Source organism: Klebsiella sp. Sb-30 (genome assembly GCF_057652795.1).
In genome coordinates this window covers 2,860,236-2,917,906 of the sequence record NZ_CM172749.1, presented here as the reverse complement: position 1 = coordinate 2,917,906, position 57,671 = coordinate 2,860,236, and the positions used below count along the sequence as shown (strand labels likewise).

The following is a 57,671-nucleotide window of genomic DNA, read 5'->3' as shown; positions in this document are numbered from 1 at the left end:
GACGGTCGGCGGGCAGCCGAAATACTCATGCGATTATGCGCCGCTGCCGCAGGATATTACCCATCTGCCCTATAACGATATCGCGGCGGTCAAAGCGGCAATATCGGACCGCACCTGCGCGGTGATCGTCGAGCCGATTATCGGCGAAGGCGGCGTGATGCCTGCCGACCCGGCGTTCCTGCAGGCGCTGCGCGAACTGTGCGACCAGCACGATGCTGCGCTGATTTTTGATGAGGTCCAGACCGGTGCCGGACGTACCGGCACGCTGTATGCCTACCAGCACTACAACGTGGTTCCGGATATTCTCACCAGCGCGAAAGGACTCGGCGGCGGTTTCCCGATTGGGGCGATGCTGGCCAAAGAGGCCTGGGCTCAGGTTTTCCAGCCGGGCACCCACGGCACCACGTTCGGCGGCAATCCGCTGGCGGCGACGGTCGCCAACACCGTTCTGGCCCAGCTGGATGACCCACTGCTGGCCGGCGTCGCCCGGCGTCATGACCTCATCGTCGAGAAGCTGAACGCGCTGAACGCTCGCTACGATCTTTTCAGCGCGGTACGCGGTAAGGGGCTGTTGATCGGCGCAGAGCTGGCCAGCCATCTGCGCGGCCAGGCTAAAACCCTGACCAATCTGGCCGCGGAAGAGGGCGTCATTGCGCTGATTGCCGGTCCGGATGTCCTGCGCTTTGCACCGGCGCTCAATATTCCGCTGGCGGACATTGAGGACGCTTTCGTGCGCCTTGAACGCGCCGTCGCCCGCCTGACGCGCTAATCGGGGGACGGTTTATGATGCTATTTCGTCCCGTTCGGGAAGATGACCTCGACGATATTATCCGCCTCGCGTCGCGGGCGGGAGTCGGTATGACCTCGTTACCCAACGACCCCGCGCGGCTGGCCGCGCGGATCCAGCGCAGCGTCGAGACCTTTGCCGGTAAGCTGCCGCGCGGCCAGCAGGGCTTTCTCTTTGTGCTGGAAGATACCCGCCTGGCGCGGGTCGTGGGGGTCAGCGCCATTGAAGTCGCCGTGGGCCTCGACGAGCCCTTTTATAATTTTCGCCTGCAGCGTACCGTCCGCGCCTCGAAAGAGCTGGGGGTCTATAAAAATCAGGAATTGCTGAATCTCAGCTACGACCACACCGGACACAGCGAGCTGTGCACGCTGTTCCTGGACCCGGAATATCAGAAAAACCGTAATGGTCTGTTTCTGTCGAAGGCGCGCTTCCTGTTTATCGCCGCCTTCAGAGAGCTGTTTTCACCGCATCTGTTTGCAGAATTACGCGGGCGCAGCGATGAGCAGGGCAACTCCCCCTTCTGGGATGCGCTGGGCCATCACTTTTTCGACATTCCGTTTGCCGATGCCGACCGGTTGACCGGTACGGGAATGAAAACCTTTATTGCCGAACTGATGCCGGCGTACCCGATTTACGTGTCGCTGCTGCCGGATGACGCCCGCGAAGCGATCGGCCAGGTGCATGCCAATACCTCGCCGGCGCGGGCGATTCTGGAGAAAGAGGGATTCAGCTGGCGCGGTTCGGTCGATATTTTTGATGCCGGCCCGGTACTGGAAGCTGAAACCGACGCCATCAGGGCAATCAGCGAGAGCCAGTTTATTCCGGCCATGCAGCTGATGACGGAGCGGTCGTCGCCGCTTATCGTCGCCAACAACCAGTTCGAACAGTTCCGTGCGGTATTGATATCGCCGGACGATCAATCGCAACTTAATCAGGCCGCGCTGGACGCACTGGCGGTGAATGAAACCGACCGGGTTCATGCGGTGACTTTACATCCGGAGGCAAGAATATCATGGCGATAAATGCACAGTTAATCGCAGGGCAGTGGCAGCAGGGGAGCGGCGCAACGCTGACCAAACTGGCTCCGGAAGATCAATCCGTCCTGTGGCAGGCGCCCAGCGCCGGTGCGGCGGAGGTGCAGGCCGCCTGCGCGGCAGCGCGCGGCGCATTCTATGCCTGGTCCCACCGACCACTGGCGGAGCGCATCGCCTGCGTTCAGCGGTTTGCCGCCCTGCTGGAAGCGCAAAAAGAGGCGCTGGCGACGCTTATCTCCCGGGAAACCAGCAAGCCGCTGTGGGAAACCCGCACCGAAGTGCAGGCGATGATGGGGAAAGCGGGCATCTCGATAGAAGCCTACAGCGAGCGTACCGGCCAGCGCGAAACCGCGATGCCGGACGGTAAAGCGCTGCTGCGCCATAAGCCGCACGGCGTGATGGCCGTTTTTGGCCCCTACAATTTTCCCGGTCACCTGCCGAACGGACACATTATTCCGGCGCTGATTGCCGGGAATACCGTGGTGTTTAAGCCGAGCGAACTGACGCCCGCCACCGCCGAACTGACGGTGAAGCTGTGGCTGCAGGCCGGGATCCCGGACGGCGTTATCAACCTGATTCAGGGGGGGAAAGAGACCGGCCAGGCGTTGCTGGAAAACCGGGATATCGACGGCGTGCTGTTTACCGGCAGCGCCTCTACCGGATTCCATTTCCATCGCTACCTCAGCGGTCAGCCGGAGAAAATGCTGGCGCTGGAGATGGGCGGCAATAACGCGCTGATCGTCGCCGATGTGACCGACAGCGATGCGGCGCTGAATGTGATTATTCAATCCGCCTTTATCTCCGCCGGACAGCGCTGCACCTGCGCGCGCCGGCTGCTGGTCAAACGCGGCGCCGAAGGCGATGCGCTGCTGCAGCGTCTGGTTGAGGCCAGCGCGAGGATCCGCAGCGGAAAATGGGACGCCGAACCACAGCCGTTTATGGGGGGGGTTATCTCTCTTCAGGCGGCGCAGGGGATGCTGGCGGCGCAGGACAAACTGGAAGAACTGGGCGGCAACGTCCTGCTACGCCTGCATCAGCCGGACCCGCGCTCCACGCTCTTAACGCCGGGTATTATCGACGTGACCGGCCTGGATGTTCCCGATGAAGAGTACTTTGGTCCGCTGTTGACCGTGATCCGCTATGACACCTTTGATGAGGCGATCCGCATTGCCAACCACACCCGTTATGGGCTGGCCGCGGGGCTCATTTCCGCCGACCCGGCGCTGTTTGAGCAGTTTGTCGACGAGGCACGCGCCGGGATCGTTAACTGGAACAAGCCGCTAACCGGCGCCTCCAGTAAAGCGCCTTTTGGCGGCGTGGGAGCGTCCGGCAACCATCGCGCTTCGGCGTGGTATGCCGCCGATTACTGCGCGTGGCCAATGGCCTCCCTGGTCAGCGAAACGCTGACGCTGCCGGCGACCCTCTCGCCTGGCCTGTCATTCTGATAACGGATTCTGTGAGGACACCATGTCTGGTTTTGAAGCTAATTTTGATGGCCTGGTTGGGCCGACGCACCATTACGCCGGTCTTTCGGTCGGCAACGAAGCCTCGCAAAACAACCGCGACGGCTTATCCAACCCGAAGAAAGCGGCGCTGCAGGGGCTGTTTAAAATGAAAACCCTGGCCGACAAAGGCTTCGTTCAGGGCATTTTACCGCCGCAGCCGCGGCCAAATATTTCCGCTCTGCGCGGACTGGGCTTTCAGGGGAGCGATGCGCAGGTGATTCAGCAGGCCGCCGTCGAGGCGCCGCATCTGCTGTCCGCATTTAGCTCCGCGTCGTCGATGTGGACCGCCAACGCCGCCACGGTATCGCCTTCTGCCGACAGCGCCGACGGAAAGCTGCATTTCACGGTCGCCAACCTGAACAACAAGCTGCATCGTTCTCAGGAGGCGCCGACGACCGCGTCGATTCTGCGCGCCACCTTTGCCGATGAGACCCGTTTTAGCCACCACGACGCGCTGGCGCAGCATGGCGATTTAGGCGACGAAGGGGCGGCGAACCATAACCGCTTTTGCACCGACTATGACCGCCAGGGGGTACAGTTTTTTGTCTACGGTAGGCGCGCCAGCGGCGGCGTGGCGCCGGCGAAATATCCGGCCCGTCAGACCCTCGAAGCCAGCCAGGCGATTGCGCGTCTGCATCGGCTGAACCCGGAATATACCGTATTCGCCCAGCAGGATCCGGCGGCCATCGACCACGGCGTGTTCCATAACGATGTGATTTCGGTCAGCAACCGCCACGTGCTGTTCCATCATCAGCATGCTTTTTTAAATCAGCAGGCGGTGCTGGACACGCTGCGGGAAAAAACCGCGCGGCTGGATATCCCGTTTACCAGCGTCGAAGTGCCCCAGGCGCAGGTCAGTCTCGATGATACCGTGGCCTCCTATCTGTTCAACAGTCAGCTGCTCAGTAAAGCGGATGGCACGATGCTGATCGTGGTGCCGGAAGAGTGTCGCCAGCGCAGTAATGTCTGGCAGTACCTGAGTGAACTGGTCAGCAGCGGCGCTTCGCCGATCAACGAGGTGGCGGTCTTTGATCTGCGTGAAAGCATGCGTAACGGCGGCGGCCCGGCGTGCCTGCGCCTGCGCGTCGTGCTGAATCATGACGAACTGGCGGCGGTGAATCCGCGTAGCCTGATGAATGACGAACGCTATCAGCAGTTGACCGGCTGGGTTGAAAAACATTACCGCGACCGTCTGCATGCCCGTGACCTCGGCGACCCGCAGCTGTTGAGCGAGGTTTACCAGGCCCTTGATGAACTGACGCAGATTTTAGGTCTGGGTTCGGTCTATGACTTCCAGCGCTAAGGGACCGGGAATGGAAAAAACAGTCAATGATTTACTCCAGTGCAAGCTGAGCCGCTGGCCTTTTCCGGCGGCGATGGAGGCAAGCTGGTTAGCCGATGGCGTGCTGCAACTGCTGCCGCAGACGCCATGGACCCAGGCTACGGTAGTGTCAGCGGGGATCCATGGCAACGAAACCGCGCCGATTGAGATCCTGCTGCAGATCATGCAGGCGCTGAGCGAGGGTAAACAGCCGCTCAGCCATGCGCTGCTGCTGGTGTTCGGCAATCTGCCGGCCATTCGCGCCGGTCGCCGCTATTTGCATAACGACCTCAACCGCCTGTTTGGCGGGCGGCATCTCGCCGTGGCACCGGGGAATGAGTCCCGGCGCGCGGCGGAGCTGGAGGGGGCGGTCGCGGCCTTCTTTGCGACCGCGGATCGCCAGGGCCACGCGCGTCGGCTACATCTGGATTTGCATACCGCGATACGCGGTTCGCGCTACCGCCAGTTTGCGCTGCTCCCGGCCCGCGAGGGAGAGTATGACGCCGGGTTTTACGCGCTGCTGCAGGCCAGCGCTATGGATGCCATCGTGCGTCATACCGAACCTGGCGGCACCTTTACGCACTACACCAGCGAAAAATTCGGCGCGCAAAGTGCCACCCTGGAGCTGGGCAAAGTGATGGCTTTTGGCGAAAACGACCTCCGTCTGTTTGCCGGGACCGACGCCGCGGTGCGCGCACTGATTGCCGACGCTGCGCTGCCTGCACGGGACAAAGCGCCGGCGGACTATTTTCTGGTGCAGGAGAGCATCATCAAGAGCGACAGCGATTTTACGCTCAACCTTGACCCGAAAATTGATAACTTCACCGCGCTGCCTGCCGGGTATGAAATTGCCCGCCAGCCGGATAAAACGTGGGTTGTTCAGGCTCACGCGCCGTACATCTTATTTCCGAATGCGGGAGTGGCAACCGGGCAACGCGCCGGTTTGTTGCTGAAGTCAGCCGCGCCATGCCTTTCTTTGCCTGCTTGAAGGAATCGACATGACTCAACATCAACGCGAGGGGCAGGTGAATCCTGCCATCGACGGGGAGTGCCCGTCGCAGCTCAAACGCGGCCTTGGCGCCCGGCACATTCAGATGATTGCGCTGGGCGGCGCTATCGGCACCGGCCTGTTCATGGGGGCGGGAAGAAATATTGCGGTGGCGGGGACCTCGATCCTCGTGATTTATGTCCTGGTGGGTTTTTTTACCTATATGGTGATGCGGGCTATGGGCGAGGTGCTGCTCACCCGGCTTGATTACCGCTCTTTCGCCGATTTCGTCGGCGATTATCTCGGTCCGCAGGCCAGCTTCTATTTAGGCTGGACCTACTGGCTGAGCTGGGTGGTGACCTGTATCGCCGATGTGGTGGTGTGCGGTAGCTATATGCAGTACTGGTTTCCGGAGATGTCAGCCTGGGTGCCGGCGCTCAGCACCCTCGGCATTCTGTTCCTGTTCAATTTGCTGTCGGTCAAAATGTTCGGCGAGGCCGAATTCTGGTTTGCGCTGATCAAGGTCATTACCATTATTGCGCTGATTCTCACCGGCGCGTGGATGGTGGCGACCGGCTGGACTTCGCCTGATGGCGTGAAAGCTTCGTTGCACCACATCACCGACCCGACGGTGTTTATGCCGCACGGCGTCACCGGCTTCTTTGCCGGTTTCCAGATAGCGATCTTCTCCTTTACCGGAATTGAGCTGCTCGGCACGATGACCGCCGAAACCCGCGATCCGCAGAAGATTTTGCCGAAGGCGATTAACGCGCTGCCGCTGCGGATTATCATTTTTTATCTGCTCTCGATGGTGGTGATTATTGCCGTGGCTTCCTGGCCTGGCGTCTCGCCGGATGCCAGCCCCTTCGTCACGCTGTTTGCTAATGCCGGGCTGCCTGCGGCGGCGGCGGTGATTAACTTTGTCGCGCTGACCTCGGCGATGTCATCGGCCAACAGCGGCGTTTACTCCAGTACCCGCATGCTGTACGGCCTGTCGGTAGAGAAACATGCCCACGACCAGTTCCGCATTCTGTCGCGCACCACGCGTATTCCGGTTCGTAGCCTGCTGTTCTCCTGCTTCTGCATGCTCAGCGGCACGCTGCTGCTGTTCCTGGTGCCGAACGTGATGACGCTGTTCACCATTGTGTCGACGCTGGCGGCGATTATGGTGGTATTCAGTTGGGGGATGATTCTGGTGGCTTATCTGGTGTATCGCCACAAGCGTCCGGATCTGCATGAACAATCGACCTTTAAGATGCCGGCGGGGGTTGTCATGAGCTGGATCAGCCTGCTGTTTTTCGCCTTCTCGATTTTTATCATGATCTTCGATCCGGATACGCTGAAAGCGCTGATGGCGACGCCGCTGTGGTTTGTGGCGCTATGGCTGTTCTGGAAGATAAAACAGAAGCGGGAAGGGCAAACGCAGCTGGAGAAGCTGAACGCCTGACCGAATGCCGACAGCAGCGGGTCTGCTGTCGGCGTCATTTTAGCAAAGCATAACCTGGCGAGTTTCATCAGCCGCCGCAGAAGATGGCGGCGGCTGACAGGCCCGCCGTTCCTGCCCGATACGCCGCTACCCGGTCGTCCGCTGCCGTCCTCCGCGCCTTTTATCGATTTTCAGGTGGCCAACATGATGATGCGTGAGCCTCTGCGCGCGTTAATGGCATCATTGCGGTGATGATTCAGGCGCAAGCCATTCGTTTTTAGCTAGCATGGGGGCTTTTTAGTCACGCCTTCCCGTTTATTCGCCGACGCTGTGGGTGAGGGGTTATGATAGGGCCGGACGTCCTTGATGGATGAGATGGCATGAAAGGAGCGAGTATGAGTGAGCAGTTCCCATCCCTGCCGGATGCAACGCTGGCGGCGGCCAACCGCCTGGGCCAGTGGCTGGCGCTGGATGATTTTACCGCACAGGCGCCGATGCCGGCGGTGGATATTGTGGTGCTGGCGGGCAATGCGGTGATCCCGACCATTGATGCCGCCTGTCGGCTGGCGGCTGACGCCGGGGTCCCGCTGCTGATTAGCGGCGGGATTGGCCACTCCACGGTCTTTCTCTACGACGCGGTACGCAACGATCCGCGCTATCGGTCGCTGCCGGTCGACGGGCGCCCGGAGGCGCATATCCTCGCCGATATCGCCCACCGTTTCTGGCATATCCCCCGCGACAGGATCGTGGTTGAGGATCGTTCCACCAACTGCGGTGAGAACGCGCGCTTTACCCGCGAGATGCTGGCGGCGACGGGAATCGCTCCCCGCGCTGGCGTGGTGCTCCAGGATCCGACGATGCAGCGGCGAACTATGGCGACCTTTGCCCGGGTCTGGCAGGGCGAGGCGGTCGTGCCGCAGTGGTACAGCACGCCGGGCTGCGCGCCGCTGCTGGGCAATACGGCGAACGGGCTGGCGTTTCGCGGTGACGCTGCCGGGCTGTGGCCGGTCGGACGCTACCTGTCGCTGATTCTTGGCGAGCTGCCGCGATTGCTGGATGCGCCCCAGGGATACGGCCCGCGCGGAAAAGATTTTATCGTCCATGTAGATATCCCCGCCCGGATCCTCGAAGCCGGACAACGCTTGAGTGAAGACAACCTGCTGGGTGAAGCGCTGAACGCCCGCGCGCCCGGCTGAGCGTTGCCCGTTTGCGGCGCGTTTTTCGCAAACGGGCAATTTTTGTTGCCAGTATGTAACTTCATCGGCGTGATGTTGGCGCGTTTTCATGAGCTGTTTCACAAAATTATGCTGACCGTCTGCTCTTAGCGCGGCGTGTGGGTAGATTTTTAACAAATAAGTTACTTGTTAAAAACACTAAATCTACAGGAGCAGGCCATGACAGCACCCGTTCAGCACCCGATGTATATTGATGGTCAGTTTGTGGTTGGGCGCGGCGACGCCTGGATCGATGTACTCAACCCGGCAACGGAAGCGCTGCTTTCCCGTATTCCCGATGGCACGGCTGAGGATGCCCGGCGGGCTATTGAGGCGGCAGAGCGCGCGCAGCCTGCCTGGGAGGCGCTGCCGGCGATTGAGCGCGCGGGCTGGCTGCGGAAAATTGCCGCCGGCATTCGCCAGCGCGCGCAGGAGATTGCCGCGCTGATCGTGGCGGAAGGGGGCAAAACCCAGCAGCTGGCGGCGGTGGAGGTCTCATTTACCGCCGATTATCTTGACTATATGGCCGAGTGGGCTCGTCGCTATGAAGGCGAAATCGTCCAGAGCGATCGGCCAGGAGAAAACATCCTCGTCTTCAAACGCGCGCTGGGCGTCACCACCGGAATCCTGCCGTGGAACTTCCCGTTCTTCCTGATCGCCCGCAAGCTGGCGCCAGCGTTAATTACCGGTAACACCATCGTCATTAAACCCAGCGAATTTACCCCCAACAATGCCGTCGCGTTTGCGCAGATTGTCGATGACATCGGTCTGCCGAAAGGGGTATTTAATCTGGTGCTGGGCCGCGGTGAAACCGTTGGTCACGAGCTGGCGGCCAATCCCAAAGTGGCGATGGTCAGCATGACCGGCAGCGTCGGCGCGGGCGAGAAGATTATGGCCGCCGCGGCGAAGAACATCACTAAAGTGTGCCTTGAGCTGGGCGGCAAGGCGCCAGCGATCGTGATGGATGATGCCGACCTTGAGCTGGCGGTAAAAGCGGTGGTGGATTCCCGGGTCATTAACAGCGGGCAGGTATGTAACTGCGTGGAGCGGGTCTACGTACAAAAAGGCATTTACGATCGATTTGTAAATCGCCTGGGCGAAGCTTTAAAGGCGGTACAGTTTGGCGACCCGGCTACCCGGGACGATATCGCCATGGGGCCGTTGATCAACGCCGCCGCGCGGGAACGCGTCGAGCAGAAAGTCGCCAAAGCGTTAGCGCAGGGGGCGCGTCTGGCGCTGGGCGGCAATGCGGTAGCGGGCCGCGGCTATTTCTATCCGCCGACGCTGCTGCTGGACGTACGCCAGGAGATGGACATCATTCATGAAGAGACGTTTGGCCCGGTGCTGCCGGTGGTGGCGTTTGACACCCTGGATGAGGCGCTGGCGATGGCCAATGACAGCGACTATGGCCTGACCTCCTCGATCTATACCCGGGATCTGAATGTGGCGATGAAGGCGATAAAGGGGCTGAAGTTCGGTGAAACCTACATTAACCGCGAGAACTTTGAAGCGATGCAGGGCTTCCATGCCGGATGGCGAAAATCAGGTATCGGCGGTGCCGACGGTCGTCATGGGCTGAATGAGTATCTGCAGACCCAGGTCGTCTATTTACAGTCGTCAGCGCGGTAGTCGCCAGCGCCGGTTCCGGCCGGGCGACAAGCGGATAGCCGGGCTATCCGCTTTTTTTCGTCGCCGCGATGGCTAGCGGGCAAATTTATCCAGTACGCGGATGAGCTGGGTGACAAAACCGTACTCGTTATCGTACCAGGCGACGGTTTTGACCAGCTGAACATCGCCGGCTTCGGCGACTTCAAGCTGGGTGGCATCGTAAATAGAGCCGAAATGGCTGCCGATAATGTCGGAAGAGACGATCTCTTCTTCGGTGTAGCCGAAGGATTCGTTGTTCTCCGCCGCTTTTTTCATCGCCTGGTTGACCTCATCGGCGGTGACTTTTTTCTCCAGGATGGAGACCAGTTCGGTGACTGAGCCGGTTTTGGTCGGCACGCGCTGGGCGTGACCCTTCAGCTTGCCGCTGAGCGCAGGAATAACCAGCCCGATGGCTTTCGCCGCCCCAGTGGTGTGCGGGATGATATTTTCCGCCGCCGCGCGCGAGGCGCGTAAATCTTTCCCCCGCGGGCCGTCAACCAGCGACTGCGTGCCGGTGTAGGCATGAATAGTGGTCATGGTGCCGAGCTTAATGCCGAAGGCGTCGTTGAGCACTTTGGCCATCGGTGCCAGGCAGTTGGTGGTACAGGAGGCGACGGAAATGATGGTGTCATCGGCGGTCAGGGTATCGTCGTTGACATTATAGACGATGGTCTTCATGTCACCGGCAGGAGCGGAGATCAGGACTTTTTTCGCCCCGGCATCGAGGTGCGCCTGCGCCTTCTCGGTTGATGTGTAGAAGCCGGTACACTCGACAATCAGTTCTGCACCCACCGCTTTCCACGGAATATGCCGGGCCTCTTTCTCGGCATAGACGGTAATTTTTTTGCCGTTCACGATGAGCGCATCTTCGGTAAAATCAACGCTCCACGGGAACGGCCCGTAGTTAGAATCATGTTTTAACAAATAGGCCAGCACTTTCGGTGAGGTCAGATCGTTGATCGCCACCACTTCAAGCGGGCTGTTCACTTCCAGTAAACGGCGTAATACCAGACGTCCGATACGACCAAAGCCATTAATCCCTAGTTTGCTCATGTAAAGCCTCCGATAGGATGGTGAGTGAGGTTGAGGGTATAAGACACTCCAGGCATACTCTACTGATGGTGAATCGGCAACCCGGAAAGTCGCTCCATCCGCTAAGCGGTTGAAAAACACTACAGAAAAATTAATGCATTCTCTGCCGCGGATTATCCGCGTTTCCCGCATCTTGCTAAGCGCCGTGTTCCCTCGTATTTTGAACCTTTTCACCGCCCGTCGGGCATGAGTGACTTTGCGACGAGGAATCATGGAACGCTTATTTGTTTACGGCACGCTGCGTCCGGGCCAGGAAAATGCCCCCATTCTGGAAACTATCGGCGGCGAGTGGCTGCCGGGGTGGGTGCACGGCACGTTTTATGCGCGCGGCTGGGGAGCCGCTGCCGACTTCCCGGGTATCGTCCTTGATAAAAACGGTCCCCGTGTCGACGGCTATCTCTTTACATCGGATAAACTTGCCGCGCACTGGCCGATGCTGGATGAGTTCGAAGCGGGCTACGACCGCGTGGCGGTGGAGGTGACGACGGTAGAGGCGCAGCGCGTGACCGCGTGGATCTATCAGCTTCAGCCGCCACTCCGCCCATAACTCATCCCGGCGGTCTGCACCGGGCCATGTGCCCCGCCAGCCGGCGGCGGGCAGGGCGTGGAGAGGGCAAATTTATTTGTCGCGCCAGCCCATTGCCGGCGCCACATGCCGCAGGATGGACTCGATGACGTGCACGTTGTAATCGACGCCGAGCTGGTTCGGCACGGTCAGCATCAGCGTATCCGCCTCGGCAATCGCCTCATCCTGCTGCAGCTGGGCAATCAGCTTGTCCGGTTCGGCGGCGTAGCTGCGACCAAAAATTGCGCGGGTCTTCTCATCGAGGAAACCGACTTTATCGCTGTCGTCATGGCTGGAGCCAAAATAGCGCCGGTCCCGATCGTCCATCAGGGCAAAAATGCTGCGGCTAACCGAGACGCGCGGCGTCCGCGTATGCCCGGCCTGCGCCCAGGCGTCGCGATAGGCACGGATCTGTTTTGCCTGTTGAATATGGAACGGTTCGCCGGTTTCATCGTCTTTTAAGGTCGAGCTTTGCAGGTTCATCCCCAGTCTGGCGGCCCACTCCGCCGTCGCATTCGAACCGGCGCCCCACCAGATGCGGTCGCGCAGACCCGCGGAATGCGGTTCCGGGCGCAGCAGACCCGGCGGGTTCGGGAACATCGGCTGCGGATTGGGCTTCGCAAAGCCTTCGCCGCGCAGGACGTCCAGCAACACCTCAGTATGCCGGCGCGCCATATCGGATTCATTTTCCCCTTCGCCAGGGACGTAACCGAAATAGCGCCAGCCATCGATGACCTGCTCCGGGGAGCCCCGGCTGATACCCAGCTGCAGGCGTCCGCCGGAGATCAAATCCGCGGCGCCGGCATCTTCGGCCATGTACAGCGGGTTTTCATAGCGCATATCGATAACGCCGGTTCCTATCTCAATACGCCGGGTTCTGGCGCCGATCGCCGCCAGCAGGGGAAACGGCGAGCTGAGCTGACGGGCAAAGTGATGCACTCTGAACCAGGCGCCGTCAGCGCCCAGCTCTTCAGCGGCCACCGCCAGATCGATGGATTGCAACAACGCGTCAGCGGCAGAGCGGGTAGCGGACTGCGGCGATGGCGTCCAGTGACCGAATGACAAAAATCCAATCTTTTTCATGACGTCTTTATCCTGGTTTGCAGGGAAATGTTCAGTAGACGGGCGCCGGCCTCGATAAGCCTGCCGGTTCTCGTTGGGCATAATCACTACTTTACGTATTCCCTGAGGAGAATAAATCACGTTTGTTTAACATAATGCATCAAATAAATTGATTGAAACGGGGCGCCGGCGCCCCCGTCCGGGAGCGACTGACTGGTGCGATGCGCCGCCGATCCCCGATAATATGTGGCGCATTTTAGGCCAATTCGCCGCGCAGTTCCCTGTTAAGCTTATTGTCTCGCCAACGTTGTCAGAGTGTGATGATGTCAGAAAAAACGCCGCCGGCGACATCCGGCGATTGGATCGACTTTCGCCGGGATACCGCGACGGGGATTGAAAGCGTCAACGCGCACTTTAAAGGCCATGCTTACGACAGCCATGACCACGAGGAGCTGCTGGTAGGGGTGACGTTACAGGGTTCCCAGCGCTTTAGCTGCCACCGCGCGGTGCATACCAGTACGCCGGGAAACGCGATCCTTATTGAGCCGGGCGCAGCGCATGATGGCCATGCCCCGCAGCCCAGTGGATTCACCTATGCCATGCTCTACATCCCGCAGCGCTGGATGTCCGACAGTCTGGATCAGCGCGGCTTGGGCGATATTTCTCTGGTGGAGGCCGCTTTTCGCCATACGCTGACCGCCGATCGCGAATTGATCGTGGCCATCTCGCAGGCGTTTGCGGCCATTCATTATGGGGAAGGTCGGCTGGCGTGTGATGAGAGCCTCGATCGTCTGGTAGCGCATCTGACGCCGCACGTTGCCGTAAAGCCAGCAACGGCGATGACCGATTCCCTGGTCAGGATGAACAGGGTCCGTGAGTATCTGCACGACCATCTTGCCTGGAATACCGGCCTCGATGAGCTGGCCGAGATCAGCGGTATCGACCGGTTCCGCCTGAGCCGGCAATTCAAGGCGGCCTTCGGACAGACGCCCCATGCGTATCTGGTCAGGCTGCGCCTGCGCACCGCGCGACGACTGCTGGCTGGAGGTCTGGCTGTGTCGCAGGTTGCGGCAGAGACCGGTTTTGCCGATCAAAGCCATTTAGGTCGCTGGTTCCGACGCGCTTACCGGATGTCTCCGGTTGCCTTTCAGAGCCGCTGCTCAAACGTTCTATCCTGATGCCCCGTGCCTGCGTGAAGATAGCCTTTTCGCGGTACAGACAGGAGTATTTTGATGACGTTTGACACTAAGATTGCCTATATCGTGCGCGATGATTTAGCGACATGGCAGCGACTGAACGTGGTGGCATTTCTGGCGACGGGGATTGCCTCTGCGGCGCCCGAGATCCTCGGCCAGCCCTATATCGATGCACTGGGCCGGCAATATGGCAATATGTCTGGCCAGCCCATGCTGATCTTTGAGGGCGGGCTGGAAAAACTGCAGGTCGTGCATCGCAAAGCGCTTGAGCGGGAGGTGACCATCATTCCCTACATCCACGCCATGTTTGCTACCGGGTATGATGAGGCCAATCGTGAGGTATTTATGGCCGCCGATGCGGAGAATCTGGATCTGGTCGGGCTGGGGATCCGTGGCCCGAAAAAAAGGGTGGATAAAGTGATCAAAGGGCTCTCGCTCCACGGTTAGTTTACCTGCTGTTGATACGAAGGCGGGTTGCCCCAGGCCACAGCTTTCCGGGCGGCAGGAACAGCGTCCGCCTCCGTATTGATCCTGCTTTGGCGGGAAATCGCCTGTTGACCTGCCTTCAGCCGCTGTTGTCCTTGCGGCGATCTGTGCTTTAATTCAGAGATGGCGCAATTAGCCAACGGCCTGATTGCCCGAGATGTTTTCATCGACGGTTCCGGAAGGTGCGCTGCATACCTCTCTTCCCGCACCCGATACTCTCTTTTATTCTCTGAGTGAAATATGACCCTGAATCAGTTTTATCCAATCGGTACCCCGGGGCAACCCTGGACAGCAGACGAAATACAGCAGTGGCGGCAGAACCAGACGCGATCCAGGAGCTATCAGCGCGATGTGTCAGATGTCCTCGATGGCCTGAAGCACCGCTTCGATGTCATTCAGTATGGCGAATTGCGTTACGCCGATGATGTTTATCCGTTGAGAGCGGTAAAATCAAAAAACTGGGACGATACTCTGCCGGTGGCGCTCGTGACGGGCGGCGTCCACGGTTATGAAACCAGCGGCGTGATGGGCGCCCTGACGTTTTTGACGGAATATCAGGATGAGTATGCGGGAAAAATCAATCTACTGGTTGCTCCCTGCGTCAGCCCCTGGGCCTATGAGCGTATTTCCCGTTGGAACTACGATGCCGTCGATCCTAACCGGCAATTTTTCCCGGAGGGCGCAGCGGAGGAGTCCCTGGCATTGATGAGGCTCATTTCGCCGTTGAAAGGTCGGTTCGCCGTTCACGTTGATTTGCATGAAACGACCGATACGGACGAAAGCGAGTTCAGCCCCGCGCGGGCTGCCAGAGACGGCGTGGCGTATAAACCGGAGAATATTCCTGATGGCTTCTATCTGGTTAGCGACGAGCGCAATTCAAGGCTGGATTTCCAGAGCGCGTTGATTTCCGCAGTTGCGCAGGTGACGCACATTGCTCCGTCGCTGCCCGGCGAGACCGTGCTCGGTTATCCGGTCATCGGCCAGGGGATTGTTGAGTATGACAATAATGCCTGGCACCTGTGCTCGACCATGACCGGCGCGCCGTTTACCACCACAACCGAAGTCTATCCCGATAGCGCGAAAACGTCTCCGCAGGAGTGTACCCGGGCGCAGGTAGTCACCGTCCGTCGGGCCATCGAATTTGCATTATCACACTGAGTGATCAGATCGGGCAGATATTGCCCGGTCTGCCTGCGGGTCTTCTGATTCGTATTTATCGAACGGTCGTTTCGCAAATTACAGGTTGTCATCACAAAAATAAATCTGTCATTATAATAATTATTGTTTGCTATTCTCTATGAATTTAAATGGTGGCTTTTGACTATGTCCGTAGGGTTGAGCTGCGGTTATTTAAGTCAACCATTAAAGATAATAAACAGATAATGAATTATGATTTCAGGTGTTCATATTTCTATATTTGTAATGGCTGTGGTTCAGTTTATATTTATTGTCCCAATTAATTTTTTTATTGCATGGGACTGTTGGTGTCTGGGCGATTTGTTATACGCATTAATCGCGGGCGCGCTGTCTACAGTTGGCGCGGCCATTTCTATACAGACCCTGCGCTTGCTGATCGCCTCGCGACAAGAGGATTATCCTTATGCAAATGGCGAACGACAGCAATGTCCAGGCACCCCCATGCCGCGCCATGAAATCCCGGATGAGCAAAAGTCCTGAGCGGTAAGTTAACGGCGCTGACGGGATTTCTGTGCAGCGGATTCAGATACCCCAGGAGCCTGCGCCACACGCCCCGGAAAGGCGGTGCGAGGAGCAGACCTGAGCGAGCCTGCGTCTACACCCCGCGATGTCACGTTGCGACTGAACATGGATCAATATGAACCATGACATTCAGTACCCCGTGCTTGTGTAAAACCCGTTCCCGAGCCGCCACCGCAATGTCATGGCCATCCCGGACGGAGAGATGCTCCGGCACTTCCAGATGCACATCGACGAGGATAAGATCTCCCACTTTTCGCGTTTTCAGATCGTGAAGCCCGGCGACCCCCGGCGTTGACAGAAGAAGCGCTTTGATTGCATGTTCCTTGTCGGTATCCACCGCGCGGTCCATCAGATCGTGCATCGCGTCAGCGGCGAAGGAGTAGCCCATGCGCAGTATCAGCAATCCGACCACAAAAGCCGCCGCTGGATCAAACCAGGGGTAGCCGGCCAGCGTCCCGGTAATACCAATCGCGACAACAACCGATGAAGCGGCATCTGAACGGGCATGCCATGCATTGGCCATCAGCAGAGAGGACTGGAGACGGATGGCTACCCTGCGCATATAGCGGAACAGCGTTTCCTTAATAGCGAGCGCGGCAAGCGCGACCCACAGCGCGGTCACATGTACCTCAGAGAGTGATGCAGGGTGCAGCAATTTTCCCGCAGCCGACCACAGCATACCGACGCCCACGGCGACCAGCATCATTCCGAGAATCATTGACGCACCGTTCTCGTATCGCCAGTGGCCGTAATGGTGGTCGCTGTCCGAGGGTTTACGGCTCTTTTTATTTGCCAGCAGCACCACCACATCTGCCACTAAATCAGAAAGAGAATGAATACCATCAGCAATTAAACCCTGAGAGCCAGAAAATATACCGCTAAGAATTTGCATGAACGACAAAATAATATTTACCGCGGCGCTGATTAATGTGCTTTTTTGTGCGGTGGCTGAACGTTCATGATACCCATTATCATTTCGCATAAAACTGTCCGTTTAAATAATTCACCTCAGGCACTGGATTATACTGGCGTAATCTTAATGGAAGGTTAATGATAAAAGAATAAGTTACAAGTGAGGCGGTTTTTATATATCTGTCATGCCAGGATGACTCATTTCCCGATCGAAAGGAAAACCACTATGCATCTGGAACGACACAGTATCGGCAAAGTAGGGTGGCTAAGAGCGGCAGTGCTGGGGGCGAACGATGGCATCGTGTCGACCGCCAGTCTGGTGCTCGGGGTCGCCGCAGCGGGCACTTCGCCGTCGGGTATTTTACTCGCCGGCGTGGCTGGGCTGGTTGCGGGCGCCATGTCGATGGCAACCGGCGAATATGTTTCCGTCTCATCGCAGGCGGATAGCGAACACGCGGCGCTCAGTCAGGAGAAAAGAGAGCTGGCGGCAAATTATGAGGAAGAGGTGCAGGAACTGGCTTCGCTGTACAGGCAGCGCGGACTGGAGTCGGCTCTGGCATACCGGGTCGCGGAACAGCTTATGGCGAAGGATGCGCTGGACGCTCATGCCCGGGAAGAGCTGGGGCTGACGGAGACAAATTCGGCGCAGCCGCTGCAGGCCGCGATGTTTTCAGCGTTCAGCTTTTCCGCCGGCGCGCTGTTGCCGGTCATCATCGCATGGCTAGCGCCGGCAACGCTGGTTTTTCCGTTCGTTATTCTCTCCACGCTTTTTTCGCTGGTTATTCTTGGCTATATCTCATCGACTGCGGGCCATGCGTCACCGATGAAGGCAATAATCAGAATCACTTTCTGGAGCGCAATGGCCATGGCTTTATCCATGGGGGCCGGTTCTCTCGCCGGTCAGGCCATGGCCTGAATGACCATTAAGCGATAAAATTGAGAAAATATTCAGGTCGTCAGATAGCACTACACTGGCTGGTATTACTGCTCATCGTAATCACTTACGCGGCGCTGGAGTTTAAGGGGATTTACCCTGAATACTGCGAATGATGCCGGGAAAACATCGGGACTAAGCCGGTAATCTGCCCCTTCACCGGCTGGTGCCGGGAGAGCATCGCGCGCAACCTCCCCCGGTGACCGTTCTCCGGCACAGGCCGGCGCGCTGCGGTTTTTATTTCAGCGCCACGCGCTTTCAGGGGATAATACGTGCCTCTCTCAGCTGCGTGAACAGACTGAAAAACATTTCGTCGGTTGCCTGCATCCGAGGGAAGCCCGCCCGGCGCAGCTTACTGCCATCGCCAAACATGTCGTCATTCCAGCTAAAGACGAAATCGGCAAAATTGCCGTCGCTTAACCGTAAAAGTTCCGGCTCCACCAGCCGCTGTCCGGCAAGGTCGCGCCATTGCGCGCCATAGTCCTTAAATAACTGCTGAAAGGAGAGCCTGACCGGCGGGGCGACCTCCAGTGCGAACCAGCGTGCGATCAGCGGCCATAGTTCGCTCCAGCGCCAGACGTCACCGTTATTGACGTTGAAAGCCTGATTCTGCGCCTCGGGGGAGGTGGCTGCCCACAGTGTCGCTTCTGCCAACAATCCGGCATCCGTGAAATCGACGATGCTGTGCCAGGTCTGTGGCGAGCCGGGAAAACGCAGCGGCAGATTCAGAGCCCGGCACAGCGAGGCGTACAGGGCGATACTCAGGACAAGATTCATGGTATTGCCCGGCACCGCGCTACCCACCACGCCAGGCCTGATGGCATTCCAGTGCCACGTTTTACCTCGTTGAAAATGGCTGAGCCACGCGAGCTGGGCGGCGTTAAATTCAGCGCCAGGGACGCCAGGATCGCTTTCACGCGCCGGAGTTTTAAACGGTCCAAGATGCGCGCCATAGACCTTGTATCCTTGCATCAGACTGACCGCTTGCAGCGGAGCCCTGTGCTCGATTTGACTGACCAGATTACGCAGCATGGTGACGTTCGGGGCAACCATCTCCGTCCAGTTTGCAGCATTCACCCAGGCACTATAAAAAATATGGGTGATATCGCTAAGGGGCCGCAGCGCCCGCGCGCTGCCCGCGGCATCGAGTAAATCAACCTCGACCATCGGAATGCCGTCAGGGTGGGAGAGGGCATGGCGGCTCAGTCCGATGACCTCCCACCCATTGCGCAGAAGCGTTTTGACGAGCTGGTTGCCGATAATGCCGTTGGCGCCGGCGACCAGCGCGACTTTCTGTTGTTGTGTCTTATTCATCGTGTTTCTCCAGGGAAGGTGACGGAAACAGTGTGATATATTATTTTTTTTTCCACATATCCCCTGAAACTGATGGCACTTATAAGCAGAATCATTAAATGAATAATAAGCTCAATGCGATAGCCACTTTTTTACGCGTAGCCGAAGCGGGTTCCTTTTCTGCGGCCGCCCGCCAGAGCGGGATGAAGCAATCTGCTGTCAGTCAGCAGATTGCGGCCCTTGAAGAGTCGCTTGGCGTGGTATTGCTGCATCGTACTACGCGGGTGATGGCGCTGACCGGGCAGGGGGAAATCTACCGCCGTGATATGCAGCTTTTGCTCGAGGCCATGCGGGAAGCGGAAAGGCGGTTGAACCCTGGCGATCATCAGTTTCAGGGCCGGGTACATGTGCAGTTGCCGAGCGGTCTGGGACAGATTTTTATGCCACACCTGCTGGCGCTGCAGAAAGAGAATCCAGGCTTGCATCTGATGCTGTCACTGGATGACCGCATCGCCGATCTGGTTACTGAAGGGGTAGACGTCGCGCTGCGGCTGAGCCATGAGCCGCCGCAAGCGCATGCGGCGCGCGTGCTGGCGCGTATTGAAACGGCGCTCTTTGCCGCACCTGATTTTACACCGCTGCATTCCGTCAACGAGCTGGCGATGCATCCGCACGTGCGCTTCAGCGCTATCCCGCTGGAAGCACCGCTCCGTCTGGTCTCGGGTCAGGACGCTGTCGATGTGAAAGTGAATACCGTTTTCCGGGCCAACACCAGTGAGGCTCTGCGACAGGCGATTGAGTCAGGCATCGGGATCGGCGGCATGCAGCTCCCGCTGGCAGCCAGGGCGGTACAATCCGGCAGGCTGGTGCCGGTATTACCCGCCTGGCGCTTACCTGACCGCTTCCTTTACGCCGTCTATCCCGACGCCCGCTTTATCCCTCAAAAGGTCAGAAGCATCATCAGCGCCATCGAATCCTTACTGCCTGACATTATGGGCAAAATCTGAAGGCGAGGCACTCGCACTGGGGAAAACCGAACGGGAAGCGGTCGAAGAAGAGAACGGAGAGAACTGATAAACCGCCAGCGTCGCGAGAATACTCAATATCACGCTGATGATGAAGTAAGTTTTAAAGGGCTGTTTTTGCGTTTTATGGCGGAACACCTGTTGACCGACCATCGCGCCAGGCCATCCGCCCACAAAGCCGAATACCAGCAAGGTAGATTCTGGCACCCGACGCCAGGCCTTGCGTGCCGCCATTTTATCCATGCCGTAAATCACCAGCGTCAGTACGCTGACCAGCAGGAACCACGTGATATAAGGATGCGGAGTAAACAGACTCCCGGTCGCCGCGCAGACGAGGAGTAAATAACAGAAGCGATTGAGATTCATACCATTAGCCAGCAGCGATCGGTGAACATAGAGGGCGAATTATACGCATCACGCGGCCAGAAGAAACATTTGCGGATGGCCTTCACCGCAGGTTGTCTCTCTGGACATCAGTCAGCGCCACAAACAGGATTCCTCCTTTCAACCAACGTGTTAAGGTGATTCAGACAATTTATGCACTCAGTCAGGCCGAGGGACGGCCGCGGCGCCGGGTGAACCCGGTCGGCAAAAACGGAGGACTCAGTGTCGGTTTAATGGCACCTGTTTACAGCGCAGATGTTATTTCTGGTAACGGCTTCATTAATATCAAAAATATTCAATAAATTGCCTGGCGGATTCTTTTTCATCAAGATATTCAAAGCCGAGCAAACGAATTTTCACACGGTTGTAAAACCATTCGTTCTCCTGCCGTTGAATCATTTCTCCTGGAAGGAAACATAGCCCTGTCGCTGCCCGAATAATGGCATATTTACCATTGTTAAACCTTACCCTATGGATGCAGAAAGGCTGGTTCACTTCGCCAGGATGACGGCTGGCAAGAATATCGCCTTCAATAAAAACATCTTTTCTGGTTTTCATAAGCCTTTCCTTTATTACGCTGATAAAACAGGTATGTTGCTGTTTTTAAAGAGTTGCGCTTTAAAGTGCTGGTGTGCTGCTCAGCCGCCAATACACCAACACTCTGAGGGGCGGAATAATAATCCGCATTGCGGGCATTGCAGAATCGCATCTTTGCGTAATTTACCGGCCTTCTGGTCTGCGATGCAGGAACAGGCCGGGCAAGTGACATGCACCGGTCTTTCTTTGAAATGTCTGATTCCACTGGTGTAAGACATAAATTAATTCTCTGAGGGAGGTGTTATTTATTATACGCCTTTGTTGACTATTATTCTTTTTATTATATTTCTCTGCTGCAGAGGGTAAAAGCGAGCCGTTAACGCATATTGGTACAGCAACACGCGGTGGGGAGAAATTTATAAGGAAATCATATTGTCTCACCGCCGTTAACCGGGTTAACCAAATAACAGCCGGATAATTTCTCGATTCAGCGCGCGATGAATAAGGGCAAAAATAATTCGCGCATTAACGACAGGCGTTAATGCGCGGGTTAACTGGCGTCAGTTCTGAATGATATCAAGGGTGTGGGACTGTCCGTCATCCAACAGCGGAATGGAATCGTCCGCGAGGAGGAGGCCATCCAGCGTGGCCTGATATGGCCCGACGCCACGTGAGACGGTAATACGATACTGACTCTCGCGGTATTGATAGGTCAAGGTAAAAGAGGGCCAGCTGTCAGGCAGCAGCGCGTGAACGGTGAAGGACGTCGCGCCGCGTTTTATCCCCAGCAACTCCTCTGTCAGCAGACGATATGCCCAGCCCGCTGAACCGGTATACCAGCTCCACCCGGCCCGGCCGGTATGCGGGGCGACACTGTAGACATCCGCACTCATGACATAGGGCTCCGCCTTATATTTTTCCACGCCATCGGCATCCAGCGCGTGGTTTATCGGATTGATCATCGACCACAGCTGCCACGCGCGTTCTGCGTTCCCCATTCGGGCAAACGCCATCACCGCCCATATGGCGCCGTGAGTATACTGCCCTCCGTTTTCCCGCACTCCGGGCAGGTAGCCCTGAATGTAGCCCGGATTAGGGCCGTGGCCGTCGAACGGCGGGGTTAAGAGTTTGATTAATCCACCCTCGTTATCCACCAGGTACTTATCCAGCGCCTGCATCGCCAGGTCGCTGTGCGCCCGGCTGACCGCGCCAGAGAGTACCGACCAGCTCTGGGCAATGGCATCAATCCGGCAGTCCTGCGCAGCTTTTGACCCCAGGGGGGTCCCATCGTCAAAATATCCTCGTCGGTACCATTCACCGTCCCATGCGGAGGCGTCGAGACTGTTTTGCAAACGCAGCGCCTCGCGACGACACAGGGACGCGACAGCGTCATCCTGCCGCCGATCGGCAAGGGAAGCGAAGCGTTGTAAAATATCGTACAGGAAGAAGCCCAGCCAGACGCTTTCACCTTTACCCTCAATGCCAACCCGGTTCATCCCGTCATTCCAGTCCCCCGCGCCCATCAGCGGGAGACCGTGCTGTCCGGACTGTAATCCGTGCTCAATGGCTTTGACGCAGTGTAACCAGAGCGTCTCTTCGCTACTGCTCTGGACCGGGGTATCGTAGACCGACTCTTCGCCAGCGGGGAGCGGGCGCCCCTGTAGATAAGGGATATTCAGGTCCAGTATTTCCGGGTCGCCGATCGTTTCGACATAGTGACAGACGGCAAACGGGAGCCAGAGGTAGTCATCAGAACAACGTGTCCGTACGCCGTTACCGTGCGGGGGATGCCACCAGTGCTGCACATCTCCTTCAATAAACTGCCGGGAGGCGCAGAGTACAATTTGTTCACGCATTTTTTCCGGCGCGGCGTGGCTGAGAGCCAGCGTATCCTGCAGCTGATCGCGAAAACCAAATGCGCCGCCGGATTGATAGTAGCCGCTACGTGCCATAAGGCGACAGGCCATCGTCTGATACAGCAGCCAGCCGTTGACCAGTAAATTCACGGTGGTATCCGGCGTCGTCACCACGATTTTATCGAGCGCGTTATGCCAGTAGCGGTGAACATGGTTCAGTTCCTGACGGACGGTATCTTCATTCAGATAGCGGGCCAGGGTCTCCTGAGCCCGGCTATGGTTTTCTTCCGCGCCAAGGACGAAGATAAACGTCCGCTGATCGCCATCAATTAAGGTCGCTGCGGATTGTACTGCGGCGCAGGGATCCAGGCCGGCGCCTGTTTTACCCGAGAGCCTGCGCAGTGCCATCGCCTGCGGATTTTGCAATGAGCCATTGCGTCCAATAAACTCGCGGCGGTCGCCGGTCAGCGAGCAGTAAGAACCGCTGACGGCAAAGAATGCCGTGCGCTCGCCGCCGTTAGCGCCGTAAAAATTATTGGCCATCACCCCGCAACCAGCGGAATGGTTGACGGGATACGTCACGATATGGGAGGCGGTGCGGGTTCGTAAATCTCCGAGCGTCCATTCAGCATAGCCGGTGACCGACAGTTTACGTGTTCGCCCCGAGTTGTTGCTGAGCGTCAGGATCGCCAGTTTAACCGCAGCCTGTTCGGCGACCAGTACCGTCAGCTCACTGTCTATACCGCTCTCGCGATGGGAAAACACGCTGTAGCCAAACCCGTGGCGGGTGAGGTAATCACCGTGCCCGCGAACCGGCAATACCGTCGGCGACCAGCATGCGCCGCTCTCTTCATCGCGCAGATAAAAGGCTTCGCCGCTGCGGTCGCTTACCGGATCGTTCTCCCACGGCGTTAACCGGTACTCATGAGCATTCTCATACCAGCTGTAGGCTTGCCCCGCCTCCGAGATAACGCTGCCAAAACCGGGATTAGCCAGTACATTTGACCACGGCGCTGGCGTCGGCTGGTTTTCGCTGAGGACAATCTGATACTCCCGACCATCTTCTGAAAAACCTCCGAACCCGTTGAAGTGGCGTAACTTATCGCTATCCGGTGTCCAGTCGACGTGGTGGTTTTTCTGTGCCACCGCGTGGGCAATGAATAAGCGGGTCGGCGGGGTTAACGTATGAATGCGCTGGTTAAGCTGTTCACTGAGTCCGCCTGCGCGATCATCAAGATACAAACAGGCCACGCTCATCAGAAGCTGCTTATCTTCGGCGGAGAGATGTTCGCCATTACGGACAAAAATGCCGCCCGACTTATCCAGCAGGCTGGCTCCTGAGCGGGCATAAATTAAATCCATTATCTGGTTCTGCAGGATCTGCTGATAGCCGCCGGGACTCTCATTGAGGATCACCAAATCAACCTCCAGCCCTTTCTGACGCCAGTATCGGTGCGCCTGTACCAGGGTGGTGACCGAGGCGATACTCTCTTCGCTGGTGATGCTGAGCAGCACTATCGGCAGATCGCCTGAAATGGCCCAGCCCCACAGGCCGGACTGGCCTCGCCGGTTACGGCTGATAATCTGGCCGTCGGCCCGCAGTTCCTGACAGGGATACAGCACCGCGCTGGCGAGACGGTTAAACAGCGTGGCATCATCTTCACTGGCATTCATCTGGCGTAATACCACCAGGCTATGGGACCACGCCAGCTCAAAGATACGGTCAGCAATGGGGTGATCTCGATATTTTTCCAGTAACGCCAGACTTTGCTGGCGGCTTTCGCCGATGCCATACACGATATCAACCGTGACCGGTTGTCCCGGCAGCAGGGTAATCGCGTGGCGTATCGCCAGAATCGGATCCAGTACCGCGCCTGAGGTATTGCTGAGTGCGCCACTTTTCCCGGCGGTCTGCGCATCTGAAGGGGTTTTGCCGCGACCCAGAAACAGGGCTCTGTCAGTTTCAAACGAGATACTCTTACTGCTGTTACCATGCACAACCACCATGTGCAGCATGCAGGGGGTTTGTTCATCCGGCGAGCGCGGGCGGCGATGACACAGGATCGCGTCACGATCGGGGTTAATCTCCGTCTGAATAAACAAGTTGCTGAATGCCGGATGCGCCCGATCGCTGGCATCAGGGGCCAGCACAACTTCGCAATAGGTTGTCAGTTCAAGCTCTCGGGGCAAGCGTCCTCTGTGTACCAGGGTGAGCCGCCGCAGTTCAATATCATCTTCCGGAGAGACCACAATCTGAGTTCTGACGCTCAGCGATCCGAAAGTACGGCGGAACTCAGCGCCGGCATCGGTAAAGATCGCTTCGTCGCCGCCATCGGCATCTGTGCCGACAGGATGCCAGGTATTGCTCCAGACTTCGTCCGTTTGCGCATCGCGGATATAGCAGAATGCTCCCCAGTTATCCCGGGTCGTATCGCTGCGCCAGCGCGTGAGGGCAAGATTGTTCCAGCGGCTGTAACCGCCGCCGCCAGGGGTCAGCATCAGATGGTAATGGCCGTTGGACAACAGCTGCACTTCAGGGACCGGGGTATCTGCTCCGCTGAAAATACGCGGTTCATAGCGAACCGGTTTGACCCTCCCTTCATGGGATTCGAAATGACGGCGCGGGCTGTAAAGATCGACCGCATCCGGGACGCGTTCCTGCAACAACAGGCTCGCCGAGCGGAAGGCGGTACTGGACATGAATCGCTCTGTCATCGGGGCGTTGAGCAGCACGTGAGCCAGCGCCTGAAATGCCATCCCCTGATGATGCGCCATCCATGACTGAACGACGGCATACAGTTGCCCGGTTGCGAGGCGGGAGGGAGTATAGTCCAGCGCTTCATAAAAACCGTATTCGCCGCGCGCGCCGTTTTTTTCCAGACTGAGCAAATTGTCGCAGGCTTTGTGTGGGGAGACCATGAGAGCCAGCAGCGTTGCGTACGGGGCGATCACCATATCATCGGCCAGACCTCGCCGCAGACCGAGGCCCGGTACGCCAAATGCCTGGTACTGATAATTGTGCTGAACATCAAAAGCATGATAGCCGGACTCCGAGACCCCCCAGGGCACGCCACGCTCTTTGCCCCAGTGTATCTGACGTTTCACCGCTGACTGGCTCATCTCATCAAGAAGAGAGCCGGGCCAGGTGGGCATCACCAGATTCGGCATCAGGTATTCAAACATCGAACCGCTCCATGACATCAGCGCGGTTTCATGATCAATGGTGGTGAACAACCGTCCCAGGGCATACCAGCTTTTTAACGGTAGCTGATTCGTCGCGATGGCGAGAAAACTGGTCAGGCGGATTTCAGAGGGCAGCAGATCGTAATGGCTTTTATCCGCGGTATTGGTATCACAGTTATAGCCGACGCTGAGCAGACAGGTTGCTTCGCTGTACAGAAACGCAAAATCCATTCTCGCATGATCGTTCAGACGCTGTTCAAGTTCAGTGATAATCTTCAGCCGCATGCGGGCCAGCGCCGTAACCGATGCCGGAGGCGTTCCTTCGCCGCGATAGCTCGCGCCGGCGAGCCAGCTCAGCGTCGGTAGCTGCGGTTGGTTATACGCCTGGGGTAACCAGCCCAGTAGATGCGACCATTCATGGCACAGCTGCACCAGCTGATGTTCAAGGTGCGCTGTCCAGCGCACCACCAGCGGGTTTTCCTGAGCACACTGTGTCGTCAGATGGTTACACTGAGCGCGCATTTTCTTCAGTTCGCCGAACAGCTGCCCCGCGGGCAACGATACCGCGTTAAGGCAGTGTTTGCGCAGCAGTCGCAGACCGGTTGGCGCGTTTTGGCCCCAGTATTTTTCCAGAATAATCAGCGTGTCGTTCAGCCCCGCCAGCAGCTGCTCGCTGTTCAACACCGGCTGATAACGCATCGCGGACAGGCCTTCGCGTAATGTCAGTAAATGACCCGCCATATTGCCGCTGTCAACGCTTGAGACATAGCGTGGGTTGAGGGGCGCGAGCGTGCGGGTGTCATACCAGTTAAAGAGGTGGCCGCGGAAGTGTTCCATTTTATCCAGCGAGTCGAGCGTCAGCGTCACGCGTTGCAAAACCTCACCCCCGGGCAGGTAGCCAAAATCCCAGGCGGTCAGGTTGGCCATCAGGGAGAGCCCGATATTGGTGGGGGAGGTGCGATGTGCGACGGTGGGCTGCGGTATTTCCTGATAATTATCCGGGGGAAGCCAGTTTTCTTTTGCCGTGGCAAAGGTCTCAAAGAAGGCCCAGATTTCGCGGCTCGTCTGACGCAGCAGCTGCTTCTGGTCCGCATTCAGTGATACCGTCCTACGCGCAGGCTGGCGGCTTAACCAGCGCATCATCAGCGGCGCCAGACACCACAGAATCGTGACGGGCAGGGCGATAGCCAGCAGCGGTGGGGTAAAATGATACGTCATCATCGTCAGGGCGACCCCGGTGACCACATTGAGCCACATCGCCCGATAAAAACGCAGCACCGAAAGGTTGGACTGCGGGCTGTCCGGCGCGTGGCTGGCCCACTGGATGAGATTGCGCTGACTGATAGCAAGACGCCAGAGCGTCACGGCAATGGCATAGCATGAATATCCGGCCTCGTGCGGCAGTATCACAAAATTGAGTGCAATACGGGAGAGCCGCTTCAGCGCTCCGGCGGCGACAAGCGGAAGATGTAGCCGCAACGGGCGACGAGAGGGTTTATGAAGAAGGTCGTGAAGAATACTCAGGGCTGCGGGCAATAACCACACCAGCGTCAGCGCGCCAAGCCAGTAGAGCGGATTGGGAACCCAGAGCAGGGAACAAAAAAGAAGTACCAGTAAAGAGGGGGCGACCAGGCTACGGCGTAAATTATCAAATAACTTCCACCAGGAGAGCGGGGATAACGGATTTTTATCCCGCGTTCCATCCGCTTTTCTGACGTACGGGCAGAGCCAGTTAAGCAGCTGCCAGTCGCCACGGATCCAGCGCGTACGACGCGCAACGTCTGACAGATAGTTGTTTGGGTATTGTTCGTAGAGTAAGACTTCACTGAGTAGCCCGGACCGGGCATAGCACCCTTCGAGTAAGTCATGGCTGAGAACCAGATTTTCCGGGCAGGCGTTGGCTGTGGCCTGGACAAAGATATCGACGTCATAAATCCCTTTGCCAACGAACGACCCTTCGCCGAAGAGATCCTGATAGATGTCCGAAGACATCATTGAATAGGGATTATTACCCGGTACGCTGCTGCGCAGGGCAGCATAGCGCCCCTGTCCGTTGCGCGGCATCTCCTCTGCCAGTCCGGGCTGCAAAATACCATACCCTTTGACGACTCTCTGTCGCAGCGGATCATACACGGGCTGGTTCAGCGGGTGCGCCATGGTGGCCACCAGTTTATGTGCGGTGTCGCGCGGCAAAACCGTATCGCTGTCCAGGGTTATGACATATTTAATCGGGCCCGGCAGCTGGTGCGCGGGCAGCCCGGCGACACTGGAAAACTGTGTTGCCGGGTGGCGCAACCAGTTGTTCAACAATGCCAGTTTTCCCCGCTTACGTTCATGCCCCATCCAGGTTTCCTGCGCCGGAACCCATTCAGGCTGTCGGTGCAGAAGATAAAAGCGTGGGCGGCTGGCTGGATAACGTCGGTTAAGCGCCTCTGTTTCCGAGATGGCCTGCCTGAGCAGCAGGGCGTTTTCTGGCGGATTTTCAACTGTTGAATCAGCAAAATCGGTGAGAAGAGCGAAGCGGAGGTGTTCATTCTGATTGCCCAGCCAGCATACTTCGAGACTAGTGAGGAGCTGACTGATGCCTGCGTGGCTGGTCAGCATACAGGGGATCACTACCATCGTCGCACAGTCAGCGGGAATCCCCGCTGAAAAATCCATTCGTGGCAAAGGGCGGGGAATGCGAAAACGGGTGGTCGCTTCGCTTAGTAGATCGCTAATTAACTGGCTGACCGCCACAATAAGCGGTAAAGCCAAAAGTATCAGTATCCAGCCCATTCCCTGTTGCGCTGTGGCGTGCAGGATTCCGGCCGTAACGGCTGTCGTCAACAGGCTGAGACTGCCGAGCCATGATAACAAGGGGATTTTGTTGAAACTGTGGCGCAGCCGGATAAGTCCAGGGGTGTCAGCGCAGAGTTGCACTTCCAGCTGCTCGCGGCCTTCACCTGCCAGATAATAACCCACATGATATCCCGGCGTGGCGGGCGCGTTTTCCAGAGAAAGCGCCAGCACCCGGCTGGCAACCTCTGGCTCGCTGAACCGACTGTCTCTGGCCAGAATCTCGATGACATGCCGGTAATGATCCCGGGTATCAAAGTGCATCCGGGAATAGGTAGCGGCCGGGTCAAGACGCAATGTCTGTTCCACAACGCTGATCGTCTCGGCAAAATCGGCCCAGTTTGTTTCGCTCAGCAAACGTAAACCTGCGATGCTGTTGCTGACAGAAAGCTGGCTGGCGGCAAGCTGTTGATTGAAGCGGTGAATGAGAACCTCGGTCGTCACGCCCTGTTCAGCAAGGCGCTGGTCCACCCAGGTCAACGGCAGCGCCAGCGCATTGCCATGACCCTGCAGGCGGCGGACCAGTTCTGCGACAAACGCACTGCTGAGCGGCGGGCGGGCGCGCGCCATGTCGGCCACCACCATGATTAAATCGGCGGGCGTATTCTCCGCACATTCGAAAATCCGCGTGAGCCATGTGTCCGCCAGGCTGCGCTCTTGCTGCGCTTTTACTACTTCGATACTGACACGACGCAGGTTTTCGATCAGCGACAGACGCAGCATGCCCGGTAAAGCCCAGACCTCGCCTAACGTCAGCGGCGTCACCTGCTGATAGGCGGCGATATAGCTGGTGAGGCTGGCTACGTCCCAGCGTCCGTCTCCGTGGGCAATCGCTTCAGAGGCGATATCGTAAATGCGCGGGCACTGGTGGGGTGAAATCAGGGCGGGGAGACCTTTGCCAAAGCTTTTCGGCAAGTGCTGGCGGACAATACGAATTTGCTCCTCAATCAGGTAATAATTATCAAGAAGCCACTCGCCTGCGGGCATGATACTCGATTTTTTCCCGGCATTGAGCGCATAACAGTTATGGGTGATCACGGCCTCGTTGTCCCCAAGCCGCTTGAGAAGATAGTAAGGCAGTTTGTCCGGCGACAGCTTATGAGTATGCGCCAGTTTCTGGCCGTAACGTTCCATCTGGAGGGCCGAAAACAGTTCTGGCCGCAGACTATTTTCACCGGTCGGGTCGTTGGCCGGGAAGGGTTCCCGTCCAGGGATTTTCGTAAAGGGATGAGCGCGGCTAAACCATGCTCGGGGATTCATTTTCATAGCGTTGCTCTGATGCGACATTAACGCGCAGGAGCAGTTGCGAAATCAGTTCAGAAACGTTCTCTCAGGATGGGCGTGAGGCATCAGGGATTTAACAGCTGCCGGTCTTTATTCAGTATAGAACACGGGGTTTAAGTGGGTCGGTGTATGAAGCTGGCTAGCGTGTCGGGACAAAAATAGCCTTGCATCCAGGGCACAGCATGGCCTGTTTTAAGCGAATCTTAGAGGTGGACTGGGTTGATGATAAGCCACAGACGGGGCAGGTGATTGTGGAGGTCGAGGCACCCCCGATGAACTTCATTGCGTAATCGAGAAAAGACATGATGATTAACCTTTCAATGAATGTGTTTCAGTGTACCACGTGTGGCTAAAATTTAATCTGTTTAATGTGTGGCCCTGCCCGGTATGGATGATTTCTGAAGCCGGCCTGGCTACCGCATTGTTTTTAATCTCCTGATTGCCGCCGGGCCGACAGCTCTCTCAGTCTGCCGTCGTCACAAGCAAAAACCATGACATCAGCCGCCGGACGCTGGCGCGGTGTGTGACGTTGTCACGTAAAGCGAGGCGGGCCTGGCTGCAATATCAAGACCTGAAACGGTTAAATCTGGCGGCACATCAATACGTTGCGGAATCAATTAAAAAGAGATCGGGCTATTTATGGGTGAGATTAGGTGATAAAAGCGGGAGTGGGAGCAGGTTTTGGCGCGCTTAAATGGCGGCAAAGAGCCTGCAACAGGTCATGGGAAACAGGAGTAACCCATTGCTTTTACTGAGAATAGAGGCTTAACGGCAATTGTTTCTTATAAGTACGTAAAAGTTAATGAATTTTTCAGGAAAGGTCGTTATGTTGTCGGCATCACAGTTTTGTTAAGGGTTTAACATGCGCGATAAATACACTGGCCTGCAAATAGGTATCCACTGGCTGGTCTTTTTATTGGTGGTTGGCGCCTATGCCACCATGGAGCTTCGCGGTTTTTTCCCCCGCAGCGACCGTCCGCTCATTAATATGATTCACGTTTCCTGCGGGGTGGCCATTCTCGTGTTGATGGTTGCGCGCCTGCTGGTCCGACTGAAGTCCCCGGCGCCGCCGATTGTACCGAAACCGTCACCGATGATGACCGGTTTTGCCCATCTGGGGCATCTGATTATCTATCTGCTGTTTATCGCCCAGCCGATCGTTGGACTGGTGATGATGTATTACCGTGGCAATCCGTGGTTTGCCTTCGGCCTGACCATGCCGTTTGCGGCGCAAAGTCAGTTTGAGCTGGTGGATACGCTGAAGGGCGTACATAGCCTGCTGGCGAATACCGGTTACTTTATCATCGGCGCGCACGCGCTGGCCGCGCTGCTGCACCACTATCTGTGGAAAGATAATACGCTGCTGCGCATGATGCCACGTAAGCGCTAATCACTCCCGATATCCTGACCCCGCCGCCGAGCGGGTTTTTTTTTATTCCTTCCGCTGCCGGTTGTGGTAGATCTGATACGGACTGAGGAAAAAGGAGTCCAACATGAAAGTCAGACTTGCCGTGCCGGATGAGGCACCTGCGCTATGGAACATCCGCAATCAGGCCATTCGCAACGGCTGTCGTGAGAGCTACGCAGCCGCGGTCCTCAAGGCCTGGACGCCGGATACGATGCCGGAAGGGTATCGCCATGCGGTGCGCGACAATCCCTTTTTTGTCGTTGAGGAAGAGAGCGGGCGCCCGGTGGCGACCGGCTTTCTTGATCTCCGCGCGGCCAGTGTGGAAGCCATCTTTACGTTGCCCGAATGGGGCGGAAAAGGTTGCGCCGGAATGATTTTGACGACCATTATCGCCGAAGCGCGGCGGCGGAATCTCCCGCGCCTGACGCTGGAAGCGACGCCGAATGCGGCCGGGTTTTATCTGCGCCATGGTTTTGTCGCCGTGCGCGAAAAGCTGCTGCCGTCAAAGCTGGCGAAGGCGGATTTACGCTGCGTGGAAATGGCGCTCCGGCTCAACTAACCGCCACGGCTCGCCGCCGTGCTACGGTATAAAGCGGCGTTTCAGTTTGCCACTTTGCTTAATAAAATATAGTATACCCCCCTATACAATATTGAGGGCATCATCGTGCCACATTCACCTGAAGACAAAAAACGCGCGCTCAGCCGCGTACGTCGCATTCGCGGGCAGGTTGAAGCCCTGGAAAGGGCGCTGGAGTCCGGCGAGTCCTGCATGTCGATTTTGCAGCAGATTGCCTCCATCCGCGGGGCGACCAACGGCCTGATGGGCGAAATGGTAGAAATCCACCTTCAGGACGAGCTGGTCAGCGGCGAAACAACCCCGGATCAGCGAGCGGCCAGAATGGCGGAAGTCGGTCATCTGCTACGATCTTATTTAAAATAAATCATCACGAAGGAAGAGACGGTTATGAAATCACGTGCAGCTGTCGCGTTTGGCCCCGGCCAGCCGCTGAAGATTGTTGAAATTGATGTTGCTCCGCCGAAAAAAGGCGAAGTGCTGGTCAAAATTACCCACACCGGCGTCTGCCATACCGACGCGTTTACGCTCTCCGGTGACGATCCGGAAGGGGTGTTCCCGGCCGTGCTGGGTCATGAAGGCGGCGGTATCGTGGTCGAAGTTGGCGAAGGCGTCACCAGCCTGCAGCCTGGCGATCACGTTATCCCGCTGTATACCGCAGAGTGCCGCGAGTGCAAATTCTGTAAATCCGGTAAAACTAACCTCTGCCAGGCAGTACGTGCCACCCAGGGGAAAGGTCTGATGCCGGATGGCACCACCCGTTTCTCCTATAACGGCGAGCCGGTTTACCACTATATGGGCACCAGCACCTTCAGCGAATACACCGTGGTAGCCGAAATTTCACTGGCGAAGGTGAACCCGCAGGCGCCGCTGGATAAAGTCTGTCTGCTGGGCTGCGGCGTGACCACCGGTATCGGTGCCGTTCACAATACCGCGAAGGTCAAAGAGGGCGATACCGTGGCGGTCTTCGGCCTCGGCGGGATTGGTCTGGCGGTTATCCAGGGGGCGGTGCAGGCGAAAGCCGGGCGCATTCTGGCGGTTGATACCAACCCGGAAAAATTCACCCTCGCCAAAGAGATGGGGGCGACCGATTTTATCAACCCGAATGATTATGATAAGCCGGTTCAGGATGTGATCGTTGAGCTCACCGATGGCGGCGTGGACTTCAGCTTCGAATGTATTGGCAACGTCAACGTGATGCGTGCGGCGCTCGAGTGCTGCCATAAAGGCTGGGGCGAAAGCGTGATTATCGGCGTGGCCGGTGCGGGCCAGGAGATCAAAACCCGTCCGTTCCAGCTGGTGACCGGGCGCGTATGGCGCGGTTCGGCATTCGGTGGAGTGAAAGGGCGTACCCAGCTGCCGGGTATGGTTGAAGACGCGATGGCCGGTAAAATCGACCTCGATCCGTTTATCACCCACCGCCTGCCGCTGGAGCAGATTAACGAAGCTTTTGATTTGATGCATGAGGGGAAATCGATTCGGACCGTCATTCATTTCGGCGAGAATTGATTTTCAGACCAAAAATAACCCGGGCTTGCCCGGGTTATTGCTAAAGAGTGGTGACTCTCACCGCAGATTTTCCTACCCGTGTCGCCACCGCTGCCGTTCGCGATGCCTCCATCCAGGGCCCTGAGGGTGGTGAGAAAATGGTTTAGCGAATGCGCGGGTTTCGTCGGGTGGCGCCTGGCCCGACCGACAAAGCGCTGTTTCCGGCAGACCTGCGCAGGCGTTGCTCCCGGCAGGCCCGCGCAAGCGTAGCGCCGCCGGGCAAATTGCCCAGGCTCGCACATTGCCAGTAAACAGGGCCCCGTTTGGGGCCCTGACGCTTACTTCTGTTCCGGTAACGCGTAGGCGATGATGTAATCGCCGCGATCCGGAGACTGACGAGCGCCGCCGGCGTTGATGATAATGTACTGTTTGCCGGTTTTCGGCGAAACGTAGGTCATCGGGCCGGACTGACTGCCGACCGGCAGGCGAGATTTCCAGATCTCCTTACCGTTGGCGGTATCAAACGCGCGCAGGTAGAAGTCCTGAGTCCCGGCGAAGAACAGCAGACCGGACTGGGTCGACAGCGATGCGCCCAGCGTCGGCATCCCGATGGGGATAGGCATATGCATGCGAATACCCAGCGGGCCAGTATCTTCAACGGTCCCTACCGGCACCTGCCACACCAGTTTACCGCTCTTCAGATCCACCGCGGACATGGTACCGAACGGCGGTTTCTGGCACGGAATACCCAGCGGCGACAGGAAGCGTTCACGCATTGCGCCGAACGGCGTCCCTTCCATCGGCACAATCCCCATCTCGATGCCGCTGGCATCTTTGGCGACTTTTTCACGCGGAACCATATAGTTTGCCAGGCCAAGGCGCATATCGTTGACGAACATCAGGCTGTTGTTCGGATCCACCGAGACGCTGCCCCAGTTCATTCCGCCCAGCGAGCCCGGATACTGCAGCGAGCGGTCTTCGCCCGGCGGGGTGAAGATACCCTGATGGCGCATGGCTTTGAAGGCGATTCGGCACATCAGCAGGTCCACCGGCGTCGCCCCCCACATATCCGACTCTTTCAGCGTGTCATTGCCAATCATTGGCATGCCCACGGAGTAGGGCTGCGTCGGAGAGTAACGTTCGCCTTTAATCGTCCCGGCCGGAACCGGACGCTCTTCCACTTTCGCTACCGGTTCCCCGGTCGCGCGGTTGAGCATAAAGATCATCCCCTGCTTGCTGGTCTGCACCAGCACCGGCGTGGTGCCGCCTTTCCCGTCGGGAAGGTCGTACAGCAGCGGTTGTGACGGCAGGTCGAAGTCCCACAGATCGTGGTGGGTGGTCTGGTAGTGCCAGCGTACCTGGCCGGTCGTGGCATCAACGGCGACGATCGAGGAGCTGTATTTGTCATCCAGCGCGGTTCGTTCACCGCCGAAGAAGTCCGGGGTGGCGTTGCCGGTTGGCAGATAGATCAGGTTCAGCTTCGCGTCATAGGACATCGCCGACCAGACGTTTGGCGTGCCGCGGGTGTAGGTCTGGCCTTCCGGCGGCAGGCCGGTCAGGCCCGGATTACCCGGATCCCACGCCCAGGCCAGTTTACCGGTGTGAACATCGTAGGCGCGGACCACGCCGGGAGGCTCGCCGGTGGAGAAGTTATCCGCCACGCGGCCGCCGACAACGACGACGTTACCGGCAACCAGCGGGGTGGAGGTTTGCTGATAGTAGCCCGGTTTGATTTCACCCATTCCGACGCTCAGATCGACGATACCGCGATCGCCGAAAGTCTCACAGGTTTTGCCGGTATCGGCGTCAATCGCGATCAGACGGGCATCGGTGGTCGGCAGGAACAGACGGCGGGCGCAGGCGGCAGGCTGAACGTCACCTGCAGCGGCGGCCTGGGCCTGGCTGTCTTCGTAATAGCCGAGGCCGCGGCAGCGCTGCCAGTTTGGCGCGGTGGCTTTTGAATCATAGCGCCACTTTTCCTTTCCGCTATCGACATCCAGCGCCAGCACTTTGCTGTACGGCGTACAGACATACAGCGTATCGCCGATTTGCAGCGGGGTGTTCTGGTCTTCCGCGCCGGAACCGTTGCTTTGCGGGATATCGCCGGTATGGGCGACCCAGGCAACCTGCAGCTGGTTGACGTTCTGTTTGTTAATCTGGTCGAGGGCGGCGAAGCGGTCGCCGTGGGTGGTGTTACCCCAGTGCTCCCAGTTCTTCTGCTGTTCACCCGGGGCAACCGGTTTTACCGGTACGGCTTCCGTAGCGCTGACCAGCGGCTGTGATTTGAACATCCAGCCAAAGCTGGCGGCCAGCACCACGGCCAGCACCGCGGCCAGGCCAAACGCCGGGCCTTTCTTCGCCGGCGGGGCCGAAAGATAGGGCCAGACCAGCGCCGAGAGCAGCGCCAGCGCGCCGAACGCGAACAGGCGCGAGAACAGCGGCCAGTAGGTCCAGCCGGCATCGCCGATCGCCCAGACCACAGAGGCGATGAACGCGATGGCATACAGCACAATACCGGCGCGACGATTGCGGAAGATAAGCACGGCGGCGATAACCATCACCAGACCCATGATTGCGAAATAGAGGGTACCGCCCAGCGTGGCGAGCTTGACCCCAAGAATACCGATAGCCAGGCCGATGATGAGCATCAGCCCGGCGAGAAGCCACTGCAGGATCCGGGGGAATCCTCGCGGCACGTTGCCAGTTGCCATTTTGTCTCCTTAAACCATCCGTTCTCAGATGCGAACCAAATGAATCAAAAAATACAGGGGTGCTTTTGAGTGAAGTGGAATACGCCTTCATGTTGGCGGTATTCACAAGTTACGTTGATTTCGAATGAACCATTTGGTGAAATCGCGACAATGATAAATCTGTTAATGAAGTTTGCGCAATTGTTAATAAACAATTTCGCATTAATTGATTAGCACGCTGATTTTTCCGCCGGGCTACGGCGGCCAAAAGCCTGCCGGCGGGCGGGTGAGAAGGGGCTGGGAAGGGCCGGACAGGGCGTCAGATGCCGTATCCGGCGTTCATTACGCCGGCATGGATTTGCGAATGGCGCTGAGTAAAGTTTGTGCGCCGGAGGAGAATGTGGCATCGACGCGCGTCAAAATGCCGATCGGTTCGCCCGCACCCTGGGTGGGTACCGGCAGAGCGGTCAGCAGCCCGCGGCGCAGGTCGTCTTTGACCGCGCCGGAAGGGACGAACCAGATGTAGTCATAATCCACGGTCAGCTGACGCGAGAGCGACGCGGAGAGGGTTTCGATACAGCCGGCGGGAATTTTACACCCCTGGCTTTGCAGCAGCGTTTCCGCATTCTGCCGCGGAATGGTGCCTTTAGGGGAGACGACGACCGGCCACTCCATCACCCGACTGAGGGTCACGGTTTCCTGCAATAGCGGATGACCGGGACGTACCACCAGCTTCAGAGATTCGAGGAACAGCAGCTCGTAGTTGAGGCCACTCATCAGCTCCGGGTCAGACATGCGGCCGATCCCAATATCGATTTCTCCCGATTTTAAGCCCGCCAACAGCATGGTGTTGTTCATGGTCGCGACCTGCAGGGTGATATCTTTCTGCTGCTTGTGAAACTGGCCAATGACGGTGGGTAAAATGCCTAAGGCGGCGGTCGGGAGTGCGCCGATACGCACCACATCGTTATTCAGCCCCTCTTTACGGTTAAGCGCCTGGCCTGCCGTATTCAGCGCGTCGAGGACCTTAACCGCATGGGTGAGAAACTGTTCGCCGACCAGCGTCAGCTGAGCGCCCAGCCGCCCGCGTTCAAACAGTCGCGTACCGGTCAACTGCTCCAGCTCATTGAGCGTTTTTGATAAGGCAGGTTGGCTTAGATTAAGTGTTTCAGCCGCACGCCCCAGCGTTCCCTGTTGAGCGACGGCCACGAAAGTGTGTAGATGGCGCAAACGAATGCGCTGACTAAAAAGACCATTTTTTTCCATAGTTGATGTTAAAAACAGAGCGCAGTGGGTGACAAGCGAAGTTATTGAAATTTGATAACCTGATAGCAAAATATTATTAACATTTCACTCTCTTGTATTACAAATTTTTTATTTTGATGAAAAAACAGACGCCCCGAACCCGGTCGGGGCAAAATCAGACGGAAAGTTACTCAGATATCAAAGAAGACGGTTTCGTTCTCACCCTGCAGGTGAATATCAAAACGGTAGACAATTTCACTGCCGCGCACTTCGCGTTGGGCAATCAACGTCTGGCGACGCACCTCCCACTCAATCAGATTCAGCACCGGATCGGCCTGGTTCGCCTCCTGCTCGTCGGAAAAGTACATCCGCGTGTTGAGACCAATATTGATGCCTCGCGCCACCACCCATAAATTGACGTGCGGCGCCATCATCCGGCCATCGCGACCGACGACGGCTCCCGGTTTGATGGTCTCAAAGCGCCAGATGCCGGAGGTAAAGTCCGAACAGCTGCGACCCCAGCCGCGAAAGCCCGGATCGAGCTTTTTATGTAGCTGACGATCGTCGGGGTGGTGATAGCGCCCGGCGGCATTGGCCTGCCAGAGTTCCAGCAGCACGTCACGCACCGGCGTTCCGGAACCATCGATCACCCGACCTTCGATCGTAATGCGTTCACCTTCGGTGTCCGGCGTAGTGAGCTGCGGGCCGAAGTTCTTTTCAAAGATATGAAAGCCGGCGGCGTCGGGTGCGAGGCCGATATGCACATAGGGGCCGGCGGTCTGCGAGGCGGTTTCGGCTAAATAGTCTTTCATCGGGCGGCCCCCTGGGTGCGATTTTCAAACAGCGTGGCGCGATGGCCGCGCAGCACAAGATCAAAGCGATAGGCGAGGCAATCCAGCGGTACGGCGGCATGGGTGTCGAGTTCGGCAATCAGCGTGCGAACCGCCTCGTCGTTATTAATGGTTTTGACGATCGGACACTGTTTAATTAGCGGGTCGCCCTCGAAATACATTTGCGTAATCAGGCGCTGCGCCCACGCATCCCCGGAGAGGGAAAAGTGAATATGCGCCGGGCGCCAGTCGCTGACCTGATTGCGCCACGGATAGGGGCCTGGCTTGATGGTGCGGAAGCAGTAATAGCCGTTTTCATCCGTCAGTATCCGGCCGCAGCCGCCGAAATTGGGGTCGATGGGCGCCAGATACTGATCCTTTTTATGTCGATAGCGGCCGCCGGCGTTGGCCTGCCACACCTCGACCAGCGTGTTTTTCATCGGGCGGCCGAAGCCGTCGCGCACGTAGCCGTGGACAATAATACGCTCGCCAATAGGCAGACCTTCTTTGGCGTAATTAAGGATCAGGTCATTATCCAGCGGGCCGAGATCGTCGTGGCCGAATACCGGGCCGGTAATTTCGGACAGGGAATTCTGTAATGAGATCAGCGCATTGCGCGGTGAGCGCAGGACGCTGGTTTTGTAGCCCGGGGCATAGGCGGGCGGGTGACTGCTGTAGTCGCGATGCACAACCTCGCGCGGTGACCATTTATCATTCATAGGGTAGTGGCTCCGTTTTTATCGGTAGAGGGCTTTTTATTGTCATATCGCCAGAAACAGTGTGTGTAAACGCTTTGTTAATTTAAAGTGAAATTAACGGTCGTTTTGCATAACCCACGGTTATGCTCAGAATGGCATGGAGGACAGAGGCAGGTTATCCGCATCACAATTTGTAAATTCTTCCCGCCGTTGCCACGGGCCTTTTCTACACTCCAGGAAGTATTCACTGGAGGTAAGGCATCATGGCGAACACCATCACGGCTGATGAGATTCGGGAAAACTTTTCGCAGGCAATGTCGGCGATGTACCAGCAGGAAGTTCCACAGTACGGGACGTTACTGGAGCTGGTGGCTGACGTTAATCTGGCGGTGCTGGAGCATCATCCTAAACTGCATGAGCAACTGGCGAATGCCGATGAGCTGTCGCGACTTAATGTCGAGCGCCACGGCGCGATCCGCGTTGGCACGGCGGAAGAACTGGCGACGCTGCGGCGTATGTTTGCCATTATGGGGATGTTCCCCGTCAGCTATTACGACCTGTCGCAGGCCGGCGTGCCGGTGCACTCCACCGCGTTTCGTCCGATTGATGACGCGGCGCTGGCGCGCAATCCGTTTCGTATTTTTACCTCGCTGCTGCGTCTGGAACTGATTGCCAACGTTGAGCTGCGCCAGCGTGCGGCGGCGATCCTCGCCCGGCGCGATATTTTTACTCCCCGCTGTCGCGAGCTCATCGCTGTACACGAAGAACAGGGGCATTTTTCATCGACGCAGGCCCGGGAATTTGTTCGCGAAGCGCTGGAGACGTTTCGTTGGCACAGTCACGCAACGGTGGACGCCGACACCTATCATGCGCTGCATAATGAGCACCGGCTGATTGCCGATGTGGTCTGTTTCCCCGGCTGCCATATCAACCACCTGACGCCGCGCACGCTGGATATCGACCGGGTTCAGGCGCTGATGCCGGAGTGCGGGATTGTGCCGAAGGCTTTGATTGAAGGGCCGCCGCGCCGCGAGGTGCCGATTCTGCTGCGCCAGACCAGTTTTAAGGCCCTCGAAGAACCGGTGGTCTTTGCCGGGGAGCACCAGGGGACCCACAGCGCGCGTTTTGGCGAGATAGAGCAGCGCGGGATTGCGCTGACGCCGAAAGGCCGGGCGCTGTACGATCGCTTGTTGAACGAAGCGGGCGTGGGTAAAGACAACCTCAACCATCAGCGTCATCTCCAGGAGGTGTTCAGCCAGTTCCCGGACAGCGAATTCCTGCTGCGCCAGCAGGGGCTGGCATGGTTCCGCTATCGTCTGACCCCCGCCGGGGAAGCCCATCGTCATGCCTTTGGCCCCGGCGACGATCCGCAGCCGTTGATCGAACGCGGCTGGGTGGTGGCGCAACCGATTATTTATGAAGATTTTTTACCGGTGAGCGCGGCAGGGATTTTCCAGTCAAATCTCGGCAATGAAATTCAGGCCCGCAGCCATGGCAATGCCAGCCGTGACGCCTTTGAAACGGCGCTGGGTTGCCCGGTGCTGGACGAGTTTACTCTCTATCAACAGGCGGAGGAGCGCAGTAAACGTCGTTGCGGTCTGCTCTGAAACCGGTACTCTGCTGACATGAATCATTGAGGACAGTCAGTAAAAGGAAGCAGGTCATGCAGAACCCGTCTACCCCACTGGTCAAAACCCGGCAGGGGACGTTATCCGGCATCACTGAACAGGGTATTCATCTCTGGCGCGGCATTCCCTTTGCCGCGCCGCCGGTCGGCGAGCTCCGCTGGCGCGCGCCGCAACCGCCCGCGCGCTGGCAGGGCGTCCGCCAGGCCGACACCTTCTCCGCCGCCAGCTGGCAAGATATTGAGTACTGCCGCGAACTGGGCGGCGGCGATCCCGGGCGCTTCTCAGAAGATTGTCTCTACCTTAACGTCTGGGCACCCGCCGGACGTACTCAGCCGCTGCCGGTTATGGTCTGGCTGCACGGCGGCGGGTTTACCATTGGCGCCGGCAGCCTGCCGCCTTACGATGGCAAAGCGCTGGCGGCCCGCGACGTGGTGGTGGTGACCGTCAACTATCGGCTGGGGCATCTGGGGTTCTTCGCCCATCCGGCGCTGGAAGGGGAAGACGGCGAACGGGTCTATAATTTCGCCCTCCTTGACCAAATCGCCGCGCTGCAATGGGTGCAGGATAATATTCACGCCTTTGGCGGCGACGCCACCAACGTCACCCTGTTTGGCGAATCGGCCGGGGCGCGCAGCGTGCTCTCGCTGATGGTATCGCCAAAATCCCGCGGACTGTTCCATAAGGCCATCATCCAGAGCGGCTATACGCTGCCGGATCTGCCGCGAGAAAAAGCGCTGGAGAAAGGGCGTTTGCTGGCGGAACACTTCTCGCTGCCGGAGGCCAGCGCCGCACAGCTGCGGGCGATTCCGGCGGAGGCGTTCTGGTCGCTGACCGCACCGCTGAATACCGGACCGGCGCCGATCGTCGGCGATGCGGTGTTACCGCAGCCGATGCTGGAGGCTTTTTTCGCCGGCCGTCAGCACCCGATGCCGGTTATGGTTGGCTCTAACAGCGACGAGGCCAGCGTGATGGCGGTCTTCGGCGTCGATATCGCCGGGCAGATCCAAAAACTGCGCCGCGAGCGGCGGTTTGGCCTCGGACTGATCAAACTCCTCTATCCTGGCGTGAAAGGGGATGAGAATCTGGGACGCGAAGTGTGCCGCGATATGGCCTTCACCACGCTGGGCTATGTGGTGATGCAGGCCCAGCAGCGGGTAGGACAGCCGTGCTGGCGCTACTGGTTTGACTATGTTCCCCGGGCCGCTGATGAAACCTGCCCGCACGGGGCGTGGCACGGCGATGAAGTGCCTTATGTGTTTGACACGCTCACCCTGGCCGAGCCGGTGCGTACCTACGCCGGCGAGGAGGACCGTGCGTTTGCCGCCCAGGTCGCCGATTACTGGGTGAACTTCGCCCGCCTTGCCGGGCATCGCTGTAGCGAACTGCCGGGAGCAGTACGCTGGCCCGCCAGCCTGCGCGGGCGCGATCGCCTGCTGCGCATCGGGCTCCATAAACGGGTCGGGTTTAAGCTGGAAAACCGCTTTATGCGCGCCCGGCTGGCGCTGTTTCGCCGGGTCATGCGCCACCACGTTACGCTGGATTAACCAGCTCCTCCCGAAACCGCGCCAGACCGTCGGCTTTACTCTGCGAACTGCGGACCACCAGCCGATAGCTGGCGCCGGTTTTTACGCTGAGGGTGAAAGGGCGCACCAGGCGGCCGGCGCGGACATCTTCAGCCACCAGGGTGGCGTCAGCCATGGCAACGCCCAGCCCCTGCATGGCGGCGGTGATCGCCAGATCCATGGTGTCGAAGTGCTGATTTTTGCGCATCAGTAGCGGGGCATCGGGTGAGAATGCCGCCAGCCATAGCGACCAGTCGGTCTTATCCCGGGTCGGGTGCAAAAACGTGACGTCATTGAGCATGTTGTCCCGCGCAAGGGCACCGTTACAGACCGGCGTCAGCGCCTCTTCAAACAGCAGATCGCCGACGCTGTGGTGAGTTCCGAAGACGATGGCGGCGTCATAGGGTTCGGTTCTGAAATTGACGCCATGTTCCGTGGTGGTGGTCAGGGCGATTTGCAGTTCCGGGTGACGTTGCTCAATCGCCACCAGCCGGGGAACCAGCCAGCGAATGGCGCAGGTCGGCGCCTTCAGACGCACCACGGTCTGCTGCTGACGAGCCTGCTCGGCCACCGCGATCAGACGGCCAAATGCCGACTGGAGCTCCGGGTAGAGGGCGCTGCCCTGCGGTGAAAGATGCAGTCCGCGCGCGTGGCGGGCAAAAAGCGGGAAACCAAACCACGCCTCCAGCGCCGCAATCTGGCGGCTGACGGCGCCCTGAGTCAGGCAGAGTTCGCGCGCGGCATGGGTTAAGTTAAGGTGTCTGGCGGTGACCAGAAAGGTTTCCACGGCATGAAAAGGCAGGGCGCTTCGCGACATCTCATCTCCAGCTATGCATTTTGATCATGGACAGTATGCCCACTTTGTTCAGCGAATGGGACACTGCGTTCCACTTTTGCCGGCTAATCCTCAGGCCACGAGTAAACTATGATCTGCCTGTAGAGTAAACATCTGCCGGTGCGGGAAGGCTGGCGGGGATAACCTGATGTTTAAATGAGGAGTCAAGCATGGCAAAACCCTACGTACGTCTGGATAAGAGCGAGGCGGCGGTGCTGCTGGTGGATCATCAGGCAGGACTGTTATCTCTGGTTCGCGACATCGACCCGGATAAATTCAAGAACAACGTGCTGGCGCTTGGGGATATGGCGAAATATTTCGGCCTGCCGACCATCCTGACCACCAGCTTTGAGAACGGCCCCAACGGCCCGCTGGTGCCGGAACTAAAAGCGCAGTTCCCGGACGCGCCCTATATTGCGCGTCCGGGAAATATCAATGCCTGGGATAACGAAGATTTCGTCAATGCGGTGAAGGCCACGGGGAAAAAGCAGCTGATTATCGCCGGGGTGGTGACCGAGGTCTGCGTGGCGTTTCCGGCGCTGTCGGCGATTGAAGAGGGATATGAGGTCTTCGTGATCACCGATGCATCCGGCACCTTTAACCCGATTACCCGCGATGCTGCCTGGGATCGCATGTCACAGGCCGGTGTGCAGCTGATGTCGTGGTTTGGCGCCGCGTGTGAGCTACATCGCGACTGGCGCAATGATGTTGAGGGACTGGCAACGCTGTTTTCCAACCATATTCCCGATTACCGCAATCTGATGACCAGCTTTAACACCTTAACCCGCAAGTAGTTTTCCGCTCCGGCCAGCCTGGGCTGGCCGTCTCTTTTCTCAAGGCATGATCAGAATGCATGGCTACTATGATAACAATTCGGTTGTCGCCGGGTAGCGCATTAGATTGAATGGTTATGCAAATAAAATGAGAAAGGATTAACTATGAGTCTCAGTTCCCCGGTGACGACGCGCTCCAAACTGCCGGATGTCGGCACGACAATTTTTACCGTGATCGGCCAACTTTCCGCTCAGCATAATGCCATCAACCTTTCTCAGGGCGCGCCGAATTTTGCCTGCGATGCCCGGCTGGTTGCCGGGGTCACGCGGGCGATGGCGGAGGGGCATAACCAGTATGCGCCGATGACCGGCCTGCCCGCGCTGAAGGAGCGAATTGCCGGGAAAGTTGCGGCCCTGTACGGTACGCGTTATGACGTAGACCACGAAGTCCTGATTACCGCCAGCGCCAGCCAGGGGATCTACTCGGCTATCGGTGGGCTGGTGCATCCGGGCGATGAAGTTATCTACTTCGAACCCTCTTTTGACAGCTATGCGCCGATTGTCCGCTTGCAGGGGGCGACGCCGGTGGCCATTAAGCTGACGGTGCCTGATTTTAACGTTAACTGGGATGAAGTTCGCGCCGCCATCACCCCGCGGACGCGGATGATTATTGTTAATACGCCGCATAACCCCAGCGGCCAGGTATTTTCCCGTGCAGATTTAGACCAGCTGGCGGCGTTGACGCGCCATACCGATATCGTGATTTTGTCGGACGAGGTGTATGAGCACGTGGTTTTTGACGGTGAACACCACCATGGGATTGCGACCCATCCCCAGCTGGCTGAGCGCAGCGTCATCATCTCATCGTTCGGCAAGACCTACCACGTGACCGGCTGGCGCGTGGGCTACTGCGTTGCGCCGGCGGCGCTGATGGACGAGATCTGCAAGGTTCACCAGTTCCTGATGTTCTCTGCCGACACGCCGATGCAATATGCCTTTGCTGAGCATATGACCGATCCCCAGTCCTGGCTTTCGCTGGCACCATTCTACCAGCAGAAGCGGGATTTACTCCGCCAGCTGCTGGCTGACTCACCGTTCCGCCTGTTGCCGAGCGCCGGCTCTTTCTTCATGCTGGCGGACTACAGCCATTTCAGCGACGAAAGCGACAGCGAAATGGTGAAGCGGCTGATAACCGACTACGGCGTAGCGACGATCCCGCTGTCGGCGTTTTATACGGATGGTACTGATAACAAACTGATTCGCCTCTCTTTTGCTAAAGATGAAGCCACATTGCGGGCCGGTGCGCAGGCACTGTGTCACGTTAAGCCGCGTTAAGGAGCCCCACGATGAAGATGAAAATAACAGCCCTTACCCTTGCTTTAGGGATGATGTGCACCTTCTCTGCGTTTGCCGCCGGCGAACTGCGCTACGGCGTAGAAGCGGAATACCCGCCGTTTGAAAGTCGCAATACGGCAGGGGAGCTGGAGGGTTTTGATATCGACCTCGGCAACGCCATCTGCAAGGCGGCCCAGCTGAAATGCAGCTGGGTGGAAACCTCGTTTGATGCGCTGATCCCGGGGCTGGTGGCGAAGAAGTTCGACGCCATTAACTCGGCGATGAATATCACCGAACAGCGGCGCAAAAGCATTGATTTCACCCAGCCGATTTATCGCATTCCCTCGCAGCTGGTCGGTAAAGCCGATAGCGGCATGGAGACCACCCCGGAAGGCCTGAAAGGCAAAACCATCGGCGTGCTGCAAGGTTCGATTCAGGAAACCTTTGCCAAAGAGCACTGGGAGAAGCATGGCGTGACGGTGGTCTCCTATAAAGATCAAAATATGGCGTGGGCAGATCTGCTGAATGGCCGTATCGATGCTTCGCTGGTGATGTCTGCCGCCGGGCAGGCCGGTTTCCTCAGCAAGCCGCAGGGCAAAGGCTTTGGCTTTATCGGCAAACCGGTGGCTGACGATACTATTCTCGGCAGCGGGATCGGCTACGGCCTGCGCAAAGGCGACGAGGCGAGCAAAAAACAGCTTGATGCGGCAATCGACAAGGTTCGCGCTGACGGCACCATCACCCGTCTGGCGGCCAAATACTTCCCGGGTATCGACGTCAGCGTCAAATAACCCGTCTGCCTCCGCAGGGCAAACCTGCGGAGGGATTCAGTCTGCTCCGATGGCGAGAATTTTTTCACGCTTTTTCTGTCGCCAACAATTGGATTATCAATCGTTTTTGTCTAGAGTGGGCGAAATTCACGACGCATCTGTTTGTCGCGTTGTCGACCAATTGGCATAACAGAAGGACGCTTTCTCAGGCATGAATCGCAGACGTTTTCTCAAATCTTCCATGGCTGTTGCCGCCGTATGCGGAACATCAGGAGTCGCTTCACTTTTTTCTAACGCCGCGCTTGCCGAGGAATCGGGCATTGCTGATGGGATGACGCGCCGTTTTGACTTTACCGTTTTGCAATCGATGGCCCACGATCTGTCGCGTCAGCCGTGGGGCGGCGCCCCGCGCGACCTGCCGCCCACGCTGGCCAATCTGACTCCGCAGGCCTACAACAGCATTCAGTACGATGCGGGACATTCGCTGTGGAATAACATCGACGACCGCAAGCTGGACATCCAGTTTTTCCACGTCGGCATGGGTTTTCGCCGCCGCGTGCGCATGTTCTCGCTGGATTCGCAAACTCAGCAGGCGCGGGAGATTCACTTCCGTCCGGAACTGTTTAACTACAATAACGCCGGCGTAGACACCAAACAGCTGGTAGGGCAAACCGACCTCGGTTTTGCCGGTTTCCGCGCGTTTAAAGCGCCGGAGCTGGCGCGTCGCGATATCGTGGCGTTCCTCGGCGCGAGCTACTTCCGCGCGGTGGACAGCACCTACCAGTACGGGCTCTCCGCCCGCGGTCTGGCGGTGGATACCTTTACCGACACCCCGGAAGAGTTCCCGGACTTTACCTCGTTCTGGTTTGAAACCGTCAAGCCGGGCGCCACCGTCTTTACCGTTTACGCGCTGCTCGACAGCCCGAGCGTCACCGGCGCCTATAAATTTGTGATCAACTGCCAGGAGACGCAGGTGATTATGGATGTGGAAAACCACATCTACGCCCGCAAAGATATCAAACAGCTGGGTATCGCGCCGATGACCAGTATGTTCAGCTGCGGCAACAACGAGCGCCGGATGTGCGACACCATCCACCCGCAAATTCACGACTCCGACCGCCTCGCCATGTGGCTCGGTAACGGCGAGTGGGTCTGTCGCCCGCTGAACAACCCGCAAAAACTGCAGTTCAACGCCTTCCAGGACAAGAACCCGCGCGGCTTTGGTCTGCTGCAGCTTGACCGCGATTTCAGCCATTACCAGGACATCATGGGCTGGTACAACAAGCGTCCGAGTCTGTGGGTCGAGCCGCGTAACCAGTGGGGCAAAGGGGCCGTCAGCCTGATGGAGATCCCCACCACCGGTGAGACGCTGGATAACATCGTCTGCTTCTGGCAGCCGGAAAAAGCGATCAAGGCCGGTGATGAGCTGGACTTTAGCTATCGCCTGTACTGGAGCGCACAGCCGCCGGTGCGTTCTCCGCTGGCTCGCGTGATGGCCACCCGCACCGGAATGGGCGGTTTCCCGGAAGGCTGGGCGCCGGGCGAACACTATCCGGACAAATGGGCGCGCCGCTTTGCCATTGATTTCGTCGGTGGCGACCTGAAGGCCGCTGCGCCAAAAGGCATCGAACCGGTGATTACCCTGTCTAACGGTGAAGCGAAGCAGATCGAGATTCTGTACGTTGAGCCGTTCGATGGCTATCGCATCCAGTTTGACTGGTACCCGACCAACGATTCCACCGACCCGGTGGAAATGCGCATGTTCCTGCGCTGCCAGGGCGAGGCCATCAGTGAGACCTGGCTGTATCAGTATTTCCCGCCGGCTCCGGATAAACGCAACTACGTTGATGACCGGGTCATGAAGTAACCGTCGCGGTTGCCCGTCTGCGTGCCGTGGACGGGTTTTCCCGCAGTGAGAGATAGTCATGTCCGCAGAAAAGATCCCCGTTCCTGAAATAATCCCGGTGTCCGGGCAACTGACGCTGCGCGCGGTGGATGAGCGCTACGTTACCGACTTACATCAGCTGGTGGAGAAGAATAAACACTGGCTACAGCATTCGCTCAGCTGGCCCGCCGCGGTTGACAGTGAAGATGAAACCCGTCGCCACGTACAGGGGAACGTCATGCTGCACCAGCGCGGTTACGCTAAAATGTTTTTACTGTTTTTGCGCGATGAGATGGTGGGTGTGCTGTCGTTCAACCAGATTGAACCGCTGAATAAAACGGGTTATATCGGCTACTGGATTGATGAACATCACCAGGGACAAGGGCTGCTTTCCCAGGCGCTGCAGGCGTTTATGCACTACTACGCTCGCCGCGGCGAAGTCCGGCGCTTCGTGATTAAATGTCGGGTGGCTAACCACAAGAGTAACCAGGTGGCGCTGCGCAATGGCTTTACCCTCGAAGGCTGTCTGAAACAGGCCGAGTACCTGAACGGCGCTTATGACGATCAGAATATCTACGGGCGGATTATCGATAGCCCCGCGTCCTGATAATAAGGTATCCCGGCGTGCGGCGTCATGCCTGGGCCGGAATACCGCGCTACAGCGATCCCAGCAGCGGCGTGCGGGTAATCTGCTGCGCGCCGTTGATCACTTTGCGGCCGCGCAGATGAATCGCGTCGCCGTTCAGCGCCTCAATCCGCGCGTTGTCGGTAATTTCAACCCGATGTTCGATCACCACATCGCCACTGATGTGGGCGTGGCCTTGCACCAGCACGTCGTCATCCAGCAGGATCGGGCCGCCGCATAGCCGGGCGTGGCCGCCCACCATCACCCGATGTTTAAGCACGCAGTTGCCCTCAACCACGGCATTTTCTGCCACCTGCGAACTGTAGCGTAGCGTCGGTATCGCATCCTCAGCGCGTCCGGCAATCAGCCGCGCATGGTCGTAGACTCTGGCGTTATCGCAGACCCAGACATCGTTTTCTTCGTTGCCTTCCAGCCGGGCATAGTCAAATATCTCCGCCCGATGCTCAACAAAGGCGTGCTCCACGAAGGCATCACCGTAAATCTGCGCCTGATGAACGATGCGTGAGGCGCTGACCGTCGCCCGCTGGTAGATTTGCAAAAATTTGTCGCGGTCGGCGGTCAATCCCTGGGCGGCGATAATCAGGCAGTGGGGGAGAATGCGCGCCCGGTCGGCGAGGCGGCAGAAGCCGCGAACGCGGGAATCCTGAAGCGTGACATTGTCACAGATGAGGGCGTGATGGCTGATGGTACCGCTGTCGATCCATGCATCATCGCGGATGATCGCGAAGTGGCTGACGATGCAGGTCCCCGTCAGCCGCGCATTGCCTTCGATCCGCGCACCGGCAAACACCGCGCTGTTGGGGTCGTAGATCCAGCAGGTGCCCGCCTGACTCAGCGCCGACTCATCGTCCAGCCAGCCGCCTTCGCTGCCGGCCGGCACATCGGCGAAATCACGCAGGGCCACAATTTGCCGCAGATTTACGCTATGTTTAATCCCGTCCTCTTCATAGTGAAACAGGCGAACCTTGTCGCTCAGACGATATTTGTTCATCAGGACTTCTCTTATCAAGGCTTTATTTTACTTTTGGTTAACATAAACATAGCAAAAATCTCCGTAGCGTGTTTTATAAGGTTCTTTTAAAATGCAACTTAAAGATAAATTGAAAAAATAAATAAAATGAATAAAAACCCGCTTGAACGGCAGGTTCTGAATTTACCTGCGGGCTATTTTGGTATGGTGCTGGGCACGATCGGCATGGGGTTCGCGTGGCGCTATGCCAGCACCCTCTGGCCGGTGAGTCGGGCTATCGGCGATGGTCTGGTGGCGCTGGCGGCGATGATTTGGGCGCTGCTGACGATAGCGTTTATCTCCCGGGCCATTCGCTTTCCGTGGAGCGTGCTGCAGGAGATGCGCCATCCGGTTGCCAGCAGTTTTGTCAGCCTGTTTCCCGCCACCACGATGCTGGTGGCTATCGGCTTCGTGCCGTGGTTTCGTCCGCTCTCGCTGCTGCTGTTCGGCATTGGCGTGGTACTCCAGCTGAGCTATTCCGCCTGGCAGAGCGCCGGATTGTGGCGCGGAAAACATCCGAGCGACGCCACCACGCCGGGACTCTATTTACCAACCGTGGCGAACAATTTCATCAGCGCGATGGCCTGCGGGGCGCTCGGCTTTAACGACGCCGGGCTGGTGTTTCTCGGCGCCGGGATCTTCTCATGGCTGAGCCTGGAGCCGGTGATTCTGCAACGATTACGCAGCCACGGCGAACTGCCCGCGGCTATGCGGACCTCGCTGGGTATCCAGCTGGCGCCAGCGCTGGTAGCGTGCAGCGCCTGGCTCAGCGTCAACGGCGCAGAGGCGGATACCTTTGCCAAACTGCTGTTTGGCTACGGCCTTTTACAGCTGCTGTTTATGTTACGTCTGATGCCGTGGTACCTGCGGCAGCCGTTCAATGCGTCCTTCTGGAGCTTTTCGTTTGGGATTTCCGCATTGGCCAGCACCGGATTGCATCTCGGACACAGCCAGCCGAACGGCTTCTTCCATTACTTATCGATCCCGTTGTTTATCTTTACCAATCTGATTATTGGACTGTTGTTGCTGCGCACGTTTCTGCTGTTGCTGCGGGGGAAATTGCTGATTCGCGTCGACCGGGCCACATTATTAAACAATAAGGACTTATCATGACTATCCGTGACGAAAACTACTTTACTGATAAATACGGGCTGACCCGTACCCACTCGGAAGTGGTCTATGCCGCGACCCAGGTGCCGCCGGGAAAAGCGCTGGATCTGGGGTGTGGCAACGGACGCAATAGCCTCTATCTGGCGGCAAACGGCTTTGATGTGACGGCGTGGGACAAAAACCCGATGAGCATCAATAACCTGGAGAGTATTCGTGCGCAGGAAGAACTGACCAATCTCCAGGCGGCGGTCAAGGATCTGAATAGCTTAAGCTTCGACGGTGAATATGACTTTATTCTCTCCACCGTAGTACTGATGTTCCTTGAAGCGAAAACTATTCCGGGGCTTATCGCCAACATGCAGCGTTGCACCAGACCGGGCGGCTACAACCTGATCGTTGCGGCAATGGACACCGACGATTATCCCTGCACCGTTGGCTTCCCGTTTGCCTTTAAACCTGAGGAACTGCGACGCTACTACGCCGGCTGGTCGTTCCTCAGGTACAACGAAGAGGTGGGCGAGCTGCACCGCACCGATGCCAACGGCAATCGTATCAAACTGCGTTTTGCCACCATGCTGGCGCAAAAACCGGCTTAACGAGCCGCCAGCAGGCAGAGCTGGAACGCGGTGTGGTACGACGCTTCAAAGGCGCGCAGCGGCAAAAACTCAAATTTCGAGTGGAAGTTGTGCGCGCCGGTGAAGAAGTTGGGCGTTAACAGGCCTTTTGCCGAGAGCGCCGCACCATCGGTACCGCCGCGCATCGGCGTAGGCTTCGGCGTCACGCCAATGCTCTCCATGGCTTCGAACATCAGGTCAATAGCCCGGCGATCGTCGCCAATGGCATTGCTGATGTTGCTGTAGGTGTCGCCGATCGAAAATTCGACGCTGGCCGTCGGGTATTGTGCGGCAATTTTTTCAGCGACGTCGCCAATCTGCTGTTTACGGCGTAAAAAGCTCTCGCTGTCGAAATCGCGAATGCTGGCCTGCAGCAGGGTGCTGTTTTGATCGCCCTGAATGCCATTAAACCAGACATAACCTTCGCGTCCGGCGGTGTGTTCCGGGGTCTGCAGCCGATCGAAATGGCTGATGTAATCGGCGGCCATCAACAGCGGGTTGACCAGCACGCCTTTGGCGGACATCGGATGGGCGGTCACGCCGGTGAAACGAATCTCCGCCGCCGCGGCGTTAAAGTTCTCATACACGATCTCGCCCAGCTCGCAGCAGTCGATAGTCCAGGCAAAATCGACGGCAAAACGGCTGAGGTCCAGCGCTTTTGCCCCCCGCAGGCCCACCTCTTCATCGGGGACAAAGGCCACCACGATATCGCCGTGGCGATGTTCCGGCATCAGGTTTTCCAGCACCGTCATCACCACCGTGACCGCCGATTTGTTGTCGGCGCCGAGCACGCTGGTGCCATCGCTGAAAATAATCTCTTCGTCCGGGTAGGCGAGAATCTCCGGGTGCTCGGCAACCCGCAGCCAGATCTGCTTTTCACTATTCAGGCACAGATCATCGCCGGTAAAACGCAAAATTTGTGGATGAATGTCCGGGGACAGGCCGACGTCCACGGTGTCGATATGGGTGATAAAGCCAATCCGCGGCGCGCCCGGGACATTCCCTCTTTTTACCGCGGTGACGGTGGCATGGTCATCAATCACGATATCGTCCAGCCCAAGGCGGCTTAACTCGTCGGCAAGTTCGCGGGCCATCTCATGTTGTCCCGGCGTGGTTGGCAGCGTGGTGGCGCGCGGATCGCTTTGGCTGCTGATGGCAAGGTAGCGGAAGAAACGCTGGGTCAATTGACTGGCGAGTGGAGATGACATAGTGATTCCTTCTTTATTTATTTTTTCAGGTGTTTGCAATCTGGCTTTAGTGTTATGTATGGGCAGGAAAACAACAAGCTATTCATTAGCTGACAAATTAAAAAAGGAAAACGTTATGCAACGCAAACTCACCACGCTTGCTCTGACAATAACGGCACTCACGTTCGGTTCCGCCGTGAGCGCAAAAACGCTGGTTTACTGCTCCGAAGGATCGCCGGAGAATTTCAATCCTCAGCTCTACACCTCAGGCACCAGCGTGGACGCCAGCGCGGTACCTGTTTATAACCGGCTGGTTGATTTTAAGGTGGGCACCACCGAATTGCAGCCGAGTCTCGCGGAAAGCTGGGAGGTGAGCGATGACGGAAAAGTGTATACCTTCCATTTACGCAAAGGGGTGAAGTTTCAAAGTAATAAATATTTCACCCCCACCCGCGACTTTAATGCCGATGATGTGATTTTCTCCTTCATGCGGCAAAAAGATCCGCAGCATCCTTATCACAACGTCTCCGGCGGCAGCTACTCTAACTTTGAAAGCCTGGAGTTTGGCCAGTTAATTACCGCTATTGATAAGCCTGATGAGTATACGGTGCGCTTTACTTTGGCCCGCGCCGAAGCGCCGTTTGTGGCAGACCTGGCGTGGTATTTCGCCTCTGTTTTATCGGCGGAATATGCGGATGCGATGCTGAAGGCCGGTACCCCGCAGCGCGTCGATTCCGATCCGCTTGGCACCGGTCCCTTTAAGCTGGCGCAGTATCAGAAAGATTCGCGTATTCTTTATACCGCCTTCCCGGACTACTGGCAGGGGAAAGCAAAAATCGACCGTCTGGTTTTTAGCATTACCCCGGATGCTTCGGTGCGCTATGCCAAACTGGAAAAGAATGAATGCCAGGTGATGCCATTCCCTAATCCGGCCGATTTACCGAGGATGAAGGAAAATAAAAACATTCAATTACTGAATAAGGCCGGATTGAACACCGGGTTCCTTGCTTTTAATACGCAAAAACCCCCGCTGGACAATGTCAAAGTACGTCAGGCCCTGGCGATGGCGATTAATAAACCGGCGATTATTGAAGCGGTGTTCCACGGTACCGGTACGCAGGCGAAAAACCTGCTGCCGCCGGGCGTCTGGAGCGCGGACGCGGAGCTGAAAGATTATGACTTTGACCCGCAAAAAGCCAAAGCGCTGCTGCAGGAGGCGGGCATTAGCGGTCCGCTAACGATCGATCTGTGGGCGATGCCGGTGCAGCGTCCTTATAACCCTAACGCCAAACGGATGGCCGAGATGATTCAGGCCGACTGGGCCAAAATCGGCGTGCAGACTAAAATCACCACCTATGAATGGGGTGAATATCTGAAGCGGGTAAAAGATGGCGAACATCAGGCGGCGCTGATGGGCTGGACCACGGCGACCGGCGATCCCGACAACTTCTTCGGGCCGCTATTTACCTGTCAGTCGGCCAACGGCGGTTCGAACTCGGCGAAATGGTGCTATCAGCCGTTTGATAAAATTATTGCCGAGGCAAAATCGATTACCGATCGTCCAAAACGCGAAGCGCTGTATAAACAGGCGCAGCAGATGATGCATGACCAAATGCCGGCGGTGATGATTGCCCACTCGACTATTTTTGAACCGGTGCGTAAAGACGTTTCTGACTATGAAATTGATCCTTTTGGCAAGCATATTTTCTATCAGGTCGATATAAAATAAACAGCAAATGTAAATCCGCCCGTCGTGGCGGATTTATTTTCTCAAAGGTTTGACGTTCCCTTTTTTTGTCACAAAACTTATCCTGGTATTTTGCTATAAATCGCGCCGACAACTGCATTTACAGGGATTCACTCATGCGTACTCATTTCATTTTTAAAGTGGCAGCACTTGCTGGTCTGTTGGCTCTTACGGGCTGCGCCTCAAAAATTGCCGCGCCGGAAAAATATTCTGGTTTCTTAAAAGACTATTCAAACTTAAAAGAAACGACGTCAGCGTCTGGTAAAGCAGAACTGCGCTGGATCTCTGCGGATTACAATCCGCAAAACTACGACAGTATTGTCTATAACCCGATCACCTATTATCCGGTGCCTAAACCGTCTACTCAGGTCGGGGAAAAGGCGCTGCGCGATATTCTTAATTACACCAACCAGCAGATGAAACAGGCGATTGCCGAGCGTAAACCGCTGGTGGCGAAACCCGGACCGCGCAGTCTGATTTTCCGCGGCGCCATCACCGGCGTGGATTCCAGCAAAGAAGGCCTGCAGTTCTATGAAGTGGTTCCGGTCGCCATGGTGGTGGCAGGTACAGAGATGGCAACCGGGCATCGTACAATGGATACCAACCTCTACTTCGAAGGTGAACTGATTGACCCGGCGACCAACAAACCGGTGGTCAAAGTCGTGCGCAAAGGCGAGGGGAAATCACTGGCTAACGAAAGTACGCCGATGACCATTGATACTCTGAAGCAGGTGATTGATGACATGGCGATCGATGCCGTAAAATTTGACCCGACGCAGAAATAAGCCCGCAACAACGAAAGACGCCCTTCAGGAGGGCGTCTCAGATTGCCGACACATTAAATTGCCCGACGGCGCGGCGCTTGTACGGGCCTACAGCGGCCTACAGCGGTTGTGCAAACCTTAGAAGTGACGGGTTTTGTCGGCCGGGTCAGGAGCAGCCGCCACCCGGCATAATGTGGGCACGATGTTCAAAACGGGCCTGTCATCAATCTCAGGCGCCCTTCGGGAGGGCACCTTTTTTATGCCGACAGGCAGAGATTAAGCCAGTCTGCGGCGCAGGAACCACTGCTCGGGACGGGCAAACATCACCAGGTTCCCCACCAGAATCAGCGCCAGCCCGATAACCGCGTTACTGTGCCAGACGTAGCCTTCGTAAAAGGTCGAAATCGTCAGGGCCACCAGCGGGAACAGCAGGGTACTGTAGGCGGCTTTGCCGGCGCCAATCCGGCCAACCAGCGTAAAGTAAGCGCCGAACGCAATCACCGATCCGAACAGCGCCAGGTACAGCAGCGCCCCCATATAGCTCAGCGTCCACTGGGGGGTGAAATCATCGCCGCGCACCAGAGCGATAGCCCCCATCACCAGAGTGCCGTAGAGCATCGCCCAGCTGTTGGTGGTCAGGGTTTCCAGCCCACGGCGCTGGTGGCGCATACTGAGCATGTTGCCGAGAGAAAAACCGTAGGTTCCCAGCGCGCTGAGACCAATTCCCCACAGCAAGGATGCGTTGAGCCCGTTACTGAGCAGATCGTCCCAGAACAGCGTGATAATCCCCACAAGGCCGAGCGCGGCGGCTAGCCAGAAACGCGCGGGCGGCTGCTGGCGGAAGAAAATAAACCCGTTGATGGCGTTAAACAGGACCGCCATGGAAAAAATAACCGATTCAAGACCGGTGTTGATGTGTGCGGCGGCGGTATAAAAGCACCAGAAGTTGAAACAGAAGACGCAGCAGCCCTGTAGTACACAGAACAGATGATCGCGCAGCGCCAGCGGGCGCAGACGACGGGTTGCCAGCAGAATCGCCAGCATCGTGACGCTGGCTACCGCAAACCGCCAGAAAATGGAGACCGGCGCGGAGACCGGCCCCTGTTGTAAAAAGATGGCAATCCATGTCGTTCCCCAGATAACGACCACCAGCCCGTACAGTATTGCGTTCAAAATATTTCTCCCATAAACACTCCAGGGAGGCAGTGTGGCGGTTTTTGCGCGCCGCCGCTGTCATCCTTGCGGGTTGGACTTGCAAATTCTTGCGCTTATTTTTATCGAATGGCTGGAGAGATCTGGTATCCGCTGCCGACTCTTCATAGACTAGAGGTTTACGAAATCAGATGTGTGAAGGCCATGGCTTACGGGACGTTCGAAACATTACGCCGACAAAAAGCCGTCCTGCGGGAGACGGTGGAGCTTAACTCCGGTATTCAACTGGCGGCGTGGTATAACAATCGCGATACGGTTACGGTGCGCAGCGACCATCATACGCTGAGCCTGTACGTTGCCGATGGTTACGAAAGTTATCAGAAAACGCCGCAGGGCTGGAAAAACGGCGGCGGCCCGGATCGTTTTTGCCTGATGCCAAAAGGAGCCGAGAGCACCTGGGATATTCGCGGCGACCTCTCGTTCGTGCATCTGTACTGTACCGATGACCATTTGCGTCGGGTTGGCGAGCAGATCTGGGACCGCAGCCCGGCGTCGTTCAGTCTGCAGGAACAGACCTTTTCCCGGGATGATAAAATTACCGCCGTCTATCGCCAGTTTCTTCTCGATTACGACTGGCAGCAGCAGGCCAACCAGCTGACCTTAAGCTCCGCCAGCACGCTGCTGCTGACCCATCTTATTCAGCACTATTCGAACGTTCAGTGGCGGTTGCCCACGGTCTCCGGCGGCCTGGCGCCGCACGTCCTGCGTAATCTGCTGGCGTGGGTTGAGGAGAATCTGGATCAGCCGCTGACGCTGGCCGATCTGGCGCAGGAGGCGGCGCTCAGCGAATATCACTTCGCGCGGATGTTCCGGCAGTCAATGAACATGGCGCCGCACCAGTATGTGATGCAGCGGCGGATGGTTAAGGCGCAGGAGCTCATCTGCCGCAGCGCCCGGCCGTTGACCGATATCGCGATGGCCTGCGGTTTCAGCTCCGCCAGCCATTTCAGTAACCGGGTGAAAAGCGCCACCGGTCTGACGCCGTCGCAGTTACGTGCGGCGCAGCGCTGACAGCAGGGCGAAACTCGCGCCGCCGAGCGCCAGCCCCCAGAAGGCCGAGCCGATCCCCGCCAAAGTCACGCCGCTGGCGGTGACCAGAAACGTCACCCCCGCCGCATCGCGTTCATTCTCCTGATTCAGCGCCTGAAACAGACTCCCGCCAAGCGTCCCGAGCAGCGCCAGCCCGGCCAGCATCTGAATCCACGCCGTCGGCAGGGCAGACATCAACGAGGTAATCGAACCGCCGAACAGGCCGGCCAGCAGATAAAAACCGCCCGCGGCGGCGGCGGCCAGCCAGCGTCGCTGCGGATCGGGATGGGCCTCCGGACTTTGGCAGATGGCGGCGGTAATGGCGGCAATACAGATGGAGTAGA

48 protein-coding genes and 1 pseudogene (2 of these 49 cut by a window edge) are annotated in these 57,671 nt (G+C 57.5%); 31 read left to right on the top strand and 18 right to left on the bottom strand.

Annotated elements, in window-relative coordinates:
• From AC236I_RS13655 to aldA, 8 genes are all read left to right on the top strand, one after another.
• A protein-coding gene (locus AC236I_RS13655) for a bifunctional succinylornithine transaminase/acetylornithine transaminase (protein ID WP_004861358.1) crosses the window boundary here: on the top strand, window positions 1-769 show its 3' portion. The gene continues 437 nt to the left of window position 1, outside the view; the window shows 769 of its 1,206 coding nt (coding positions 438-1,206); the start codon falls outside the window, past its left edge; the stop codon is at window positions 767-769.
• 17 nt (window positions 770-786) lie between these two features.
• Window positions 787-1,809: an arginine N-succinyltransferase gene (astA, locus tag AC236I_RS13650; RefSeq protein ID WP_160873162.1), complete on the top strand. Its 1,023-nt coding sequence runs from the start codon at window positions 787-789 to the stop codon at window positions 1,807-1,809.
• Window positions 1,800-3,266 carry a succinylglutamate-semialdehyde dehydrogenase gene (gene astD / locus AC236I_RS13645; RefSeq protein WP_134936627.1) on the top strand — a complete coding sequence of 489 codons (1,467 nt, stop codon included), beginning with the start codon at window positions 1,800-1,802 and terminating at the stop codon, window positions 3,264-3,266. The genes astA and astD overlap by 10 nt, the downstream gene beginning before the upstream one ends.
• 22 nt (window positions 3,267-3,288) lie before the next feature.
• The gene (gene astB, locus AC236I_RS13640) at window positions 3,289-4,629 is read left to right on the top strand and encodes an N-succinylarginine dihydrolase (RefSeq protein ID WP_162661374.1); all 1,341 of its coding nucleotides are present in this window, start codon (window positions 3,289-3,291) and stop codon (window positions 4,627-4,629) included.
• A 10-nt stretch (window positions 4,630-4,639) separates the two neighbouring features.
• A complete protein-coding gene (gene astE, locus AC236I_RS13635) occupies window positions 4,640-5,635 on the top strand; it encodes a succinylglutamate desuccinylase (RefSeq protein ID WP_004861370.1) in 996 nt (331 codons plus the stop codon).
• Between the two features lie 10 nt (window positions 5,636-5,645).
• Window positions 5,646-7,082, top strand: a complete 1,437-nt coding sequence (locus AC236I_RS13630) for an amino acid permease (RefSeq protein ID WP_162661369.1) — start codon at window positions 5,646-5,648, stop codon at window positions 7,080-7,082.
• A 374-nt stretch (window positions 7,083-7,456) separates the two neighbouring features.
• Window positions 7,457-8,257 carry a YdcF family protein gene (locus tag AC236I_RS13625; RefSeq protein WP_048024322.1) on the top strand — a complete coding sequence of 267 codons (801 nt, stop codon included), beginning with the start codon at window positions 7,457-7,459 and terminating at the stop codon, window positions 8,255-8,257.
• A gap of 198 nt (window positions 8,258-8,455) precedes the next feature.
• Window positions 8,456-9,904: an aldehyde dehydrogenase gene (gene aldA / locus AC236I_RS13620; RefSeq protein ID WP_065906444.1), complete on the top strand. Its 1,449-nt coding sequence runs from the start codon at window positions 8,456-8,458 to the stop codon at window positions 9,902-9,904.
• Between the two features lie 72 nt (window positions 9,905-9,976).
• On the opposite strand, the gene gap is transcribed toward aldA, so the two are convergent.
• Window positions 9,977-10,975, bottom strand: a complete 999-nt coding sequence (gene gap / locus AC236I_RS13615) for a type I glyceraldehyde-3-phosphate dehydrogenase (RefSeq protein WP_064367531.1) — start codon at window positions 10,973-10,975, stop codon at window positions 9,977-9,979.
• Between the two features lie 250 nt (window positions 10,976-11,225).
• Here gap and AC236I_RS13610 point away from each other — a divergent pair, with 250 nt between their 5' ends.
• On the top strand, window positions 11,226-11,561 hold the full coding sequence (locus AC236I_RS13610) for a gamma-glutamylcyclotransferase family protein (RefSeq protein ID WP_015584451.1): 336 nt from the start codon (window positions 11,226-11,228) through the stop codon (window positions 11,559-11,561).
• Window positions 11,562-11,633: 72 nt separating this feature from the next.
• Here the strand turns inward: AC236I_RS13610 and AC236I_RS13605 are convergent, their stop codons facing one another.
• Window positions 11,634-12,662 carry an LLM class flavin-dependent oxidoreductase gene (locus AC236I_RS13605; protein ID WP_004861392.1) on the bottom strand — a complete coding sequence of 343 codons (1,029 nt, stop codon included), beginning with the start codon at window positions 12,660-12,662 and terminating at the stop codon, window positions 11,634-11,636.
• 302 nt (window positions 12,663-12,964) lie between these two features.
• Between AC236I_RS13605 and AC236I_RS13600 the strand changes: the two genes are divergently transcribed.
• From AC236I_RS13600 to AC236I_RS13585, 4 genes are all read left to right on the top strand, one after another.
• Window positions 12,965-13,819, top strand: coding sequence for an AraC family transcriptional regulator (locus AC236I_RS13600; RefSeq protein ID WP_015584450.1), 855 nt, complete (start codon window positions 12,965-12,967; stop codon window positions 13,817-13,819).
• Between the two features lie 54 nt (window positions 13,820-13,873).
• Window positions 13,874-14,284: a DUF2000 domain-containing protein gene (locus AC236I_RS13595; RefSeq protein WP_004861398.1), complete on the top strand. Its 411-nt coding sequence runs from the start codon at window positions 13,874-13,876 to the stop codon at window positions 14,282-14,284.
• 279 nt (window positions 14,285-14,563) lie between these two features.
• On the top strand, window positions 14,564-15,481 hold the full coding sequence (locus AC236I_RS13590; protein ID WP_004861401.1) for a M14 family metallopeptidase: 918 nt from the start codon (window positions 14,564-14,566) through the stop codon (window positions 15,479-15,481).
• A gap of 231 nt (window positions 15,482-15,712) precedes the next feature.
• Window positions 15,713-16,000, top strand: a complete 288-nt coding sequence (locus AC236I_RS13585; RefSeq protein ID WP_224050026.1) for a hypothetical protein — start codon at window positions 15,713-15,715, stop codon at window positions 15,998-16,000.
• A gap of 130 nt (window positions 16,001-16,130) precedes the next feature.
• Here AC236I_RS13585 and AC236I_RS13580 read toward each other — a convergent pair whose 3' ends face one another.
• A complete protein-coding gene (locus tag AC236I_RS13580; RefSeq protein ID WP_015584446.1) occupies window positions 16,131-17,024 on the bottom strand; it encodes a cation diffusion facilitator family transporter in 894 nt (297 codons plus the stop codon).
• 156 nt (window positions 17,025-17,180) lie between these two features.
• Here AC236I_RS13580 and AC236I_RS13575 point away from each other — a divergent pair, with 156 nt between their 5' ends.
• The gene (locus tag AC236I_RS13575) at window positions 17,181-17,870 is read left to right on the top strand and encodes a VIT1/CCC1 transporter family protein (protein ID WP_004861411.1); all 690 of its coding nucleotides are present in this window, start codon (window positions 17,181-17,183) and stop codon (window positions 17,868-17,870) included.
• 276 nt (window positions 17,871-18,146) lie between these two features.
• On the opposite strand, the gene AC236I_RS13570 is transcribed toward AC236I_RS13575, so the two are convergent.
• Window positions 18,147-19,202: an SDR family oxidoreductase gene (locus AC236I_RS13570; protein ID WP_004861413.1), complete on the bottom strand. Its 1,056-nt coding sequence runs from the start codon at window positions 19,200-19,202 to the stop codon at window positions 18,147-18,149.
• A gap of 98 nt (window positions 19,203-19,300) precedes the next feature.
• On the opposite strand from AC236I_RS13570, the gene AC236I_RS13565 reads away from it, so the two are divergent.
• Window positions 19,301-20,188: a LysR family transcriptional regulator gene (locus AC236I_RS13565; protein ID WP_487608520.1), complete on the top strand. Its 888-nt coding sequence runs from the start codon at window positions 19,301-19,303 to the stop codon at window positions 20,186-20,188.
• Window positions 20,189-20,233: 45 nt separating this feature from the next.
• Here the strand turns inward: AC236I_RS13565 and AC236I_RS13560 are convergent.
• From AC236I_RS13560 to AC236I_RS13540, 5 genes and pseudogenes are all read right to left on the bottom strand, one after another.
• Window positions 20,234-20,572: pseudogene (locus AC236I_RS13560) on the bottom strand (DUF1294 domain-containing protein); the annotation flags it as partial.
• A gap of 303 nt (window positions 20,573-20,875) precedes the next feature.
• Window positions 20,876-21,148: a hypothetical protein gene (locus AC236I_RS13555; RefSeq protein ID WP_015584442.1), complete on the bottom strand. Its 273-nt coding sequence runs from the start codon at window positions 21,146-21,148 to the stop codon at window positions 20,876-20,878.
• A gap of 80 nt (window positions 21,149-21,228) precedes the next feature.
• Window positions 21,229-21,405, bottom strand: coding sequence for a YnfU family zinc-binding protein (locus tag AC236I_RS13550; protein ID WP_213894586.1), 177 nt, complete (start codon window positions 21,403-21,405; stop codon window positions 21,229-21,231).
• 282 nt (window positions 21,406-21,687) lie between these two features.
• Window positions 21,688-30,270: a glycoside hydrolase family 94 protein gene (locus tag AC236I_RS13545; RefSeq protein ID WP_487608519.1), complete on the bottom strand. Its 8,583-nt coding sequence runs from the start codon at window positions 30,268-30,270 to the stop codon at window positions 21,688-21,690.
• 157 nt (window positions 30,271-30,427) lie between these two features.
• Window positions 30,428-30,592, bottom strand: coding sequence for a YnfU family zinc-binding protein (locus AC236I_RS13540; protein WP_213894582.1), 165 nt, complete (start codon window positions 30,590-30,592; stop codon window positions 30,428-30,430).
• 558 nt (window positions 30,593-31,150) lie between these two features.
• Between AC236I_RS13540 and cybB the strand changes: the two genes are divergently transcribed.
• The 4 genes from cybB to AC236I_RS13520 all read left to right on the top strand — a co-directional run bounded on the left by cybB (window position 31,151) and on the right by AC236I_RS13520 (window position 33,779).
• Window positions 31,151-31,678, top strand: coding sequence for a cytochrome b561 (cybB, locus tag AC236I_RS13535; RefSeq protein ID WP_004861420.1), 528 nt, complete (start codon window positions 31,151-31,153; stop codon window positions 31,676-31,678).
• A 103-nt stretch (window positions 31,679-31,781) separates the two neighbouring features.
• Window positions 31,782-32,255 carry a GNAT family N-acetyltransferase gene (locus AC236I_RS13530; protein ID WP_099843449.1) on the top strand — a complete coding sequence of 158 codons (474 nt, stop codon included), beginning with the start codon at window positions 31,782-31,784 and terminating at the stop codon, window positions 32,253-32,255.
• Between the two features lie 105 nt (window positions 32,256-32,360).
• Entirely contained in the window at window positions 32,361-32,636 is a 276-nt protein-coding gene (locus AC236I_RS13525; RefSeq protein WP_004861424.1) for a metal/formaldehyde-sensitive transcriptional repressor, read from the top strand.
• Window positions 32,637-32,660: 24 nt separating this feature from the next.
• Entirely contained in the window at window positions 32,661-33,779 is a 1,119-nt protein-coding gene (locus AC236I_RS13520; protein WP_015584439.1) for an S-(hydroxymethyl)glutathione dehydrogenase/class III alcohol dehydrogenase, read from the top strand.
• 317 nt (window positions 33,780-34,096) lie between these two features.
• Here AC236I_RS13520 and AC236I_RS13515 read toward each other — a convergent pair whose 3' ends face one another.
• The 4 genes from AC236I_RS13515 to pcaH all read right to left on the bottom strand — a co-directional run bounded on the left by AC236I_RS13515 (window position 34,097) and on the right by pcaH (window position 39,242).
• Window positions 34,097-36,469 carry a membrane-bound PQQ-dependent dehydrogenase, glucose/quinate/shikimate family gene (locus tag AC236I_RS13515; RefSeq protein WP_032717379.1) on the bottom strand — a complete coding sequence of 791 codons (2,373 nt, stop codon included), beginning with the start codon at window positions 36,467-36,469 and terminating at the stop codon, window positions 34,097-34,099.
• Window positions 36,470-36,790: 321 nt separating this feature from the next.
• Window positions 36,791-37,714, bottom strand: coding sequence for a LysR substrate-binding domain-containing protein (locus AC236I_RS13510; protein WP_004861430.1), 924 nt, complete (start codon window positions 37,712-37,714; stop codon window positions 36,791-36,793).
• Window positions 37,715-37,884: 170 nt separating this feature from the next.
• Window positions 37,885-38,505: a protocatechuate 3,4-dioxygenase subunit alpha gene (gene pcaG, locus AC236I_RS13505; protein WP_015584437.1), complete on the bottom strand. Its 621-nt coding sequence runs from the start codon at window positions 38,503-38,505 to the stop codon at window positions 37,885-37,887.
• Entirely contained in the window at window positions 38,502-39,242 is a 741-nt protein-coding gene (gene pcaH, locus AC236I_RS13500) for a protocatechuate 3,4-dioxygenase subunit beta (protein ID WP_004861436.1), read from the bottom strand. The genes pcaG and pcaH overlap by 4 nt, the downstream gene beginning before the upstream one ends.
• Window positions 39,243-39,484: 242 nt before the next feature.
• On the opposite strand from pcaH, the gene hglS reads away from it, so the two are divergent.
• Window positions 39,485-40,828 carry a 2-oxoadipate dioxygenase/decarboxylase HglS gene (gene hglS, locus AC236I_RS13495; protein ID WP_004861438.1) on the top strand — a complete coding sequence of 448 codons (1,344 nt, stop codon included), beginning with the start codon at window positions 39,485-39,487 and terminating at the stop codon, window positions 40,826-40,828.
• A 56-nt stretch (window positions 40,829-40,884) separates the two neighbouring features.
• Window positions 40,885-42,393: a carboxylesterase/lipase family protein gene (locus AC236I_RS13490; RefSeq protein ID WP_064357105.1), complete on the top strand. Its 1,509-nt coding sequence runs from the start codon at window positions 40,885-40,887 to the stop codon at window positions 42,391-42,393.
• Here AC236I_RS13490 and AC236I_RS13485 read toward each other — a convergent pair.
• Window positions 42,380-43,228 carry a LysR family transcriptional regulator gene (locus AC236I_RS13485; protein ID WP_004861445.1) on the bottom strand — a complete coding sequence of 283 codons (849 nt, stop codon included), beginning with the start codon at window positions 43,226-43,228 and terminating at the stop codon, window positions 42,380-42,382. The genes AC236I_RS13490 and AC236I_RS13485 overlap by 14 nt on opposite strands.
• A gap of 188 nt (window positions 43,229-43,416) precedes the next feature.
• On the opposite strand from AC236I_RS13485, the gene ycaC reads away from it, so the two are divergent.
• The 5 genes from ycaC to rimL all read left to right on the top strand — a co-directional run bounded on the left by ycaC (window position 43,417) and on the right by rimL (window position 48,616).
• Complete coding sequence (gene ycaC, locus AC236I_RS13480; RefSeq protein ID WP_004861448.1) at window positions 43,417-44,040, top strand: isochorismate family cysteine hydrolase YcaC; 624 nt, start codon at window positions 43,417-43,419, stop codon at window positions 44,038-44,040.
• A gap of 144 nt (window positions 44,041-44,184) precedes the next feature.
• The gene (locus AC236I_RS13475) at window positions 44,185-45,354 is read left to right on the top strand and encodes a methionine aminotransferase (RefSeq protein WP_487608518.1); all 1,170 of its coding nucleotides are present in this window, start codon (window positions 44,185-44,187) and stop codon (window positions 45,352-45,354) included.
• 17 nt (window positions 45,355-45,371) lie between these two features.
• Window positions 45,372-46,145 (top strand): transporter substrate-binding domain-containing protein, encoded by a 774-nt coding sequence (locus AC236I_RS13470; protein ID WP_015584434.1) that lies wholly within the window; start codon window positions 45,372-45,374, stop codon window positions 46,143-46,145.
• Between the two features lie 190 nt (window positions 46,146-46,335).
• Window positions 46,336-47,991, top strand: coding sequence for a glucan biosynthesis protein D (locus tag AC236I_RS13465; protein WP_004861457.1), 1,656 nt, complete (start codon window positions 46,336-46,338; stop codon window positions 47,989-47,991).
• A 58-nt stretch (window positions 47,992-48,049) separates the two neighbouring features.
• Entirely contained in the window at window positions 48,050-48,616 is a 567-nt protein-coding gene (rimL, locus tag AC236I_RS13460; protein WP_004861460.1) for a 50S ribosomal protein L7/L12-serine acetyltransferase, read from the top strand.
• Window positions 48,617-48,665: 49 nt separating this feature from the next.
• On the opposite strand, the gene ydcK is transcribed toward rimL, so the two are convergent.
• A complete protein-coding gene (ydcK, locus tag AC236I_RS13455; protein ID WP_004861463.1) occupies window positions 48,666-49,646 on the bottom strand; it encodes a YdcK family protein in 981 nt (326 codons plus the stop codon).
• Between the two features lie 126 nt (window positions 49,647-49,772).
• Between ydcK and tehA the strand changes: the two genes are divergently transcribed.
• Together tehA and tehB are read left to right on the top strand one after the other, a co-directional pair.
• Entirely contained in the window at window positions 49,773-50,777 is a 1,005-nt protein-coding gene (gene tehA / locus AC236I_RS13450) for a dicarboxylate transporter/tellurite-resistance protein TehA (protein ID WP_032717381.1), read from the top strand.
• Window positions 50,774-51,370 (top strand): tellurite resistance methyltransferase TehB, encoded by a 597-nt coding sequence (gene tehB, locus AC236I_RS13445; protein ID WP_004861472.1) that lies wholly within the window; start codon window positions 50,774-50,776, stop codon window positions 51,368-51,370. The genes tehA and tehB overlap by 4 nt, the downstream gene beginning before the upstream one ends.
• Here tehB and pepT read toward each other — a convergent pair.
• A complete protein-coding gene (pepT, locus tag AC236I_RS13440; RefSeq protein ID WP_306124355.1) occupies window positions 51,367-52,596 on the bottom strand; it encodes a peptidase T in 1,230 nt (409 codons plus the stop codon). The genes tehB and pepT overlap by 4 nt on opposite strands.
• A 115-nt stretch (window positions 52,597-52,711) precedes the next feature.
• Between pepT and AC236I_RS13435 the strand changes: the two genes are divergently transcribed.
• Complete coding sequence (locus AC236I_RS13435) at window positions 52,712-54,304, top strand: ABC transporter substrate-binding protein (protein ID WP_015584430.1); 1,593 nt, start codon at window positions 52,712-52,714, stop codon at window positions 54,302-54,304.
• A gap of 134 nt (window positions 54,305-54,438) precedes the next feature.
• Window positions 54,439-55,107 carry a DUF3313 domain-containing protein gene (locus AC236I_RS13430; protein WP_064357102.1) on the top strand — a complete coding sequence of 223 codons (669 nt, stop codon included), beginning with the start codon at window positions 54,439-54,441 and terminating at the stop codon, window positions 55,105-55,107.
• Window positions 55,108-55,362: 255 nt separating this feature from the next.
• On the opposite strand, the gene AC236I_RS13425 is transcribed toward AC236I_RS13430, so the two are convergent.
• Window positions 55,363-56,259: a DMT family transporter gene (locus AC236I_RS13425; protein ID WP_004861483.1), complete on the bottom strand. Its 897-nt coding sequence runs from the start codon at window positions 56,257-56,259 to the stop codon at window positions 55,363-55,365.
• 183 nt (window positions 56,260-56,442) lie between these two features.
• On the opposite strand from AC236I_RS13425, the gene AC236I_RS13420 reads away from it, so the two are divergent.
• On the top strand, window positions 56,443-57,309 hold the full coding sequence (locus AC236I_RS13420; RefSeq protein WP_015584429.1) for an AraC family transcriptional regulator: 867 nt from the start codon (window positions 56,443-56,445) through the stop codon (window positions 57,307-57,309).
• On the opposite strand, the gene AC236I_RS13415 is transcribed toward AC236I_RS13420, so the two are convergent.
• Window positions 57,289-57,671: the end of a benzoate/H(+) symporter BenE family transporter gene (locus AC236I_RS13415; RefSeq protein WP_264644888.1), read on the bottom strand. The gene runs 826 nt beyond the window's last position; only the last 383 of its 1,209 coding nucleotides appear in the window; its start codon lies beyond the right edge, outside the window; the stop codon is at window positions 57,289-57,291. The two genes, AC236I_RS13420 and AC236I_RS13415, sit on opposite strands and share 21 nt — an antisense overlap.

Bases quoted from the DNA above. Each gene is read 5' to 3' on its own strand.
- astD (WP_134936627.1), top strand. From the start codon at position 1,800: ATGGCGATAAATGCACAGTTAATCGCAGGGCAGTGGCAGCAGGGGAGC.
- AC236I_RS13485 (WP_004861445.1), bottom strand. From the start codon at position 43,228: ATGTCGCGAAGCGCCCTGCCTTTTCATGCCGTGGAAACCTTTCTGGTC.
- AC236I_RS13625 (WP_048024322.1), top strand. From the start codon at position 7,457: ATGAGTGAGCAGTTCCCATCCCTGCCGGATGCAACGCTGGCGGCGGCC.
- AC236I_RS13520 (WP_015584439.1), top strand. From the start codon at position 32,661: ATGAAATCACGTGCAGCTGTCGCGTTTGGCCCCGGCCAGCCGCTGAAG.
- aldA (WP_065906444.1), top strand. From the start codon at position 8,456: ATGACAGCACCCGTTCAGCACCCGATGTATATTGATGGTCAGTTTGTG.
- AC236I_RS13475 (WP_487608518.1), top strand. From the start codon at position 44,185: ATGAGTCTCAGTTCCCCGGTGACGACGCGCTCCAAACTGCCGGATGTC.
- ydcK (WP_004861463.1), bottom strand. From the start codon at position 49,646: ATGAACAAATATCGTCTGAGCGACAAGGTTCGCCTGTTTCACTATGAA.
- AC236I_RS13530 (WP_099843449.1), top strand. From the start codon at position 31,782: ATGAAAGTCAGACTTGCCGTGCCGGATGAGGCACCTGCGCTATGGAAC.
- AC236I_RS13605 (WP_004861392.1), bottom strand. From the start codon at position 12,662: ATGAAAAAGATTGGATTTTTGTCATTCGGTCACTGGACGCCATCGCCG.
- AC236I_RS13465 (WP_004861457.1), top strand. From the start codon at position 46,336: ATGAATCGCAGACGTTTTCTCAAATCTTCCATGGCTGTTGCCGCCGTA.
- tehB (WP_004861472.1), top strand. From the start codon at position 50,774: ATGACTATCCGTGACGAAAACTACTTTACTGATAAATACGGGCTGACC.
- ycaC (WP_004861448.1), top strand. From the start codon at position 43,417: ATGGCAAAACCCTACGTACGTCTGGATAAGAGCGAGGCGGCGGTGCTG.
- AC236I_RS13550 (WP_213894586.1), bottom strand. From the start codon at position 21,405: ATGTCTTACACCAGTGGAATCAGACATTTCAAAGAAAGACCGGTGCAT.
- hglS (WP_004861438.1), top strand. From the start codon at position 39,485: ATGGCGAACACCATCACGGCTGATGAGATTCGGGAAAACTTTTCGCAG.
- AC236I_RS13435 (WP_015584430.1), top strand. From the start codon at position 52,712: ATGCAACGCAAACTCACCACGCTTGCTCTGACAATAACGGCACTCACG.
- astE (WP_004861370.1), top strand. From the start codon at position 4,640: ATGGAAAAAACAGTCAATGATTTACTCCAGTGCAAGCTGAGCCGCTGG.
- pcaH (WP_004861436.1), bottom strand. From the start codon at position 39,242: ATGAATGATAAATGGTCACCGCGCGAGGTTGTGCATCGCGACTACAGC.
- AC236I_RS13630 (WP_162661369.1), top strand. From the start codon at position 5,646: ATGACTCAACATCAACGCGAGGGGCAGGTGAATCCTGCCATCGACGGG.
- AC236I_RS13420 (WP_015584429.1), top strand. From the start codon at position 56,443: ATGGCTTACGGGACGTTCGAAACATTACGCCGACAAAAAGCCGTCCTG.
- rimL (WP_004861460.1), top strand. From the start codon at position 48,050: ATGTCCGCAGAAAAGATCCCCGTTCCTGAAATAATCCCGGTGTCCGGG.
- AC236I_RS13610 (WP_015584451.1), top strand. From the start codon at position 11,226: ATGGAACGCTTATTTGTTTACGGCACGCTGCGTCCGGGCCAGGAAAAT.
- AC236I_RS13510 (WP_004861430.1), bottom strand. From the start codon at position 37,714: ATGGAAAAAAATGGTCTTTTTAGTCAGCGCATTCGTTTGCGCCATCTA.
- AC236I_RS13565 (WP_487608520.1), top strand. From the start codon at position 19,301: ATGAATAATAAGCTCAATGCGATAGCCACTTTTTTACGCGTAGCCGAA.
- pcaG (WP_015584437.1), bottom strand. From the start codon at position 38,505: ATGAAAGACTATTTAGCCGAAACCGCCTCGCAGACCGCCGGCCCCTAT.
- AC236I_RS13585 (WP_224050026.1), top strand. From the start codon at position 15,713: ATGATTTCAGGTGTTCATATTTCTATATTTGTAATGGCTGTGGTTCAG.
- astA (WP_160873162.1), top strand. From the start codon at position 787: ATGCTATTTCGTCCCGTTCGGGAAGATGACCTCGACGATATTATCCGC.
- AC236I_RS13555 (WP_015584442.1), bottom strand. From the start codon at position 21,148: ATGAAAACCAGAAAAGATGTTTTTATTGAAGGCGATATTCTTGCCAGC.
- astB (WP_162661374.1), top strand. From the start codon at position 3,289: ATGTCTGGTTTTGAAGCTAATTTTGATGGCCTGGTTGGGCCGACGCAC.
- AC236I_RS13470 (WP_015584434.1), top strand. From the start codon at position 45,372: ATGAAAATAACAGCCCTTACCCTTGCTTTAGGGATGATGTGCACCTTC.
- AC236I_RS13575 (WP_004861411.1), top strand. From the start codon at position 17,181: ATGCATCTGGAACGACACAGTATCGGCAAAGTAGGGTGGCTAAGAGCG.
- AC236I_RS13430 (WP_064357102.1), top strand. From the start codon at position 54,439: ATGCGTACTCATTTCATTTTTAAAGTGGCAGCACTTGCTGGTCTGTTG.
- gap (WP_064367531.1), bottom strand. From the start codon at position 10,975: ATGAGCAAACTAGGGATTAATGGCTTTGGTCGTATCGGACGTCTGGTA.
- AC236I_RS13590 (WP_004861401.1), top strand. From the start codon at position 14,564: ATGACCCTGAATCAGTTTTATCCAATCGGTACCCCGGGGCAACCCTGG.
- AC236I_RS13545 (WP_487608519.1), bottom strand. From the start codon at position 30,270: ATGAAAATGAATCCCCGAGCATGGTTTAGCCGCGCTCATCCCTTTACG.
- AC236I_RS13570 (WP_004861413.1), bottom strand. From the start codon at position 19,202: ATGAATAAGACACAACAACAGAAAGTCGCGCTGGTCGCCGGCGCCAAC.
- AC236I_RS13600 (WP_015584450.1), top strand. From the start codon at position 12,965: ATGTCAGAAAAAACGCCGCCGGCGACATCCGGCGATTGGATCGACTTT.
- AC236I_RS13515 (WP_032717379.1), bottom strand. From the start codon at position 36,469: ATGGCAACTGGCAACGTGCCGCGAGGATTCCCCCGGATCCTGCAGTGG.
- AC236I_RS13595 (WP_004861398.1), top strand. From the start codon at position 13,874: ATGACGTTTGACACTAAGATTGCCTATATCGTGCGCGATGATTTAGCG.
- AC236I_RS13490 (WP_064357105.1), top strand. From the start codon at position 40,885: ATGCAGAACCCGTCTACCCCACTGGTCAAAACCCGGCAGGGGACGTTA.
- cybB (WP_004861420.1), top strand. From the start codon at position 31,151: ATGCGCGATAAATACACTGGCCTGCAAATAGGTATCCACTGGCTGGTC.
- pepT (WP_306124355.1), bottom strand. From the start codon at position 52,596: ATGTCATCTCCACTCGCCAGTCAATTGACCCAGCGTTTCTTCCGCTAC.
- AC236I_RS13540 (WP_213894582.1), bottom strand. From the start codon at position 30,592: ATGTCTTTTCTCGATTACGCAATGAAGTTCATCGGGGGTGCCTCGACC.
- AC236I_RS13580 (WP_015584446.1), bottom strand. From the start codon at position 17,024: ATGCGAAATGATAATGGGTATCATGAACGTTCAGCCACCGCACAAAAA.
- tehA (WP_032717381.1), top strand. From the start codon at position 49,773: ATGAATAAAAACCCGCTTGAACGGCAGGTTCTGAATTTACCTGCGGGC.